Source organism: Acinetobacter sp. MF4640 (assembly GCF_002018895.1).
Classification (GTDB): Bacteria; Pseudomonadota; Gammaproteobacteria; order Pseudomonadales; family Moraxellaceae; genus Acinetobacter; species Acinetobacter johnsonii.
Map to the genome: position 1 here is coordinate 115343 of NZ_MVOM01000001.1, position 54448 is coordinate 169790.

The following is a 54448-nucleotide window of genomic DNA, read 5'->3' on the forward strand; positions in this document are numbered from 1 at the left end:
GTTTAATTGCTCGTGTTGGCGACCGTGTAGACGCGGGTGAACATATTGCCAATGTTGGTTGTACAGGTCGTTGTACTGGCCCACATTTACACTATGAAGTAGTTAAAGATGGTCAACGCAAAAACCCATCGACTTATCTAGCAATGTTGCCTTAAATCCGATTTGATCGATGATCCGAACTTACCGTTGGTCTGATGCTTGAAAAAGGAATACAGCTCTGACGAAATCTAAGTTAGCATCAAAAAGCAGCATTAAATGTATAAAAAACCGCCTAAATTGGCGGTTTTTTGTTATCTTGGGTAACGAATGGTCAATGACTATTTAGTTGCTAAATAGTATGGCTCAGCCATATTCAGCTGTAGCGATACTCTTATAGGACGAAAGTATGATACATATTAGCGTATAAGATTAGGATATCGAAATAGGTGAATTATGGCGTTTTATGGTGATACTGACGCGCAAGAAACGCAAGAATGGCAAGATGCGTTTGACTCCGTTTTACAACACATGGGGACTGAGCGTGCAGCTTTTCTACTAGAAAAACTGTATCAACAAGCAATCGCTAAACATGTCCCTATTCAGCGTTTAAACACGCCTTATTTAAATACAATTTCAGTGGCTGAAGAACCTGCAATGCCAGGCGATCAAGACATGGAGCGTCGTATCCGTGCGTTGATTCGTTGGAACGCCTTAGCGATGGTACTCCGTGCCAATAAAACGGGTGATGACTTAGGTGGTCACTTGGCAAGTTTTGCATCTTCAGCAACATTATATGATGTGGGTTTTAACCATTTCTTCCGCGCGAATAGTGATAGCTTTGGCGGTGACATGATCTATTATCAAGGTCACTGTGCGCCAGGAATCTATGCGCGTTCATTCCTTGAAGGTCGTTTGACTGAAGAGCATCTAAACAATTTCCGTCGCGAAGTGGACGGTGTTGGCTTACCTTCTTATCCGCATCCATACTTAATGCCTGATTATTGGCAGTTCCCAACGGTATCGATGGGTCTTGGCCCAATCATGTCGATTTACCAAGCACATATTCAAAAATATTTGATGAACCGTGGTTTGATTAAAGAAGAAAATCGCAAAGTTTGGGCATACCTTGGTGATGGTGAGATGGATGAGCCAGAAAGCACAGGTGCAATTTCACTTGCGGGTCGTGAAAAATTAGACAATCTCATTTGGGTTGTAAACTGTAACTTACAGCGTCTAGACGGTCCAGTACGTGGTAACGGTAAAATTATTCAAGAATTAGAATCTTTATTCCGTGGTGCGGGCTGGCGTGTCATTAAAGTGGTTTGGGGCCGTCATTGGGACCCACTACTGGCTAAAGACAGCACTGGTGCTTTAAAAGCGGTTATGGAAGAAACACTGGATGGCGAATACCAACGCTTACAAGTGAAGGGCGGTGCATATGCACGCGAAAAATTCTTTGGTAAATACCCAGAAGCGGCTGAGTTGATTAAAGATTTAAGCGATGAAGATATTGATAATCTAAATCGTGGTGGTCATGACCCGTATAAAGTTTTTGCAGCCTATGCAGAAGCATGTACAGCCAAAGGTCAACCAACTGTAATCTTAGCGAAAACTGTAAAAGGTTATGGTTTGTCTGATGAAATTGAAGCAGTAAACAAAACGCATCAAATCAAAAAGATGCAAATCGAATCTTTAAAATATGTGCGTGATCGCTTCAATTTGCCATTTAACGATGAGCAATTAGAAGAAGTGCCTTTCTATCGTCCAAGCGAAAACTCGCCTGAATTGAAATATATGAAGGCACGTCGTGAAGCACTAGGTGGTTATTTGCCTGCACGTCGCAAAGAAAGTGAACAGTTGGCTATTCCAGAACTTTCTGTCTTTGATGCAGTATTAAAAGGCTCACAAGGCAAAGAACAATCAACCACCATGGTGATGGTTCGTTTAATTGCTGCATTGTTAAAAGAAAAAGCAATTAAAGACCGTGTTGTGCCAATCGTTCCTGATGAAGCACGTACTTTCGGTCTAGAAGGTATGTTCCGTCAGTTAGGTATTTATGCAGCCAATGGTCAGCATTACACGCCTGAAGACCAAGAACAGTTGATGCATTACCGTGAAGCAAAAGATGGTCATATGCTTCAAGAAGGCATTAACGAAGCAGGTGCAATGAGCGCTTGGGCAGCATTGGCAACCAGTTATTCAACCAATAACTTACCCATGATTCCAATGTACATGTACTACTCTATGTTTGGTTTTCAGCGTATTGGCGACATTGCATGGGCTGCAGGTGATGCACAAGCACAAGGTTTCTTATTGGGTGCAACAGCAGGTCGTACCACGCTAAACGGTGAAGGTTTACAACACCAAGATGGTCACTCGCATATTTTAGCCAATACGATTCCGAACTGTGTGTCGTATGACCCATGTTTTGGTTATGAATTAGCAGTTATTGTGCATGATGGTTTACAGCGTATGTACGTGAACCAAGAGCGTATTTTCTATTACTTAACGGTAATGAACGAAAACTACGAGCATCCTGAAATGCCACAAGGTGCTGAAGAAGGCATTAAACGTGGTATGTACTTACTTCAAAAAGATGAAAAAGCCACTGTTCAGTTGATGGGTTCAGGTGTAATTCTGCGTGAAGTCATTAAAGCTGCTCAAATCTTACGTGATGAATACCAAATCCATTCAAATGTATTTAGCGTAACAAGTTTCAATGAACTTGCACGTGATGGTATGGCATGTGAAGAATATAACCGCTTGCATCCAATGAGCGAGAATGTGAAAGAAGCTTGGGTGACTGAGCAACTGCGCGGCACAGAAGGGATCGTAGTTTCTGCAACAGATCATATGCGTGCTTATAGCGAACAAATTCGTGCATATCTTCCAGACAACCGTCCATTCGTAGCATTGGGTACAGATGGTTATGGTCGTTCAGATTCACGCGCTAAATTACGTAGCTACTTTGGTGTAGATGCAGCGCACATTGTGGTTGCCACACTGAAGAAATTGGCTGATGAAGGTGAGGTGGATGCACGCTTAGTGAAAGATGCCATCTCTACATTTGAATTAGATACGGACCGTCCAGTAGCTTGGGCTCCTCAAGCAACGCCATCTGTACACGCTGTAGCTGACTACAAAGAGGAGAAATAAGTATGCAAATTACAACTCCTGATATTGGCGTAGATAAAGCCGTTGTTGCTGAAATTTTGATCAAAGTTGGCGATACCATTGCGGTTGATGACAGTGTTGTTCTATTAGAATCAGACAAAGCATCTGTTGAAGTGCCTAGCACTTCAGCAGGCGTTGTTAAAAGCATTTTAGTAAACTTAGGTGACTCTGTTGCTGAAGGTGCAGCGCTGATTGAGCTGGAAGCCGAGGGACAAACTGAAGCGCCAGCAGTACAAGCACAGGCTGACGTTGTACAAGCTGAAGAAAAGACTGCACCCGCTGCTGTTGCTGAAACGGTTGCACCCGCTGCCACTACAGCATCACAAGTGATTGATGTGCAAGTGCCAGATATTGGTGTGGAAAAAGCAACCGTTGGTGAAATTTTGGTGTCGGTTGGCGATCAAATTGACGTTGATCAAAGCATCCTTGTGGTTGAGTCAGACAAAGCGACTGTGGAAGTCCCGAGTACGATTTCAGGCACAGTGGAATCAATTAGCGTTCAAGTTGGTGACAGTGTTAAAGAAGGTGTGGTGATTCTGACTGTAAAAACAGCAGCTTCAGTTGCACCAGTGACTGCTGAGCCTACTCAAGTTGCAACACCTCAAGCCACCACTGAAGCTCAGCCTGCTGAAGCGGCGCCACAAGTTGCTGCTGCGCCTGTAGGTGCAGTTGAAATTGCAGTGCCTGACTTGGGTGTGGACAAAGCGGCTGTTGCTGAAATTTTGGTGTCAGTAGGTGATACGGTTGAAAAAGACCAAAGTATCATCGTGGTTGAATCAGACAAAGCAACGGTTGAAGTACCAAGTACAACAGCAGGTGTGATTAAAGCCATTCATGTTGCATTGGGACAAAATGTATCGGAAGGTGTGGCTTTGGTGACCATTGAAGGTGAATCTTCATCAGCACCCGCTGCTGCACCTGCGGCGGCTTCTGCTCCAGCGCCTAAAGCTGAAGTTAAAGCGCAGCCTGCGCCAGCAGCACAGTCAGTTGCGGCTCCTGTGTCAGAACAGGGTGCAGACAAGCTGACGAAAGCGCAGAATGACGCCAATGCGAAAGTCTATGCAGGCCCAGCTGTACGCAAGCTGGCGCGTGAATTAGGCGTCGTATTGTCTGAAGTAAGCGCATCTGGCCCGCATGCGCGTGTCATGAAGGAAGACCTGAAAGCATTTGTCAAAGCGCGTTTAACTGCGCCTCAGGCTGCTCCAGCCGCTCAGGCTGCTGCTCAAGTTTCTGGCTTGCCAAAGCTTCCGGATTTCACAGCGTTTGGTGGTGTAGAAGAGAAAGTGCTGACACGTCTGCAACAAGTCTCTATTCCGCAGTTGTCTTTAAACAACTATATTCCGCAAGTAACTCAGTTTGATTTGGCGGATATTACTGAGCTTGAAGCTTGGCGTAATGACCTTAAAGGTAACTTTAAGAAAGATGGTATTAGTTTGACCATTATGGCTTTCATTATTAAAGCTGTTGCGCATTTGCTGAAAGAAGAGCGTGATTTTGCCAGTCACTTGGCTGATGATGGCAAGTCTGTGCTCTTGCGGAACGAAATCCATATGGGCATTGCTGTAGCAACACCAGATGGTTTAACCGTTCCTGTACTCCGTAATCCAGACCAGAAATCGATTAAAGACATTGCGGTGGAGCTCGGTGTATTGGGTCAGAAAGCACGTGATAAGAAGCTTTCGCCGAAAGATCTACAAGGTGCAAACTTCACGATTTCAAGCTTAGGTGCAATTGGTGGTACGGCATTTACACCATTGGTGAACTGGCCACAAGTCGCGATTTTGGGGATTTCTCCAGCGACGATGCAACCAGTATGGAATGGTCAAGGTTTTGATCCGAAACTGATGTTACCGTTGTCACTGTCTTATGATCACCGTGTGATCAATGGGGCCGATGCTGCGCGCTTTACCAATAAGCTGACCAAGTTGCTGAAAGACATCCGTACTTTGCTGATCTGATGATCTGGTTTTTTGGCCTGTAGGTTTCTCTTCTCAAAAGAGAAAAATAGCGGCTGGAAGCACTGCAAAAATACTTCAATAAAGACTCTGCTTCGGCAGGGTCTTTTGTATTTAGAGATTGCCAAAAAACGTATTTTCGCCTAACATTGTGTTACTTCATTGGGGAGTAGCCGCTGTTCCTAAGAACAGGTGATGATCAACATATTTGCTCTAAAACGAGCATGGTCATCATAGCAAAGAACCAAATGAGCTTCTAAAGAGCTTTCTTTTGTTGGCAAGACCTTTGATTTACCACTCTGCAGATTTTTGGCTAGCAGGAGAGGTGAGTCATTGGTATTTGTTATGCTAGCCAGAGAAAGACATCATGTATGAATTCCTCCTCTCTACAGCCATCGTGGCTTTAGCTGAAATGGGCGATAAGACCCAACTGCTCGCATTGTTACTTGCTGCACGTTTCCGTAAACCCGTCCCAATTCTATTGGCTATTTTGCTGGCGACCATTATTAACCATGGCGTCTCTGCTGTTTTAGGCCAATGGATCACCACAGTTTTAAGTCCTGATGCGCTGATCTGGATTCTCTCGATTGGTTTCATTGCTATGGCAGGTTGGATGTTGATTCCTGATCAGTTGGATGATGAGTCAGGCAGTATTAAGAAATGGCAGAAACTAGGGGTATTTGGCGCAACATTTGTGCTGTTCTTCTTGGCCGAAATTGGTGATAAAACCCAAATTGCGACCGTGGCTTTAGCAGCACGTTTTGACAGTATATTTTGGGTGATGTTGGGTACGACTTTAGGGATGATGTTGGCCAATGCGCCAGCGGTCTTTATTGGTGATAAGTTGGCAACTAAGTTGCCAATTGCCTTAATTCATAAAATTGGTGCGGCCATTTTCTTGGTCATTGGTGTTGCGACACTTGTACAGCATTATTTCTTCTAATTTATCGTAAAAAACAGAAATCCTGACATAAAAAATCGGGATTTTTTATTTAAAAATTAGTTTCAATTTATTGATATATGAAATGATATTGGTCGCAAATGCATTGTAAGTTTGTGTAAATCCATATATGTTGTAGGTATTAAAAAGTCTTTTAAGAAAAACAGCATTTTAAGGGGATGGGCATGGCATTTGACCGCACAACGTCACAGGTTTTATATGATGATGGCACACATAAGTGTATTAGCTTTACCAGCTTGGTCAAAGGCGAGGGTGTACAGGCAAATCAGTTTTTAATTATTGACCATGAGCGTGCAGCAGTCTTAGATCCCGGTGGTGATTTAACTTATGTACCGTTGACCATGGAGTTGAATAAATATACCCGTTTGACCAATCTTGATTTTGTGATGGCCTCACACCAAGACCCTGACATTATTACCTCAATGCCGCGTTGGTTGGTCTATACCGAGGCAAAAGTGGTGGCTTCTAAACTGTGGGCACGTTTTTTACCGCATTTGAACTCTGCCTTTATGAGTGAGCGGATGAAAGGCAACTGGTTGGATCGTTTAGTGGAGCTGCCTGACCACGGTCAGGTGATTACGTTGGGGCAGTCTTCGATTATTGCTGTGCCTGCCCATTTTCTACATTCGGTAGGCAATTTTCAGTTTTATGACCCGATTGCCAAGATTCTATTTTCAGGCGATATGGGGGCATCGATGGTGGATGATGCCTCAAAACCTTTGGAAAACTTTGCTGCGCATATTCCTAAAATGAAAGGGTTTCATCAGCGCTATATGTGCAATAACAAAGTGATTCGTTTATGGGTCAATATGGTCCGCACCATGGATGTCGAAATGATTGTACCGCAGCATGGTACACCGTTTATTGGGCAAGAGCAGATTCATCAATTTTTAGACTGGATTGAGACTTTGGAGTGCGGTACAGACTTGATGGATGAGAGTGTTTTTACCTGTCCAACTTAAGTGACAAAATAGTCGTAAATTTTGCTTGTTTGGCAACCACAATTTTTTTAATATTTTCTTCCAAAAAAAGTTTTTGAAAATGAGAATATAAAGGATGTTGTCTCAAGTTCCAACGGAAGATGCCTGTTTAAGCTGCGGGGCATGTTGTGCCTTTTTTAGAGTCTCATTTTACTGGGCTGAAGGCATTTCAATGCCTGAACATTACACAGAGCCAGTGACGGCTGTGTATTCATGCATGGCTGGAACCAATCAAGCCAGCCCACGCTGTATTGCACTGCAAGGTACCATTGGTGAGCAGGTGAGTTGTGGGATGTATGAACAGCGTAGCTCTTCATGTAAAGAAGTTCAAATCGCTGATGATCAATGCAACAAAGCGCGACGTGCGCACAATATGATTCCATTTGTGCAATTGGAAGCGAGCATTGCCGTCAATGATGAAGGTTTTGATCAAGTGTGTTAATCGGTAAAAGCAGAGTCAAGGCTCTGCTTTTTTAGTTTTAGAAGGTAAATCAAATTCATCTTAAAACAAGAAATAAAAAATAAAGGTGAAAATGAAGGTGTCAAATAAAATATGGGTTTTATCACTTTATTTTCTAAGATAAAAAAATAAATTTTCAATTGAAATGAAATTTAAGTTCATATTTGTTTATAATAGCGCACGGAAATTACCAGTGAGACTGCCATGTTGACCATCGTTCAAGACGCGTTAACTTTTGATGATGTCCTATTACTCCCTGCCTATTCTACTGTTCTCCCAAAAGATGTCTCATTAAAGACACGATTCACGCGCGGCATTAATTTAAATATCCCCCTTGTTTCAGCAGCAATGGATACGGTGACTGAATCACGTATGGCGATTGCGATGGCGCAAAACGGTGGTATTGGTATTTTGCACAAGAACATGGATATTGCTGCACAAGCTGCAGAAGTCCGTCGTGTGAAAAAATTTGAAGCAGGAATGGTGAAAGATCCAATTACTGTGACACCTGAAACTACAGTGCGCGAATTGATCTCGATTACTCAAGCCAACAACATCAGCGGTGTGCCTGTTGTGAAAGATGGCAAAGTGGTCGGTATTGTCACAGGTCGCGATACACGCTTTGAAACGAACCTTGAGCAACCTGTAAGTAACATCATGACCGGTCAAGACCGCCTTGTGACTGTTCGTGAAGGTGAATCGAAAGAAAATATTCAAGCTTTACTGCAAAAGCACCGTATTGAAAAAGTTTTGGTCGTTGGAGAACACAACGAACTCAAAGGTTTAATTACAGTCACTGACTTCCGTAAAGCGGAAAGCTATCCAAGCAGCTGTAAAGATGACCTTGGTCGCTTACGCGTGGGTGCTGCAGTCGGTACAGGTGTAGAAACACCAAGCCGTGTAGAGGCTTTGGTTGAAGCGGGTGTAGATGCAATTGTCGTAGATACGGCGCATGGCCACTCTGCGGGTGTGATCGAGCGTGTACGTTGGGTGAAAGCGAATTACCCACAAGTTCAAGTGATTGGCGGTAACATTGCAACTGGTGATGCTGCATTGGCACTCCTTGATGCAGGTGCAGATGCGGTCAAAGTCGGTATCGGCCCAGGTTCAATTTGTACCACGCGTATTGTAGCGGGTATTGGCATGCCGCAGATTTCTGCGATTGATAGCGTTGCCAATGCATTGAAAGATCAAATTCCATTAATCGCAGATGGTGGTATTCGTTTCTCTGGGGATATGGCGAAAGCGATTGGCGCGGGTGCGAGTACGATTATGGTCGGTTCACTCCTTGCCGGGACTGAAGAAGCACCAGGTGAAGTGGAGTTCTTCCAAGGTCGTTACTATAAAGCGTATCGTGGTATGGGGTCATTGGGCGCGATGGCAGGCGCAACAGGTTCTGCGGATCGTTATTTCCAAGACTCTAAAGCAGGTGCTGAGAAACTTGTTCCTGAAGGGATCGAAGGTCGTGTGCCATACAAAGGGCCAATGGGTAACATCGTGCACCAAATGATGGGTGGTTTACGTTCTTCTATGGGCTATACGGGTTCATCTGTGATTGAAGATCTACGTCAAAATGCGAAGTTTGTGAAAATCACTTCGGCAGGTATGTCGGAGTCACATGTTCACGACGTGACGATTACCAAAGAAGCACCGAACTATCGCGTGGGCTAATTCAGCTATACCAATTGTTCAAAGTAAAAGCCGTCATTTTTATGACGGCTTTTTCGTTTTGGTGTAAAGTGGTGGCAGTAAAAAAGTGATGATTTAGATCACCATTAAGAAGTGAGTAAAATATGAGTTATTTTGGTACCGATGGTATTCGCGGTAAGTTTGGCGTCCTCCCTATTACCCCTGAATTTGCCCTTAAACTAGGCTTTGCCGCAGGGAAAGTTTTAAAACGCCACAGTAAAAAATCAAAACCATTGGTGGTACTTGGTAAAGACACACGTTTATCGGGTTATATTTTAGAGTCAGCATTACAAGCGGGTTTAAACGCAGCAGGGGTGTATGTACATTTACTAGGCCCATTGCCAACCCCAGCGATTGCACATTTGACCCGTGCTTTACACGCAAGTTTGGGCATTGTGATTTCAGCATCACATAATCCTTATTTTGATAATGGGATCAAGTTCTTTTCCAGTGAAGGCAAGAAACTACCAGATGCTATTCAAGAAGAAATTAACCAAGAATTAGAAAAAGACCTCATCATTGATGATATTGCCAACTTAGGTAAAAGTGTCCGTGTAAAAGATGCCAATGGTCGTTATATTGAGTTTTGTAAATCCACATTTCCCTATCATTATGACTTGAATGATTTAACGATTGTGGTGGATTGTGCCAATGGTGCTGCATATAACGTGGGTCCATCGGTCTTTCGTGAGCTCGGTGCCAAAGTCATTGCCATTCATAATGAGCCTAACGGTGTAAATATCAATGAACAATGTGGTTCGACCCATCCTGAGCATTTGCAGCAACTCGTAGTGAAACACAAAGCTGATTTGGGTATTGCCTTTGATGGGGATGCAGACCGCGTTATTTTGGTTGATAAAGATGGCAAGCTGATTGATGGCGACCATATTCTATATATCTTAGCAACACAGAGCGCTAAAAAGCCTGCTGGAATAGTGGGTACCTTGATGTCAAACATGGCTTTAGAGTTGGCATTGGATAAAGCGGGTGTAGCGTTATTACGGGCCAAAGTAGGTGATCGTTATGTCCTACAAGGCCTAGAAGAAAAAGGTTGGGTCATTGGCGGTGAGCCATCAGGGCATATCTTAACCTTGGACAAAAGTACCACGGGTGACGCCATTATTGCGGCCCTACAAGTCCTTACCGTGATGGTCGAGCAGAAGAAAGCGCTGCATGAATTGGTTGCTGACTTTAAGCTTCTACCGAATGTGTTGGTGAATGTACGTTTAGAGGCGATGTTTGACCCTTATACGGTGCCTACTTTGGTGGCTGAATTTGATAAAGCAGAGCAACAGCTCAAAGGTCGTGGTCGTTTGTTGATTCGTAAATCAGGCACTGAGCCTGTAATTCGTGTCATGGTGGAAGGGGATGATCTCGATGAAGTCAGCACTTTAGCGAATGCATTGGCTAATGCCGTACGTGCGAATGCAGCTTAATAAGGAGTGAAGAAATGAGTGATTTAATTAAAGATCTCAGCGAGCTTCGTTTAAGTTATCAAAAAGGCGAGCTGCGTGAAGATCGAGTAGAAACCAATCCACATACTCAGTTCTTGCTTTGGTTTAATCATGCCTTAGAAGCTCAGTTACACGAACCCTATGCCATGTCATTGGCGACAGCAACTGCGCAGGGTCGTCCACATGTGCGAACGGTATTGTTACGTGGTGCAACCGAAGCCGGGTATGATTTTTATACCAATTATGACAGCCAAAAAGGCAATGATCTGGCTGAAAACCCATATGCTGAGTTACTGTTCTATTGGCAAGAGCAGGAACGTCAGATTCGCATTGGTGGTAAAGTAGTCAAAATTTCTGAAGCTGAATCAACCGACTACTATCATAAGCGTCCACGAGATAGTCAAATTGCAGCACATATCAGTACACCACAAAGTGGTGTGATTGAAAGCCGTGAAGTCTTGCAACAACGTTTTGAGCAATTGCAAAGCCAAGTTGAAGGTAAATCAGAGCTGAATAAACCCCTCTTTTGGGGTGGCTACCGTATCGAGCCTGACTATTATGAGTTTTGGCAAGGGCGTCCGAACCGTTTACATGACCGTTTAAGTTATGAAAAACAGCAAGATGTTTGGATGCTGAAGCGTTTGATGCCATAAATGTCAGCCATTCAAATTAAGCAAAGACCCTTTATTACCTGTCCTGAATTATTTCAGGACATTCCTGCGTTTATTGCAGAAATTTTAGCCCGCCGTGGGGTGGCGTCAACGCAGGAGCTGGAGTTAAAGCTCAAGCATTTACTGGCCCCTAGTCTGAAAGGCTTAAATGAAGCGATTCAGTTGATGGATGCTGCGATTGATCAGCAACACAAAATCGTGATTGTGGGTGATTATGATGCAGATGGTGCAACCAGCACAGCTTTAATGATCTTGGCTTTGCGAGAAATGGGGGCGCAGGTAGAGTATCTGGTTCCAGACCGCTTTAAATATGGTTATGGCTTAACGCCTGCGATTGCGGATTTAGCATTTACCAGCTTTACACCTGATTTATTGATTACCGTTGATAATGGTATTTCCAGTCATGACGGCGTGAAACAAGCGCAAGATCATGGTATGCAGGTGATTATTACCGATCACCATTTGACCACCAAACCGACTCCCAGTGCCCAAGCGGTAGTGAATCCGAACCAGTTGGGGTGTGATTTTCCAAGTAAAGCCTTAGCTGGGGTCGGCGTGGCCTTTTATGTCTTGGCCAATTTATCAACCTATCGTAAAAAACTGAATAAGTCTTCGGCAGTCATGAGTCAGTATTTGGATTTGGTGGCCTTGGGGACTTATGCCGATGTTGCTAGTCTTGACTATAACAATCGTATCTTGGTTGATGTTGGCCTGAAGCGTATTCAACAACATTTATGTCGTCCGGGCATCAGCGCTCTACTGGAGATTGCAGGTCGAGAAGCTGCAAGTTTAAAAGCGCAAGATTTGGGGTTTGTACTGGGACCACGTATTAATGCGGCAGGTCGTATGGAAACCATGGATATCGGTATTGAATGTCTGTTGGCACAGGACTTTGCTTCCGCTTATCCATTGGCAGAACAACTGAATCAGTTGAATGTGGAGCGTCGTCAGGTTGAAGCGACGATGAAACAAGAGGCCTTAATAGCCTTGGATCAAATTCAACTGGACGATACGGTCTTACCTGCGGCTTTAATCATGTTCGAGCCGCATTGGCATCAAGGGGTGATTGGCATTGTTGCGGGGCGTTTAAAAGAACAGTTTCATCGTCCGAGTATTGTGTTTGCTGCAGATGAAGATGGGGTACATATCAAAGGTTCTGCCCGTTCGATTGAAGGAGTGCATATCCGCGATGCCATTGAGTGCGTTGCTGAGCAATATCCACATTTGGTCAGCCACTTTGGTGGGCATGCTGCGGCAGCGGGTTTAACCATTCAAAAAGTCTATTTTGAAGAGTTTAAGCAGGCCTTTGAAGTACTGATGGCAGCTCAGGATGAAGGTTTATTTACGGCGACTTTATGGACCGATGGTGAGTTAGCAGCAGAAAATATTCAGGTTGAAACGGTCGATCTTCTACAGCAGATTAGTCCATGGGGGCAAAAGTTTCCAGCACCTATTTTTGAAGGAAACTTTCAAATTTTAGATTTCCGCTGGTTGAAAGAAGTGCATTTAAAATTACGTATAGCTTTAGACAATGGACAGGTTGTAGATGCCATTGCTTTTAATGCTGCAGACAAATACCAGTTCAATGAGATGAACCATCAAATTCGTTTGGTCTATGAGCTGGATAAAAATGAATTTCGTGGCAATGTCAGCGTACAACTTCGCATTTTGCATTTAGAACAACATTAAAAAACCGCTCTATAGAGCGGTTTTTTTACTTTTAATGCAAGGGATTAGAAGCGGAATGTACCATTGATACCGAATGAATCGATTTCATCAACTGTTGTGTAATTTACACCAACTGCAATTGTTGGGGTAAAGAATTTTTGTGCACGAACGCCAAAAACAGTTTCAGAATCATCAGCAGTTGAGTCTGCAATAGAAACGCCTACACTTAAAGTTGGGTCGATATAAAGATCAGCACCTAAGCGATAAGTTGTTTCATCACCAAAATAAGATAAGCCTTCAAAGTTAGCAAAATGGTTGCCAATTTGAGTGACATATTTAGCACGTAAAGATACAGCAGTATCCTCACCTACGGTTACTTGATTTAGAAGATTTGTCATAAAGCCATAGTTTGCAACTTGAACAGGGTCTACGCTTTCATTTGCTGCACCAATAGCCAATAAAAGGCCATTGATTGGTAAGTAACCAACTTCAAGTGCATAACCAGTATTATCGTCGCCTGCAAAGTCAACCTGGTTAATAGTTCCACCCACATAGAATTGTGTATTTGGAATATAGAATTCTCCGCTCAGGCCAACGACATCAATATCTTCGTCGCCATCACCGCTAGCATTAGCATAACCTAAACCAATATTGCTAGCTTTACTTAGGAACGCTGCTTCAGCTAAAGGTGCATTTTTGACTTGAACACCATTTAAATAATATTTGCCATTAATGAAGAATGTATCTAAATCACCTTCTCCATCAAAATCAGTGTTTTCATAGCCCCCATTGATTTCAAATTGATACGCATGAGCAGTACTTAAACCAGCAAGAAGAGCAGTTGCAAGCGCGAGTTTTTTAAACATTATTGAGATTCCCTCTGTTGTAGAAATATGACTGTTTTGTTACAGTTGTTGCTGATTGTACGTAAAATACGCAGCACGTCAATGTACTATTTCTACCTAACTGCTTTATTTTAGGGTATAAAAAAGCACCCTTCCGAAGAAGGGTGCTATTTGAGTAAGGAATTAGACTTAAGCTTAGAAGCGATATTTCGCAGCGACACCAAAGCGGTTGTAGTCAGCATTACCAACTTCACCAAAGCCTACACGACCTTCCAAACTGACTTGTGGTGTAAAGAATTTACGTGCACTCACACCAAACTCATCATTATCGTTGATATCGTTGCTGTAATAATCGACACCAACACTTAGCGTTTTATCAATGAAGTAATCTGCAGCAAGATTGTATTCATCGAGATCACCAAAAGCAGCACCTGCTTCAAGGTTGATGTCTTTACCATTCGAAAGTGTAGTTACATATTTGGCACGTAAAGTCGGGTCTACACCATCATCACGGTCATTATCCCAACCTTTAAGACCTGCGGCAATTAACAAGCCTGGCGCTGGTAAATAACCCACTTCTGCACCATAGGTGGTTAAATCATTGTTTAGGTCATCATTATCTTTCAAGTCATGACCGCTCACATTACCACTTAAATAAAAGTCTGAGTTCGGTACAAAGTACTCTGCACCTACGCCATAAGTATGCGCTTCATTGTCGCCAACTTCGTCATATTGGTATTTTGCGTTAACGTTACTTGCACGGTCTAAGAATGCTGCTTCTGCAAGTGGCGCATTACGTGTTTGAACTGGGTTGAAATAGTATGTGCCATCTACGCCAAAAGAGCCGCTTGAACTACCGTTGTCTGGATCAATTAGGCCAGCTGAAGCACCCACTTCTGCTTGGTATGCATGTGCAGTACCTGTGATCGCTAGAGCGGAAAGTAATGCTGAAGCAATTGCTAATTTTTTCATGGTATGTACCCCTCGTAAGTGGAACTGTATTTCATTAATTTTTTGTTACAACTTCAGTCTAGGGCAAAAAAAAAAAGCGTCAACCAAAGGAAAGTTAATGCTCTGTATCTAAGGTTACATCGTGTAATTTCTAAAATTTAAATGATTGATAATAAATTATAAATTTATAATGTTTTGTTTTATTAAAATTGTGTAGATTCTGTGGATTTCATAATTTTTGACGATATTTTAACCAATTTTAACTCAAAATGTTTAGTCCGTTCGTCTGTTGAGAACACTTCTCAGGTGTGTGTTTTGTGGGATGGTTCGCATTTATATGCAGCTTGATTTTGGATCAAGTGAATACTTTTTTGGAGGCTAAACAGTTTTAATCTCTAGAAAGAAGGGTGTGTTTTTGTCGAATTTGAGATGAATAATCCCAGCCGTCGACTGTGATATAATCAGCGGCTATTTTTCGCTTTATATTGATTGAGAGTAATTCACGTGGAAATTAATCCGTATCTAAACCAATTAAAAGACTTAAACGACCGTGGTCTCACATTACGGGGGTATCTTTGACTACGATCTGAAAAAAGAGCGTTTAGAAGAAGTTCTCCGTGAATTAGAAGACCCAGCGATTTGGAATGATCAAAGCCGTGCACAAGCCATGGCCAAAGAAAAAGGCGAACTTGAAAACGTCTTAAATGTGTTAGATGGTTTGGCAACGCAGCTTGAAGATGCGCAAGCGATGCTTGATTTGGCAGTCGAAGCAGATGATGAAAGTCTGTTGGCTGATGTCCAAGCTGAATTGACTTCTGCAGAAGAAGAGTTAGCGAAGCTTGAATTCCGCCGTATGTTCAGTAACCCAATGGACCCAAATCCATGTTATGTGGAAATTCAAGCTGGTTCAGGTGGGACAGAAGCACAAGACTGGGCGTCAATGCTACTGCGTATGTATATGCGCTGGATTGAACGTCATGGTTTTAAGGCTGAATTGATGGAAGAATCAGACGGCGATGTGGCTGGGATTAAGTCAGCAACGATTCGTGTGGAAGGTGAGTATGCCTATGGCTGGTTGCGTACCGAATCGGGCGTGCATCGCTTAGTGCGTAAATCGCCATTTGACTCGGGTAACCGCCGTCATACCTCATTCTCTGCTGTGTTTGTCTCGCCAGAAGTCGATGACAACATTGAAATTGATATCAACCCATCTGACGTGCGTACCGATACTTACCGTGCTTCGGGTGCAGGTGGTCAGCACATTAACAAAACAGACTCTGCGGTACGTTTAACCCACGCGCCAACAGGGATTGTGGTGGCGTGTCAGAACCAACGTTCACAACATGCCAACCGTGACCATGCTTGGAAACAGTTACGTGCGAAGTTGTATGAATTGGAAATGAGCAAACGTAACGAAGCGGCTCAAGCACTTGAAGACTCGAAGTCGGATATTGGTTGGGGCAGTCAGATTCGTTCTTATGTGTTGGATGACTCGCGTATTAAAGACTTACGTACGGGTGTTGAAAACTCCAACACTGGTGCAGTACTAGATGGTGACCTTGATAAGTTTATTGAAGCAAGCTTAAAACAAGGTTTGTAATTTAAATGATGAATGAAAGCAAAGTGTTATCAATTATTTTACAATATATCTAAAAAAATCGATATTAAAATCGAAAAAATGCGATATATTAAGTAAAACAAGCTGACAACGCTTTGTTGCCCATTAAACGTGTCTTGAGTATGGATATAGATTTAATTTTTAAAGCCTTGGCTAATCCAACGCGTCGCCAAATTTTGGAATGGTTAAAAAAACCGGAACAATTTTTATCGAGTGACGAATGTGGTGACTTTAGACGCGGCGTATGTGCAGGTCATATCGAACGGTTGGGAAATGTATCGCAATCGACGATGTCGAACCATTTGTCCGTTTTACAGCAGGCCGGTTTAATTCAAGTGGAAAAATATGGACAATGGTCTTATTTTTCTCGCAATGAAGCGTTGATTCAGCAATTTATCGAACACCTACAACAACACCTTTAACAGGTGGGAGTAACGATGGCTGAATTAAATTCTCCTTTAACGCTCGGTGCGTTAGAGCTTAAAAACCGTGTCATCATGGCGCCGCTGACCCGTAACCGCGCAACTGCTGATCGCGTTCCAACCCCAATGATGGTTGATTACTATGCGCAACGTGCAAGTGCTGGCCTGATCATTTCTGAAGCTACAGTGATTTCTGAAGAAGCCAATGGCTATTTGAATACTCCAGGATTGTTTACCGATGCTCAGGTCGAAGGCTGGAAAAAGGTCACTCAAGCGGTTCATGAGAAGGGCGGTCTGATTATTGCCCAGCTTTGGCATGTTGGTCGTGTATCGCATCCGGATCTGTTAAATGGTGAAACACCAGTCTCTGCAAGTGCAGTACAACAGGCGGGTCATGTCAGCTTACTACGTCCAAAACGTCCTTATGTATTGCCACGTCCTTTGGAGGTTTCTGAAATTCACGCGATTACCGAGCAATATAAGCAAGCCGCGATTCGTGCTAAAGAAGCCGGTTTTGATGGTGTGGAATTACATGCTGCCAATGGTTATCTTATTGACCAGTTCTTGCAAAGCAAAACCAATCAGCGTAAAGATGAATACGGCGGTTCAGTGGAAAATCGTACACGGTTCCTGCTAGAAGCCACTGATGCACTGATTGAAGTATGGGGTGCAGATCGTGTAGGGGTGCATTTTGCGCCGCGTTGTGATGACCATGACATGGGCGATGATAATCCACGTGAAACATTTGGCTATGCCATGGAGCAGCTGGGCAAACGCAAGATTGCCTTCTTCTTTACCCGTGAATATCTGGCTGAAGACAGTATTTCTGAATATATGAAAGAGCGTTCTGGTGGAGTGCCTTATATTGCCAATATGCAACTGAGTCGTGAAGATGCGATTCAGCTGTTGGCATCAGGCAAGGCTGATGCGGTGTCTTTTGGTAAGGCGTATATTGCCAATCCAGACTTGTATGAGCGTTTACTGCAAGATGCACCACTGAATGAACTGAAACTGGAAAATATGATTGGAACGGATGTCGCGGCAGGCTATGTGGACTATCCGACTTTAGCTGAAATGGAAACTGCTGCGGTTTAAATTGCTTTTCCGTTCAATTCGCGACAAGATAACAGCGCAATTCATGGGATAATATGAGTTGCGCTGTTTTATTTTTGCATTGATTTTTGGAGCACGTATTTGGCTACTCCTTTTTGGTATAACGCAGCACTTGCGCTGATCAAACCGCTGTATAAGTCTAAAATAAAAAAACGTGCAGAGACTACAGAACAATTTCAACAAGAATGTCTCGAACGTTTCGGGCCATTTCAACCCGTTAAAAATCGCCAAGCGATTTGGTTCCATGTGGTGTCGGTGGGTGAAACCAATGCAGCGCAGCCTCTCATCGAGCATTATTTAAAAGCGGGTCATCCAGTCTTGGTGACCAATACCACTAAAACTGGGCAGGCGCGGGCCAAATCCCTATTTTTAAAAGCACCTTATTTAGACCTGTTCCAAGCGGTATATTTACCTGCAGATCAAAAGCCTTTAGTTCGTCAGTTTTTTGCATTGTATCAGCCCAAACTTTTGGCTTTGGTTGAAACAGAACTCTGGCCGAATTTAATTGCCCAAGCGGGGCAGAGTCAGGTGCCATGTATCTTGATTAATGCACGTCTTTCTGAAAAATCAGCCAAAGGCTATGCCAAAGTATCTAGCCTGACGCAGCCGATGTTACATGGGCTAGATCAGCTCTTGGCACAAGATCGGGCAACTGCAGAGCGCTTTATTCAGCTCGGTGCAGCGCCATCGCTAACACAGGTGGTGGGCAGTATTAAGTTTGATATTCATGCGCCAGAATCGGCTGTCAAACTGGCAGCTCAGCTCAAGCAAGAATGGTCACTGGCTGGGCGTAAGATCATCACTATTGCCAGTACCCATGCACCTGAAGAACAAAAATTGTTAAATGCACTTAAGCCATATTTGGATGCGCAGTCTGAACTGTTGTGTATTGTTGTGCCGCGTCATCCAGAACGTTTTGATGAGGTCTTTGCTGTTGCACAAAGTTTAAATTTAAACACCACTCGCAGAAGTACGGGACAAAGAATAGAGGCGGAAACCCAAGTCTATTTAGCTGATTCGATGGGGGAGATGTGGTTATGGTATGCCTTATCGAATGCTTGTTTTGTCGGGGGATCACTAAATGAACCGGGTGGCGGACATAATATTTTAGAGCCAATTGCGTTACATGTGCCGACGGTTTTGGGCAAAAACTATTTTAATTTTCAAACCATTGTCGATGAATTTGTACAGGCCGATGCAGTGAAAGTTGTTGAGGATGCTGAACAAGCTGCCGCGGTGTTGATGACACTGTTAGAGGATGCAGAGCAGGCCAATACACTGAATCAAGCGGCACAAAAGATTATGCAATTGAATACGGGCTCTTTGAAAAAGCATATTCAAGTGATTGATACTTATTTATAGACTATTCACAAAAAATAGGAACGGTGAGGTGGCAGGTATGCCACCGTTAGGCTGTGGTATAGGGATGTACTATCAGCCTAACAAAGAGTTTTGCCTACTTTTGCTCTTTCAAAAGTAGGGTCATGCCTACACAGGGGCTTTAAATTTATATTGTTATTTGTGACTATGAGTGATTAAGCTGCTGAATATCACGAGTTCGCACAGTTTAAAGTAGTTTTTTCAAATTATGAATATCGTTCTCTTAGACCCGCGCCAAACTGAATCTGAAGTCTGGTCCATTAGTGCCAAGCGTCAGCTTGAACATTTACATCGTCATTTAGAGCTTAAAGTCGGTGATACTTTAAGAGTAGGAATACAAAACGGGAAGCGTCATCTTACGCAAGTGGTTGAGGTTTCCGAAACAGCTGTACGCTTAAAACCCTTATATGAAGAACCTGTACCAGCCAAACTACCAGTCACTTTAATTGTCGCGATGCCACGCCCTAAAGTTCTGCGTCGTTTGATTATGGATGCGGTGACTTTAGGGGTTGAAAAAATCATTTTGCTGCACAGCTATCGGGTCGATAAAAGTTATTGGCAAACCCCGTTCTTACAACAGTTGGATCAGTATGTGACTTTGGGGCTAGAGCAGGCAGGCGATACGATTGCACCGAAAGTTGAAATTTATAAACGCTTTAAGCCTTTTGTTGAAGATCAATTGCCAAGCCTGATTTCAGCCGACTGTCCTGCCTATGTGGCACATCCCTATAGCGATGCCAAAATGCCTTTTGCGATTCAGCATCCCTGTACGGTTGTGATCGGGCCGGAAGGAGGATTTATCCCTTACGAAGTTGAATTACTTGTAAAAAACGGCTGCCAAGCGGTGAGCTTAGGCAACCGTATTATTCGGACTGAAACCGTGATCCCTTATGTTTTAGGGCGTTTATTTAGCGGTTGAAGTTTCTGTCGGGTAGCTGTCATTTTTTGCGACGCGAACTTCTTGGACTGGGTAAGGAATAGAAATTCCTTGCTCAGCAAAGGCTTGAACCACATATTCTTGTACTGAACTGATCGAGCCAGATACCGTAGTTTCTGTGGTGTTGACCCACCATTGAACTTTAAGATTTACTGAAAAATCTGCAAGTGCAGCGACGTTCACGCTAAAACCCGGTTGACTTAAAATGGTCGTATCTCGGTCTAAAATGCCTAAAATAATATCTTTGGCTTTTTTGATGTCATCTTCATAACCAATACCGACCAAGAATTCACAGCGACGACGTGGATAGGCGGTGTTAACGGTGACTGCACTGGTATACACAGTTGCATTTGGAATCACGATACGACGACCATCTGGCGCACGTAGGTAAGTGGCACGAATTTGAATATCTTCAACGTTACCTTCCATACCCGAGACAATGATGTCGTCGCCAATCTTAAACGGTTCACCCAGTAAAATCAGGATTCCTGAAAGTAGGTTTTGGAAGATGTCTTTAAATGCAAAACCAATCGCAACCGAGCCAATCCCCAAAGCACTCATCAGCTGACCAGGGGTGAAACCCGGAATCGCAATCACCATGGCAATCAGGAAGCCAATAAAGACGATGGCCGAACTGCCGACACGGTTCAGGACAAGGACAAGGTTTTGCTTGGTATAAGAACGATCAGACAGTGCTTTACGAACAAAAAGTTTAAACAGTTTGGAGAGAAAATAAAAAATGATGAAGGTAATCAGCGCAATACAAAAATAAGGCATACGCTCCCAAAAACTATCGACAAATTTGTCGATGGTGGAATAGGCATCATTATATTTTGCTGTATGTGCAATTACACTTTGCGTGGTTTTTGCTGTCGCGTCATGTAGCATCTCTGACGTACCTTGAGCAACCTCGCTCAAGGTATTGGTTTGTTCTGACACTGGTGCTCCAATCGCTGAGAATTTGGCATATTTTGCCTGAAAATTGTGTGTATTTAATAGAGAAAAGCGTATGAAATTATCGCATTCTGGGTGATTGATAGACGGATAAAAATCTATCTCTCTGTTTTTTTAATGCTTGAGTTTTGGAATGAAGGCGCTGAGTCATGCTCCTATGTATGAAATAGCGCAGCCTGAAGTGTAACAATATGCTTTAAAAAGCCTAACTGGAGCGACTTTACTGAGTTCAGCTTTGTTCATGTTACGGATTAAACACAGGATCTCATTGAAAGACCACTATAAAATGTGTTTTAAATTGTAGAAATAATATACGACCAAAGCCGTGTTGATCTGTTTAAAAAACAATCGTCATACTGTGGTTATGCAGTCCAATAATAAACCAATAACTGTGGCATGAACTCTCGCGATGAGAGTCAGAATATAAGGAAGTATGATATGAAAGAAGTCTATCCTGTACCTGCTGAATTTGAAAAAACTGCGCGCACCAATGAACAAGAATATTTTGAACGCTATCAAAAATCGATAGAACAACCTGACGAATATTGGGCTGAACAAGCGTTGAAACTCGATTGGATCAAGCCTTTTAGCCAAGTCAAAAACACCAGTTATGACAAAGATAATTTTAAAATTGAATGGTTTGCAGATGGTCAGTTAAACCTAAGTGCTAACTGCCTTGACCGACACTTAAAAGAGCATCCGTATAAACCCGCCATTATTTGGGAGGGTGACCATCCCTCACGCCATAAAATCATTTCCTTTGCTGAACTGTATGACGAAGTGTGTCGTTTTTCTAATGTCCTAAAAAAGCATGGTGTGGTGAAGGGTGATCGTGTGGTGCTGTATATGCCGATGATTTCAGAAGCGGCCATTTCGATGTTGGCCTGTGCCCGAATCGGTGCCGTGCATTGTGTGGTGTTTGGTGGTTTCTCGCCTGATTCATTGGCAAGCCGAATTGATGACAGTCAAGCTAAAATTGTGATTACCGCAGACTCTGGAATGCGCGGGGGTAAACCGATTCCGCTGAAAGAAAATGTAGACGCAGCATTGAATCTACCCGGGACAGACTCAGTACAAAACGTGATTGTGGTGCACCGGACAGGCAATCCAATCACGCTGAAAGAAGGGCGTGATTTGTGGTATCACATGGAAATCATGACCGTCAACGAGATTTGTCCACCTGAACCGATGAATGCTGAAGATCCCCTATTTATTTTATATACCTCAGGTTCAACCGGTAAGCCCAAAGGTGTGCTGCATACCACAGGGGGCTATTTAACTTATGTGAATAGTACCTTCCGTGAAGTGTTCGACTTAAAACAAGATGATGTGTTTTGGTGTACAGCCGATGTAGGTTGGATTACGGGACATTCTTATGTGCTGTATGGCCCCTTGTCGAATGGAACCACAACAGTGATGTTTGAGGGGATTCCACAGTATCCAAGTTGGGCACGTACAGGACATATTGTCGACAAACACAATGTGACGATTTTATACACGGCCCCGACAGCGATCCGCGCCATGATGCGTGAAGGGGATGCCTTTGTCCGTGAGAGTGACCGTAGCAGTTTGCGTTTAATTGGTTCCGTTGGAGAACCGATCAACCCTGAAGCATGGAATTGGTACTACACGGTAGTGGGAGAAAGCCGTTGCCCAGTGGTGGATACTTGGTGGCAAACCGAAACAGGCGGGATTTTAATTTCTCCACTTCCGGGTGCGACACCGCTTAAACCCGGGTCTGCAACGCGTCCTTTATTTGGAATTAAACCCGCTTTGGTCGATGCTGAAGGCAAAGAGTTAGAAGGAGAAGCTGAAGGCAATCTGGTGATTAAGGATTCATGGCCAGGACAAATGCGAACCATTTGGGGGGATCCTGAGCGGTTTATCGAAGCGTATTTTGCAACCTATCCGGGAACGTATTTCACGGGCGATGGTGCACGCCGTGATAAAGATGGTTACTACTGGATCACAGGTCGAGTCGATGATGTACTGAATGTGTCAGGGCACCGCTTAGGCACGGCCGAAGTGGAAAGTGCTTTGGTGGCACATGAGGCGGTTGCTGAGGCTGCCGTAGTAGGAATGCCACACGAGATCAAAGGGCAGGGAATTTGTTCCTTTGTCACTTTACAAGCGGGCACAGCGCAAACGGAAGAACTCCGTGCAGAGCTGATTCAGTGGGTAAGAAAGGTGTTGGGCCCTGTGGCGACACCAGATGCCTTACATTGGGCACCGTCTTTACCCAAAACACGTTCAGGCAAAATCATGCGCCGTATTTTAAGAAAAATTGCGGCGAACGAGTTAGATAGTTTGGGCGATACATCGACGCTGGCTGAACCGCAAGTGGTCGAAGTGTTGATTAAAGAAGTGTATCCAAACGGATAAAATCAACCTAAAAAAATACCGTCTTAAGCAGACGGTATTTTTATTTTGGTGTACCGATGGAATACGTCGGGTTGCTGTATACCAATTTGTAAGTGCGAGACGTTTAGAAATTAAATAGTTCTAACGCTGATGGATGCTTTCTAAGGTATCCACCATCGTCCGTGTCATCTGATCAATTTCATAATTGACCGCATCGCCGACTTGTACCGATGCCCACGTGGTTAGACGCAAGGTTTCAGGAATCAAATCAACTGAAATTTCATGGCTGTTACGATCAACACGGTTGACGGTGAGGCTACAACCATTCAGACCAATAAAACCTTTTAAGAAAAAGTATTTGATATTACCCTCGGGAATGTGGAGATCCACATGCAGAGTCTCGCCGTGACGGCTCAGCTGCTTTATCGTAGCCGTTCCTTCGATATGTCCATACAAGTTGTGTCCCCCATTTTCCATCCCGACTTTGGCTGAACGTTCGATATTCACCTCATCGCCTGTCTGTAAAGCCCCTAAAGTGGTCAGGCGTCGAGTCAAATCTGAGACATCAAAATGGACTTGACTGGTGGTCAGATCGATGTGCGTTGCAGTTAAGCAGGTGCCATTGATGGCTACACTTGCACCGATGAAGACATCGTGAAAAAAGTTGTGTGTATTTGAAACTACAAGGGTGCTAAAACCGTCGCCTTGACGGACATCTAGAATTTTCTCTAAGCCTTGTACAATACCTGTGTACATCAGAAGTCTTCCTAATTCGGGGGTTATGTTTAATGTAAATGATCTATCACTCGATGTGGCATTATTTTGAGTTGAGATGTGCTAAAGCTGTACCTTTGATTGGATTTCGACGCCAATAATAGGGTCGCAAAAATCGGAGCAACAGACGTAAGGGCGTCATCCATACGATTCGGGTATGGCGACGTTTATTCTCTAAAATACGTTGAGCCAAATAGCGACAGACCACTTCGGGAGGATCGATAATAAACAAAAAAAGCCGTTTCATTTTGTTCCAGTGCTGAATATTGCCATTTTGCCAAGAGGATACCAGTAGGTCGGTTGCCACCATTCCAGGGCTGAGTGTGCCGACTTGAATGTGGGTCTGTTTGGTTTCTTTAAACAGGGCTAGACTAAAGTAACCTACGGCACGTTTGGTGGTGGCATAGGCGGTCATGCCTGCACTCCATTCGCCTCGAGTACCCCAACCTTCCATATTGAAAATTTGACCATAGCCTTGTGCTAGCATGCCATTTAAGGCCACTTGTGAGCCGAACATACTGCCTAGAATATTGGTTTGAACTACAGTTTGTATGTCTGCTGCTGTGAGATCTTTAAAGTCTAGTGTCGCTGTACAACTGCCTGCATTATTAATCCAAATCTGAACAGCACCAAATTGTTGAATGGCTTCATCCCAAAGCGTTTGTACTTCATGGATTTGCGTGACATCACAAGTGACAGCATGAATCAGCGCAGCGGGAAAGCGATGCCGTAGCTGTTGCAGGGCGCTGTGCAAATCTGTGCTGTTTCGCCCAGAAATCACAACGGCTTGTTGCTGTTCCAAGAAGGCTTGAGCTAAACCCAAGCCGATACCTTTAGAACTGCCTGTAATGACAATGCAACCTGATTTTGAATTCATATGGATCCTTTACTTTGTGAACTAAAGGAAGTCGCTTTTTGACTGTGAAGCATACAATAACAAATGGATAGACTGATCATTGCAAGGTTCATAACCACAGGATTAAAAGCACGAATGAGACTGTCTGGTATTAGAAAAGCGACCAGTGCGAATAAAAACACTAAGCTAAAGATACTGAGGTAATGCAGATATTTACTGGAGCTAAATAGGAACGATAAAGCAAAAACACACTCAAGCACACCTGAGCCCTGACCTGCCAGTTGAGCCTGTACATAGGAAAGTCCAAAAGTTTGCCAAATGGCAATCTCATCGGGATTGATAAAGAGGATTTTAGGAATTAGACCTTGATAGCCCCATAAAAAGGCCAAAGAGAGATTAATGAATTTAGAGGGTTGGCTGTTGTTCATATCAAGTGGTTATTTTTTACTTTGTGCGGATTATACACCAATAAAAAAACCCTCAAGCCGAGCCTTGAGGGAAGAATAGAGTCACCTATGATTATTATTTTTTAGTTCGTGTCTGCTGCTTACCGAGCTAAGCAGATTTGGCAGTCTCAACGGATTGCTGCTGAGCTTCCAACTCACGAACCAATGGCAACACTTTGGCACCGAAGTATTCAACCTCTTCGATAAAATGTAAAAAACCTGAAAGGATTAAATCCACCCCAACAGCTTTTAATTCCACAATACGTTCGGCAATTTGGCGTGGTGTACCAATCAAATTGGTTTTAAAGCCATCATTGTATTGAACTAAATCTTCAAAGCTCGATTTGGCCCAGTTGCCTTCACCTTCAAGTGTTGCAGCACCCGCCTCACGGGTGGCATCGCCAAAGGCATGTACCGCTTGAATATTGGCTTTATCAATAATTTCTTGCAGAACCGTTTTCGCTTCTTCCTCGGTATCTCGGGCAATAATGAAAGCATTGACCCCAATTTTGACCTGATGGCCATTCTGTTGGGCTTTTGCACGAATATCATCAATCTGTTTTTTGAGCTCCTCAGGGGTGTTGCCATTGGTAAAATACCAGTCTGAAACCCGTGCAGCCATATCCCGTGCAGCGCGTGAACTGCCGCCTTGGAAAATTTCAATATGCGGCTTTTGCACAGGTTTGGGTGACAAGGTGTAGTCTTTGAACTGGTAGTATTTTCCATCAAAACTATAGTTGTCTTGGGTCCAAACACCTTTTAATGCACGAATAAACTCTTCCGAGCGAGCATAGCGTTGGTCATGTTCAGGCCATGTTTCACCAATGGCATCAAATTCGCCGCGAAACCAACCACTAACCACATTAATCGCAATACGCCCTTGGGTTAAGTGGTCGATGGTTGCAAGCTGTTTTGCGGCAAGCACGGGTTTCCACGGGCCAGGTAAAATAGCGGCAATGACTTTGAGTTTGCTGGTTTTGGCTAAGATACCGTGACTAAAGCTGACCGACTCATGTTGGTTTTCTGCGTTATAACCCGCAGTAAAACGAATCTGAGTTAGAGCATAGTCAAAGCCATTTTTTTCCGCAGCCTGCGCTAAACGGACGTTATAGTCATAACTCCAGTCTGTGCGCTGCTCAATATTACTCACCACTAAGCCACCGCTGACATTGGGAACCCAATAAGCAAACGTAATATTTTTATTCTGTTGTGACATGTGAAAACCCTCTCAATGCTTTTTGCGTTAAGCGACTTGTGGTTTGGCTTTTTTCTGATGCAAGCGAGACTCGGCTGCATCTAAATTTGGTACTGCGGCTGAAGGCAGTACATCGTCTTGTTCGATTTGTGTGTTGATACCCAAGTTTTGATTTGCAAGTTGGGTCTTTTCTTTCACTACTTCTGCACGCTGACCTTTGGCAGGTGCCCATTCTAGGATGGGTAAAGCACGAGCTACGGCAAGAGTAATGCGATCTCGTAATAATTCACTGTGGATGGTATACGCGGGTGTAAAGTCTTTGTCTGTGGCATAGACCCCAATGGGTAAAGTTTGCGCTTGGAAAAAACTAAATAACGGGCGAAGTTGATGCTCCAGTACGAGGGCATGACGTTCACTGCCACCTGAAGCTGCAAGCAGTACCGGTACATCGACCAGCGCCGTTTGCTCAACAAAGTCGAAAAAGTGTTTGAATAAACCAGTAAATGAAGCACGGTAAACTGGCGTTCCAACAATCAACGCATCGGCAGCTTCGACCGCTGCTAAGTCATCTTGCACACGTTGTGGCAGTTGGTTGCGGTAAATCGCGCCACCGAGTAAATGGCCAATTTCGCTGAATTTAATGAAATGTACATTGATTGGGGTTGCATCGCCCAGTTCATTTAATATTTCTTGTACTAGCGCCTCAGTTTTAGACGGGGTATTTAAACCGCCTGACACAGCGACAATATTGAGTGGTTTTTGCAGTAAAGTAGACATAAGGACAGCCCTAAAGTGTTTTATCTCGGAATGGGCTTATTTATCTAATATCTACATTTGGTCTGTAAAATAAAGAAATAGCGTTAGGTTATCTGATTTTAAGATATATCTGCTGAGCTTGAAAAAGGTTGCTAAAATTTTTATTAAGTGTTTGTATTTTTTATATATATTTAAAATAAATAACCTTTTTCGATGTACTGATAAATTTTATATCAAAATGTGATTAGTTATTTATATTTCAATATCGACTTGGAATTGAGGCTATTTTCCTGCCTAAAGCGTGATAAAGTGAAAAAAAGTTAGACTTTGCATATCCTTATCGGCACTTGTATGGTTAGAATAGTCAAGACTAGTGCACTCGAAATCTCTCGTTGCTTATGAATATATTAATCGTTGATGACCATCCGCTGTTTCGCCATGCGTTAATCCAAGCTGTTCGTTATAGCTTACCGCAAGCTCAAATTCATGAAACAGCCGCAGTAAACGAGTTTTATGAACGCCTTGAAAAAGGTCCTGAACCTGATTTGGTGCTATTGGACTTAAACTTACCAGGTGCTTCAGGTTTTTCTGCATTGGTACACGTTCGTGCCCAGTATCCATCATTACCGATTATTGTCGTTTCAGCGCATGAAGAGACGTCGATCATTCAGCGTTCAATTGCGCATGGTGCGATGGGGTATATTCCAAAGTCGGCACATCCAAGTCATATTGGCGAAGCAATTCGCGAAGTCTTAGATGGTGAAATTTGGTTGCCGCCAAATTTACCTGCTAACATGAACTTTGATCCACGTGCTGCCGATGAAACTGCACTGGCTGAGCGAATTCAATCCTTAACACCACAGCAGTTCCGTGTATTGATGATGGTGGCAGAAGGTTTGCTGAATAAGCAGATTGCTTATGAACTCGATGTTTCAGAAGCGACGATTAAAGCGCACGTGACTGCGATTTTCCGTAAGCTCGGGGTACAAAACCGAACTCAAGCGGTCCTCGCGATCAATCCTTTAAATATTGAAGAAAAACGCATGTAAGCTGATCTATTGAATTAAAAAAGCGCTGAATCATCAGCGCTTTTTTTGGTCTTAAGTTTAAGCCAAGCAGTTTTGTTTGCTGGTGACATCGGTACAAAATAAAGGATTCAGAGCACATTGCAAGTCATCAATTTGCTCTTCAGAGACATAGCCCTGTTGTTTCAAATAAGCGGCAACGCGGTCATCACGTAGACTTAAAAAGGCCGCATCATACACGCCAAGATCGACAAATAAAGCCGCCGTTTCTAAGCTATTGAAACGGTCTAAATAGATTTCGTTGTCATACATGAGGAAAATATGGTCTTGTGTCCCTTGGGCATCAATACTTAAACGATCCGCCAAGACTTGCGGTGGTGTTTTAATAAAGAGCAGATCCGACAATTGGTCAAACTGGGTGGTGTCGAGTTGATCCTGATCGGTTTTGACTTTACCGAGCCATGCTTTAAACACCAAAACTGCACCGCCGCGAAGGAGCATGCTCCAAATTTGATGGCGCACATCTTCACTGAGTCCGCTGGATTCGGCTTCCAATGCCAGCAAGAACGGGTCTTCTTGTTGCTGAAGTTTTTCAAATAGACCTAAACCTTGCGGTTGGTAAGCCGCGGGGCGAAACACATCAAATTCGAGTTGTTCAAACACTTGTAATGCGAGGGGAATAGCGGTGTGATACAGCGTATCTAAGGCCTGAACATGAGTCTCGTTGAGTTTACTTTGTTTAAAGAGTTCGACCCAGTCAATACTGGGTAAAAAGGCATTGGCACTATACTGACGCAAAAATTGTTGTGACTGATCTGAGCCATGTGGCATTGCTTTAGAAATGTTCATCATAAAACTCCAAGACAAGGATGATCAGTTTCTTCAGCGAAGGAAGGGGTATATAGGTAGAAAAACTGATCTTTTCTTAGTCCTAGTTATCTGCCAATCCCCTGCGGAGATGAATACGACTAAAGTCGTAGTTTGCGTTTTTATGTATATTTAGTTTAAATAAAACAAATACTTGAAAAATTGTAACTAAGTATACAAGTGTTCACTAATGTAACTGGTGTATTTTGCCATAGTAAAAATAGATGTGTAATTTTTAGTCAATATTGTTGGGCTTCAAAGGGCTGAAAATGAGCACTTTGGTCGAAACCTTTAAAACTTTAGTCAGTTTGCCGTATATACAGGGCCTAAAAAAGACAAAACCCAAGTCAGATGACTTGGGTTTTGTGAGCAAATGTAGTGAATTTATTCAGGATTTGAAATTTTTAAACCCGATAACCATGCTCGTAAAGAAGCAGGTTTTAATGGTTTTTTCAAAAGCACGATATTCATATCTTTGACCCGTTGTGGTAGTTCAGGATCTGAGTCTGCGGTGATCAAAGCGACGGGGACATTCTCTTGGCGATTGGCCAAAATAAAGTCCAAACCAATTTTGTCATGATTTAAGTGCTGATCGACCAACCAGACCTGAATGTTTTCTTGTTGAATCATCTCAAAAGCCTGTTCAGGTTCGGTCGCCTTAAACACTTGATAGCCCCATTTGGTCAGTAAAGTCGACATCCCTTCTAAAATGGTTTCGTCATTGTCTAAACACAAAATCTTATAGGCTTTGGTTTTGAGTGGTACCGCTTGTACAGGCGCTGCTACGACTTTGGGTGGGTCAATGATTGGTACTTCAATCATAAAGCATGACCCTTTGCCATACTCTGAATAGACATGCACTGGGTAGTCGAGCAGGCTGGTCATCCGCTGTACGATGGCCAAGCCCAAGCCAAGCCCTTGCTCACCCCATGGTGAGGTATGGCCACAGCGCTCAAACTCTTGGAATAGTTTAATCCGTTGTTCTTCTGCAATGCCGGGTCCTGTATCCCACACTCCAATTCGAATATGGCGTGGTTTATCCGTGGAGCGGAGTACACCCACCACCACTTTGCCTTTGGCGGTATAGCGTAGGGCATTACTGACAAAGTTCTGAATAATACGGCGAATCCATTGTGGGTCGGTATCTATCCAGAACTGAGCATCATGTACGCTAAAACGAATACCGCGCTGTGCGGCAATGGATTTAAACTGCAATTCAAGGTCGCTGAGTAAATCATGCAGCGGATAAGCCTGACGGTTGGGTTGAATGGTGCCACCTTCCAGACGGGCAATATCCAACAGGGCAGACAACATACTTTCAGCACCATGTAAGGCACGATCAAGCTGTTGTAGCGTTTTACGGTCTTCCTCACTTTGTACGCTTTGTTCTAAAGCCGTACTGAACAGACGCGCGGCATGCATCGGTTGCAATAAGTCATGACTGGCCGCGGCAATAAAGCGGCTTTTCGACATATTGGCTTTGTCGGCTTGTTCACGTGCCAGTTGTTGCTCAGATAATGCATCTGCTAACTGTTGAGTTCGGTCTTGGACACGCGCCTCCAGCATGGCTTCATTTTCACGGAAGGCGGTAATGTCGGCAAATGTGGTGACAAAGCCACCACCTTCAATTGGGTTACCACGCATTTGAATGACACGACCATCTTTACGAATCCGTTCAAACTCGTGTGCGCTACCGACTTGCATCCAGTGCATCCGTTTCCGCACATGTTCTTCAACCGAACCCGGGCCACACTCGCCGCGTTCTGCGTTATATCGAATCAAATCGGAAATTGGACAGCCGACATAGACAATGTCTTTCGGATAATCAAACAGTTTTAAATATTGGTTATTCCATGCCACCAAACACATATTTTCATCGACCACACTCACGCCTTGGGTCATGTGGTCAATCATGGTCATGATCAGGTTTTGATTAAAACGTTGCCACTGTGAGGCTTGGTCTAGAATATTTGCCACTTGACCTAGGGCGAGGCCATTGTTGACCATTGCGGTGGTGAGCAGGGTACGTGCCGATGCAGCACCAATAGTGCCTGCCAAATATTGTTCGGTAAAACGCCACCACATGCCGTTGGCATTGCTGTTTTCATTCAGCACTACATTGTTTTGGGCACAGAACTGTTGAAAAGCGCGCATAGTTGCGCCATCGCCAGTAATCCGTTTGGCTAAGGTGATTAAATCACCAACTTTTAAACGTGCAACATCGTGATGAATGTAGTTGATGTCTGTAGACGTGCTCTGTGTCGGCAGTGGCTTGGTTTCATAATAGAAAAAGCTTTCTGCTTGAATTTGTTCGGCCACGCTGGGACGGAAAATTCGGGAAATCCAAATGTATAAAATAATATTCAGACCGAGTGCCCATACCACCCCATGGGTAAGTGCGGCAAAGGATTCAAAACCGAGCAGAGCTTCAGGACGTAACCAGTTAATGCCCATTGGCCCGACATTAAGAAAGCTTTCGGTAAAATGTGAATATTCAGCAGGTAAACTGCGCAGTACAGTGGGTAACAGCAGGGTGTAGGCCCACATACCAAAACCCGCCAATAAACCTGCATAGACACCTTGTTTACTGCCGCCACGCCAGTACAGACCACCAATGAGGGCTGGTGAGAACTGAGCCACCGCACTAAAGGCCAACAAGCCAAAGACTGAGAGTTGGTCAATATCATTGAAAAAATGGAAGAACAAAAAACCCAGGAGCATTACGGCTAAAATACAGACCCGACGGGTAAATTTAAGCACCAAGGGTAAGCGCTTATCGTGGCGGGACAGTAAATTGGTACGCCATAAGGCAGGCATGATCAAGTCATTACTGAGCATGATCGACAGCGCCACTGAAGACACCAACAGCATACCCGTAGAGGCAGAGAAGCCGCCTAAAAAGGCCAATAGGGTTAACCAGTCTTGGCCATAACTTAGGGGTAAAGACAAAACTGCGACATCGGGGATCGCTAAGTAATCTGGCGTTGCATGCAGCGCCCAACTGGCAATGGGAATAATGGCAATGATGGTTAAAACTAAATAAACTGCGAACCAGCGACGTGCCCCGCGAATATGCTTTTCATCACGCAATTCGACCACAGCGACGTGGAACTGACGCGGTAAGCAAATGATCGCGAGTCCAGCCAACAAGGTTTGAACCCAAAATGTATCGGGTACACCAATGAGTTGTACTTGATGGAAAGTCTCTGCAACATCCTTAGAAATTTGATGAATGTTTTCAGGTGCAGCAAACACGAAAAAGAGCGCGACACACAGCAAAGCAAACAGTTTGACAAAAGACTCGAAGGCAACCGCCAACATCAGACCGCCATGTTGTTCTGTATTGGCAATCTGTCTAGTCCCGAAAATCATGGCTAAAATGGCCAAGATACCAGTGAGGAACAGTACACCGTTGGTAGTTGAGGCGATACTGCCTGCGGTGGGCTCTAAAATCACCGCAGCACTAAGTGCAATAGCGCGTAACTGCAGGGCTAAGTAAGGAATAATCGCAATAACGGCGAGGATGGTCACCATCGAGGCCAAAGGCCCACTTTTACCATAACGTGCAGCAACAAAATCGGCAATTGATGAAATAGCATGGTGCTGACGGACGCGGCCTAAACGACGCCAAATGTCATAGCCCAGTGCGACGAAGAGTAGTGGGCCAAGGTAGATCGGCAGAAAGATAATGCCTTCACGAACTGCTGCACCTGTTGCGCCATAAAAGGTCCAAGATGAACAGTAGACCCCTAAAGTTAAACTAAACAATAGCATGCGCCCACGCGTGCTCAAGCGGCTGGCGTGTTTCTCACCAAAAAAGGCGCAGATAAAGAGTAAGACGATATAGAGGGCCAATACCCCGATAATGAGCCAGCTGTTCATTTTACCTAAAGTTTTTCCTTCATCTTGGCCATCATAGCGCATCTCGGATAGCGGCTGCTGAGCTTGTTTAAAATTTACAGACCAAAGTCTAAATTACAACCAATACAGAAGCTTGCTACTTTAGCAAATGTAATAATTCGAATTAAAAAATTGTATCTACGGTTGGATACAAACAGGAGTATGGTTATGGATGAGAGACAAGTAGAACAGATTCTACAAAATCCCAAATTCAAGGAAATGGTTAGTCGTAAAAGTAAACTGAGCTGGACACTGACAACTATTATGTTGGTTGTATACGTTGGTTTCATGTTGTTGGTCGGCTACAACAAAGAATTTTTAATGACTTCAGTCAGTGGTGGGGTGACCACGATTGGCATGCCATTGGGTCTAAGCATTATTGTATTGTCTTTTGTTTTGTGTGGTGTTTATTCGTATATCTCGAATAACAAACTCGACGCATTAAATGAAGAAGCAATGCGTGAAGTTGAAGCCATTGCGCAAGAGAAAGGACAGCACTAATGAAATGGAATTCATTGAAAGCGCTTACAGTCGCTGCTACAGCACTGTTGGCTTCGAGCCTAGCACTTGCAGGCCCAGATTTGGGTGAGGCTCAACAGCAAGCGACAAACTGGCATGCCATTATCATGTTCGGTATCTTTGTCGGATTTACTTTGCTCATCACCAAATGGGCAGCAAAACAAACCACCAACACTGCTGACTTCTACACAGCGGGTGGCGGGATCTCAGGTTTCCAAAATGGTTTAGCGATTGCGGGTGACTATATGTCCGCAGCGTCATTCTTGGGTATCTCTGCAATGGTTTTCAGTTCAGGCTTCGACGGCTTGCTGTATTCATTGGGTTTCATGGTCGGTTGGCCAATCGTATTGTTCTTGGTGGCTGAACGTCTACGTAACTTAGGTAAGTTCAACTTATCTGACGTGGTGTCATTCCGCTTAGCGGAAAAACCAGTGCGTACGCTTGCAGCAGTGAGTTCATTGGTTGTCGTTGCATTCTATCTGATCGCTCAGATGGTGGGTGCAGGTCAGTTGATCAAACTGTTATTTGGTTTGAACTACAACATTGCTGTAGTGATTGTCGGCCTTTTGATGATGGCTTACGTGATCTTCGGTGGGATGTTGGCAACGACTTGGGTACAGATTATTAAAGCTGTAATGCTTTTGTCTGGCGCGACATTCATGGCTTTCATGGTGATGAAAGGCGTAGGCTTCAGCTTCTCTGAAATGTTCACGCAGTCAATTCAAGTTTTCTCTAAAGTACATGACATTTCTCTAGCAGAAGCGGGCAATATCATGGGCCCAGGTAAACTTGCAGCGAACCCAATTGATGCCATTTCTTTAGGTTTGGCTTTAATGTTCGGCACAGCGGGTTTACCACACATCTTAATGCGTTTCTTTACGGTTAAAGATGCTAAAGAAGCACGTAAATCAGTGGTTGTTGCAACGGGTTTCATTGGTTACTTCTACCTTCTAACCTTCATCATTGGTTTTGGTGCGATCCTTTATGTATCGAATAATCCACAGTTCCTTGATGTCGCGAAAATGGCAGTAACTGGCAAGCTAGAGCTTGTTGGTGGTAACAACATGGCGGCGGTTCACTTGTCTGATGCATTGGGCGGTGACTTGTTCATGGGCTTCATTTCAGCAGTGGCGTTCGCAACGATTCTTGCTGTTGTTGCAGGTCTGACCTTGTCAGGTGCTTCAGCAATCTCGCATGACTTGTACGCAAACGTATTCAAGAAAGGTCAAACGACTCCTGAATCTGAACTTCGTATGTCTAAAATCGCGACTTTAGGTCTTGCTATTTTTGCGATGATTTTAGGGATTCTGTTCGAGAAACAAAACGTTGCCTTCATGGTCGGTTTAGCATTCTCTGTAGCAGCATGTGCGAACTTCCCAGTGCTTGTACTGTCAATGTTCTGGAAAGGTTTAACCACACGTGGTGCGGTGATTGGAGGTGTGATTGGTCTAGTGACTGCAGTAACACTAATTATCTTATCTAAAGCCGTTTGGGTCGATACATTGGGCATTTCTGAAACGCCAGTGAACCCATTCAATGGTCCAGCAATCTTTGCAATGCCATTGGCGTTCTTCTGCTGCTGGTTGTTCTCTGTGACTGATAACTCAGCACGTGCACAAGCAGAACGTAAAGCATTTGATGCGCAGTATGTACGTTCACAAACGGGTATTGGTATCTCAGGTGCTTCAGATCACTAATCTGAACCTGAAATAAAAAAAGCCCCTTCATCGGGGCTTTTTTTATGGTGTTGATTCTCTTAACTGTGTTGGCTTTGAATGCTGAAAGACCTAGATCGTGACATTCAGTATTCAAGCAGTACTCAAATTGTTGGACAAAATGAATCGACTGACACGAATAAAAAGCATCGGTTTCAGTGGACATTCATGCTAAGTTAAAAAAGCGAGAACAAGAACCAATCAAACTTGGCTTTAAAAATAACAGGCTGCATATGCAAGTATTTGTCGAATTTTGGAAAGGCTTCCGTCTACTGCCTTCAGCATGGTTACTGCTGTTGCAATTTATTATGCTGATTTTGGCACTGTTGAGCGGCCATAGCTTGTCCTTACGTGTATTGGTTTGGGGCTTAGGTGTTTTGGTCCTGTTACTCATTGCCAAGGTCATTCGTCAGACCCCCGTGTTCACCATTCTCGGCTTGAGTTTTGTTGGTGGGGCATTGTTCTTTTCCTTACTGATTTTACTGGGTGCGCGAGATCCGATGCTGTTGGTGATTAGCCATGCCTTTGAGGCGATGGCCTATTTTATTGCGGCCTATGGTTTGCTGCGCTATATGTTCGCAGACCGTTATTTGACCAAAGATGAGCTATTTGCTGCAGGGGCAGTGTTTACCCTTATTGCATGGGGTTTTGCCTTTTTATATAGCATTTGCCAGATTTTAGAACCCAATAGCTTTTTAAATCCCAATGTGGCGGGTGCACAGTCATGGCTCGATTTATTATTTTTAAGCTTTAGTTTGCAGTCGGCGACAGGTTTGTCCGATTTAATGCCACTGACACCGCTGGCCCGTATGATTGCAATGTTGCAGATGTTTTGTGGGGTGATGTATTTGGCTTTAGTCGTCTCACGCTTGATTGCCTTGCAGTATATTCAGCACCGACCCAATGATCATAAAGAAAATTAAACTGTTACAGGATTCGCACTGCCTTATTTTTAAACATAAATTATGATGGAACAGAATCGTTAAATTTTAAGCTATTCATTCTTCACTCTTTATTAGACTCGTCTAATTAACCATTTTGGTTATATCTTTGTACTAAAAATAATTTTCTGGGGGAATTATGCCTTCCATAAAGCCATCGCTGTTTGCAAACATCAAACGGAATGTATTTCTCAGCACTGTCGTGATTCTGGTGCTTTTTCTGGCCTTGATTCTTTTTGACCCAAGTGGTTTTGAGGCTTTAACCAAACATTTAAATCAATGGATTATTGATTCATTTAGCTGGTTTTATGTTTTATCTGTCGCGTTATTTCTGATCTTGCTGATCTTTATTGCGCTCTCTGATATGGGGAAAATCAAACTCGGTCCTGATCATAGTCTGCCTGAATATAGCAGTAGCTCTTGGTTCGCCATGCTGTTTACCGCAGGGATGGGGATTGGTTTGATGTTCTTCGGTGTCGCTGAACCAGTGATGCATTATGTCAACCCGCCCACGGGCGATGGGCAAACCGTAGATGCCGCACAACAAGCAATGCGGATCACCTTTTTCCACTGGGGATTACATGCATGGGCCATTTATGCGCTTGTGGGATTGTCACTGGCCTATTTCTCTTTCCGACATAATTTGCCTTTAAAAGTTCGCTCTGCTTTATATCCTTTGGTGGGCAAAAAAATCTATGGTGCAACGGGAGATGCGGTTGATACCTTTGCAACCTTAGGCACCATTTTCGGGGTTGCTACCACACTTGGTTTTGGGGTGACCCAAATTAATTCGGGACTGAATTATCTTTTTGGCATTCAGCAAAGTATTGGCATTCAGGTCGGGCTAATCATTTTTGTCACTTTTTTAGCTTCGCTCTCAGTCGGTTTTGGTTTGGACAAAGGCATTAAACGGCTGTCTGAATTGAACTTGGTGCTGGCAGTGGTTTTACTGTTATTTGTGTTTTTTGCCAGTTCTTCCATTTATATCTTACAAACCAGCATTCAAAACGCAGGGCAATATGTATCTAATCTGTTCACGATGACCTTCAACTTATATGCCTACCAACCCAATGGTTGGATTGGTGGTTGGACCATTATGTATTGGGCTTGGTGGATTTCGTGGTCGCCTTTTGTTGGAATGTTTATTGCCCGAGTGTCTAAAGGTCGAACCATTCGCGAGTTCATTGTCGGGGTGTTGTTCATTCCTACAGGTTTTACCCTGATTTGGATGGGCTTCATGGGGAATGCAGCGCTGTTCAGTATTATTCAAGATGGGCACACTTCGTTAATCTCAGCGGTACAACAAGATTCATCCGTCGCACTATTTGAATTTTTGACCCATTTACCTTTCTCTCAAATATCAAGCCTGATTGCGACCGTTCTGGTGGTGCTATTCTTTGTGACTTCTGCCGACTCAGGCTCATTGGTGATTGATTACTTAACCGCAGAAACAGAAAATTCACCTTTATGGCAACGGCTATTTTGGACCATTCTGATTGCGTTACTGTCGATTATCTTACTGATGGCAGGCGGACTTTCGGCCTTACAATCGGCCACCATTATGAGTGCCTTACCCTTTACTTTGATTATGTTGCTGGTCTGTTGGGGCTTACTGAAAGCACTGCGTTTGGATGTCACCAAAATGCGTGCACTACAAGATGCACGAATCACGCCACGTGCGATTCAAAATCCACGCAGTTGGCAACAGCGTCTAGGTCTGATTATGCATTATCCACATACCCAGTCTGAGGTCGAAGAATTTATTGGTCAGCAAGTACAACATGCATTTTCAGCGGTACAAAAGGAATTTCAGCGCCGTCAGCTAGACGTGACCATTCAACCGATTGAGCATGGCTTGCAGTTACGCGTGGATCACCATAATGAAATTAATTTTATCTATCAGGTGGTTTCCCGTGAAACCCAGCCACCCAGTTTTATGGCAGATCGACTCGAAGAACAGCAGTTTTATCAAGCTGAAGTTTTCTTAAGAGAAGGTGGGCAGAATTATGATGTGATGGATTGGACTTTAGATGATCTCTTGCAAGATATTATTGACCAATATGAGCGTCATTTACATTTCTTAAATTTAGTCAGAGCCACAAACTAAAAAAAGGACGCTTAAAGCGTCCTTTTTTCTATTCAGTTTCTAAATTGAATTAGAAGCGGAATTTAGCATTTACGCCAACAGTTTGTGTATCGAGATTCTCAGTATTGTCTTTAGCGTTAGCATTTACATAGCTTGCGCCTACAGCAACTGCTGGAGTGATGAAGTAGTTAACGTTTGCACCCCAAGCTGAATCTGGAGTACCAGCAAAGCTTGATTCAACATAAGAAGCACCAACACTTAACGCAGGAGTTAAGTAAAGGTCAGTTTTAAGTTGGTAAGCGGTGTCTTCACCGTAAACAAGACCAGCTTCTAAGCCGAGCGCCATGTTTGTACCGTCGATGTTACCTACGTATTTAGTACGTGCAGTAACCGCGTCTTGATCTTCACCGATCGTAGCAGCTTCACCAACAGCTTTAACAACACCATTGCCCATTACGTTGAACGCATCAAGAGCAAATTGGTCAGCAACGCTAGTATAACCTACAGCAACCAAGAAGTTCGGAGCAGCTAAAGCACCCACTTCAAGTGCATAACGGTCACCATTGTCATCAGGCGTTTCGCTGTTTTTACCATCCAAATGTGTGTGGCTATAAGACGCACTTGCATATGCTGGAACGAATTTAGTAGGAATATACGCTTCTGCTTTAGCGCCGTAGTTGTGTGCGATGAAATCAGTACCGTCAGTGCCTAATTCAGCATAGTTATATGCCAAAGAAACATTTGAAGCTTGGTTTAAAAAAGCAGCTTCAGCTAAAGGACCTTTAGATGAATCAACATCTTTAAAGTAGAAAGTACCTTGTAAACCGCCAGTAAAATCTTTGTCATTTGCATCAGATGCATCGATGTATTCAGATTGACCCTGTACTTCGAATTGGTATGCTTGAGCACCGGTCATGGCTAATAATAAAGCAGTGGCTAAACCGAGTTTTTTCATGATATTTACCAGATTGTTAACATTGGATTAAACTAATGCTATTCTATTGTAACAATTTATTAAGTCAATGAGCTCTAATGGTATTATATTATTGAGTAATTACTCTAGTTGTGTTAGAGGTTAAAAAGTGCTCAATTGAGTGTATCCATGTCAACCAAAAAAAACTTACTGCAGAACAATAGGGTATACCTATTTAGAAAACAGAGAATGCAGGAAAATGAATTGTACTGAACTTGATTTTTAATTGATAAATTAGATTGAATATATAAATATAAACGGTAAAAAAGTTAAATAAGGCACCTCAAATATAGGCGTTTTTGTGTCCTAAATCTAAAAAACGCCTAAAATTAGCACAAAAAGCTCGTTTTTTGCTTGCATAATGTACATATCCTCTGAGTATTTGTGATAATTTTCACGCTAATTATAGCGTTGTGTTAATCCATAATGCTTTAGTTGGCTTTACAAGTGAACGGATTTATTTCATAATGATTTTAGCGAATCATTTAACAATATTGTTGTTTTCTGAGAAGCTAATTCTCCTCAAACAGTTTTTGTTTATCTGCCCAACTTTCCCCAAGGTTGGGCTTTTTTTTATTTAAATTTTCGAGATCTTATTTTTTCTAATAAAAATCTATTGGAATTTAATGCACAATAATGGTGTGAATTTAAGGCTATATTTTTCATTAAAAACTTTTATTTGAGCAAAAAAAAACCAACTTCTAAAAGAGGTTGGATTTTTCCGCCAAAATTTGTGGGAAAATTAGAATATTTGCTGAGGATATACTCTAATTTGCCCCAATAATGTGCATTATGCACCTAAATGTTGCATGTGTAAATATAGGCACTTTAAAAAATGGGAATTAAAAATATTGAATGAAATTCACACTAAACATGAATATTATTAAGGATGGATTTACTCAGCTTTCATAGGTGAGTGAAAGTTTAGCTGTGATCATTTGGGGATGATGAAATCTTAAAACGATGCAAAACAAAGAATTAATCACTTAAATACACGATATACTGTTCGTATAATAAACAGTTAATTTAGTTTTCTTTTATTTGGGAATGGGGGCGTGGTTGAAGTATGCGAGAAATACGCTCTGAGTATTTGAGTCAAAAGCTGTATATTGCAATGAGCATTATTATTTTGTCATTGTGCAGCTTATCCATTCCGTTGATAGTTAAAAGTTATCGTGATTACAACAAAACCAACCAAGCTTTAACTGAAATACAAGCCTTACAGGCTGTTGCAGACTTGGCCAATAAGATTTCACGAGAGCGTGCGCCAGCCAACAAACTCATGTCGAGTAATCAACAAGACTTTGCCAAACACGTGCTTGAGTTAAAACTATATCGGCTCACGGTGGATGAGCAGATGCAAAAGACCTTAGAGGTTTTAAAGCATTCGAACCTCCCAAATTTAGACTTAAGTTTATTTGACCGTTTAGATGAAGCTTTAACGCAAGGCAGACAGCAGGTAGATGCTTATGCAGCTCTACCACGTGAGCAACGTAATGCCGAGACCATGGATCAAGCCATCCTAAAAATGTTCAATGCTTGGGATCGTAGTCATGATGTTTTAAAAGACGTAATCGCTGTATCTGAAGGCAAAGACACCGCTGTTTCAAACTTCTATGTCCAAATTTTATTATTAGCGGACTTACGCGATCAGGCTGGTCGTGCTGCATCCAATGTGATGGCGCATGTAGCTTTTAAACAACCGATTCCTGAAACCAATTTAGCGCGTTCTTTACAGACTCGGAAGCAAGTGATGTATTTGTGGGAACTCATTGATACCTTACAGCCCGAGCGTGATAAAACCGAAGAATTTAAAGTGCTGCATCAAGCGGTTTATAACGAGTTTTTAGCCAAAGGGCTATTGATTGTTGAACGCTTGATGAATGAAAGTATTTACCATCGACCGTACTATTTAACTGGGACACAGTTAACTGAAGCAATCGTTGATAAATTTTCGACCGTGGTGGAGTTGCAAAATTATTTACTCAAATATAGCGTTGAAAAAGCCATCATTGAAAAGCATAAAGCACAAAATATTTTGCTCACAACGGTGGGTATTTCACTCATTTCAATTTTTGCGGCACTGTTTACCATGATTTATGCGCGTAAGAGAGTGTTTAGTCCACTCATTCAAGCGCGTGAAATTTTGTTTGATTTATCCCATTCCAGTATTCGCCCCAACCCGATGGATACCAAAGATCAACCAGCCAATATGTATTCTTTATTTACAGCAATTCAGCAGTTAAAACAGACGCTTCAGCAGCGAGATGCGTTGGAGTTTCGACTCAAGAATATTGCGCATTTGGATTCATTAACCGGGGTTGCAAACCGTTATGCGTTGAATGAATACATTAAACTTTTGGAAAATCAGCCGACTCAGTTTTCGGAGACTTGTTTAATGGTGATCGACATTGATCATTTTAAACAGGTCAACGATGTATATGGACATCTGATGGGGGATCAGGTGATTCAGTTTGTGGCTGAAAAATTAAAAGAAAATATTCGGACATCTGACTTGTTGGTACGTTACGGTGGTGACGAATTTATTGTGCTGATTGAAAATGTTGGAATGGAGCGCGCTTTAAAAATTGCGGAAAAGATTCGTTCTGAGATTTATGAAGCGAAGTCGGTTGATAGCATACGTTGCCCTGATTTGAAAGTCAGTATTAGTATTGGGGTGGCAATTGGTGCGACCAGTTGGATGGCACTGTTAGAAAAAGCCGATCGTGCTTTGTTTCAAGCCAAAGAGCAGGGGAAAAATAAGGTTGTGGCTTATTCAGTCGATGAAGTGAATGAGTCATATTATATTTAAAAGAACTAGATCAAAATAAATAAGTAAATTAAATAACAGTACAAAAGAATAAATGAGGGGAAAATGGGAACAGGCTGTATTTTTTGTCAGATGACACGAAATGAAATATCTTGCCATATTATTGATAGTAATAATGACTACATGGCATTTTTAACAATTTTTCCGAATACGTTAGGTGCAGCTGTTGTAATCCCTAAAAAGCATTATTCAAGTTATGCTTTTGATTTGGATGATGATGTTTTAACTGGTTTGATGTTATATACCAAGAAAGTTGCGAAAAAGTTAGATGGCTTTTTTGAAGATGTTGGGCGCACAGCAATGGTATTTGAAGGTTTTGGTGTAGATCATGTTCACGCTAAGTTATTTCCAATGCATGGTACTAAGCAAGTGCATGAAAACTGGCAAGCTGTGAACTCGAATGTCGATAAGTATTTTGACCAATACGAAGGTTATATTTCTTCACATGATTTTCAGCGAGCAGATGATAGAGAGTTGGCTTTGCTTGCTGAGCAGATTCGAGCTTTTGAATAATAAGTTGAACGATTGGTATTAATGACTATCGTTTTAGAGCATCTTCCTACTGGATTGCTGGCGTAATTGCTATTGTGTAGCGTTATCTCATTTTTACTGGGTAAAAGTGACAAAACCCATTTGTTTGACTATGCTCAGTCCCTTGAGCATAGTCAAACAGGCGACATTCATGTCGCCTGTCGTGTGATTGGATTTCAGATAAATTCAATCATTAGTGAATAGCTTTGTGTAGGCTTTGATACAAGTTCTTTCTAGCCTCTAGAATTTTAGTTCTATATTCGGCTGTTTTCTGTATATCTACCGAGCCATTTTTAAACAAAGTATAGGAATTGAATTTTCCTAAAAGTTCTCCATAAAATCTTAATTTTTCTTGTTGTTCTGTGTATCCGTGGAGTAATAAAAGACCTTCATTCTTGCTTAAAAGATCGAAGTCATTGAAAAGTGATGTTCTTAAAGGATCAAGTCGTTCTAATATTTTAGTTTGATTTATTGGTGATTTCTTTGCTTCGAACTCAAAGATACTCCATATCTTTAATATTAAATGATTAATTTCTTCAACATCTTTAGAAATATTGGTTAGTAGATTTCGGTTGTATAAAAGATTTTCTTTGGTAACAGAAGCTGAGATGCTCGCTTTTTGATTAAAATACGCTATTACACCTGTGACCAGTGCTCCTAAGCCAATTTTAATGGATGTATCTAATATTTCTAATAAAGTCATAAATGTTAAAATTATGAATAAATCATAGTTTTAGCATAATTATTTTATGAATCAAATTCTTCTTCAACCTCCTTTGAAAAAGGAGGTTGAATTATAAAATCACTTCAACATTGGCTTTAAAAACTTCGCAGTATGTGAAACTTTATTTTTCGCCACTACCTCGGGCGTTCCTTCCGCGATAATCATCCCACCACCTGCACCACCTTCAGGGCCTAAATCAATTACCCAGTCAGCAGTTTTGATCACATCCAAATTATGCTCAATCACCACAATAGTATTGCCCTTATTACGAAGCTCATGGAGGATATCTAACAGTTTAGCAATGTCATGGAAATGTAGACCTGTAGTGGGTTCATCCAAGATATACAACGTTTTACCCGTATCACGTTTTGCCAATTCACGTGCTAATTTCACACGTTGCGCTTCACCACCTGACAGTGTCGTTGCAGACTGACCTAAACGAATATAGCCTAAACCGACTTGATTTAACGTTTCCAAACGACGGTGAATCACAGGAATCGCATCAAAGAAATGCATGGCATCTTCAACCGTCATATTCAGTACATCGGAAATATTCTTCCCTTTATACCCAACTTCTAAAGTTTCACGGTTATAGCGTTCACCATGACAGTTATCACACGGCACATACATATCAGGTAAAAAGTGCATAGCCACTTTGATCATGCCGTCACCTTCACAGGCTTCACAACGACCACCTTTCACGTTAAACGAGAAACGTCCCGCAGCATAACCACGTGCTTTGGCTTCAGGCGTTTGCGCAAACAATTCACGAATTGGGGTAAACAAACCCGTATACGTTGCAGGGTTAGAGCGAGGTGTACGACCAATCGGGCTTTGGTCAATATCAACCACTTTATCAAGGAATTGCAGACCATCAATTGAATCAAATTTTTCAGCCGTTAAAGTGGTTGCACCATTAAGCTGTGTCGCTGCTAAAGGCAATAAAGTACGGTTAATCAGCGTTGATTTACCTGAACCAGATACACCAGTCACACAGGTCATCACACCCAAAGGAATGGTTAAATCCACATTTTGTAGGTTATGACCCGCAGCACCCATTAATTTAATTTGCTCTTCAGGCTTTGGCGGTTCAGTACGCTTTTTCGGTACTTCAATTTTCAGTTTGCCTGATAAATATTGACCTGTAAGTGATTCACTATTCGCAAGGATTTCATCATAAGTCCCTTCAGCAATCACATAACCACCATGAATACCAGCACCAGGGCCAATATCGATAATATGATCTGCTGCACGAATCGCATCTTCATCATGCTCAACGACTAAAACGGTATTCCCCAAATCACGTAAGCGGACTAAGGTTTCTAATAGGCGATCATTATCACGTTGATGTAGACCAATCGATGGTTCATCGAGGACATACATCACACCCATCAAACCTGCGCCGATTTGCGAAGCCAAACGAATACGTTGCGCTTCACCACCAGACAATGTTTCTGCTGAACGAGAAAGGCTTAAATAATTCAGACCCACTGAAACTAAGAAATGTAAACGCTCACGGATTTCTTTAAAAATCTTATCGGCAATTTCGCCTTTTGCACCATCAAGATTTAAATCTTGATAATAACTTTCCGCATCACCAATCGACATTTTAGTAATTTGGGCAATGGTTTTGTCTTTAACCCGAACATGGCGTGAAATTTCATTCAGACGTGATCCACCGCAGGCATCACATGCAGCATTAGATAAATACTGTGCCAAATCATCACGTACATAATTTGATTCTGTTTCACGATAGCGACGTTCTAAATGTGGCAAAATCCCTTCAAAAGGTTGCACACGATTATGCTTACGACCACGTTCATCGATATAACTTAAATCAACTTTTTCCTTGCCAGTACCGTATAAAAATTTCTTTTTGGTATCCGCATCCAATTCATTCCAAGGCGTATCCAAAGAAAAGCCAAAATGCGCTGCGACTTTTTCAATCATGCTGTAGTAGTACGGACGTTGACGATCCCAACCACGAATCGCGCCTTGGCTAATCGACACATCAGGACTTGGAATGAGTTTTTCGGCACTAAAATGGCTACGTGTACCTAAACCATCACAGGTTGGGCAGGCACCAAAGGGATTGTTAAATGAAAATAAACGCGGCTCAAGTTCCGCAACAGCACGGTCACATTCAGGACATGAATGTTTAGCCGAAAAAACCCGATCAGGATGTTCACCGTTCATCCAAGACAAAACAGCAATATCACCACCTAAGCGCAGTGCCGTTTCAAAAGATTCTGCAATGCGGTTGCCGAGGTCATCACGGACTTTAAAACGATCCACCACCACTTCAATGGTGTGTTTTTTCTTTTTATCGAGTTCTGGAATTGGGTCGAGATCAACAATCTCACCATCGACGCGCGCCCGTACAAAACCTTGACTTTGTAGCTGTTCAAACAGGTTGGAATATTCGCCTTTACGCTCACGCACCACAGGTGCAAGCAGCATCAGCGCTGTTCCTTCATCCAGTCCTTTTACGGCATCGACCATTTCCGATACGGTCTGTGCCACCATCGGCAAATCATGCTCTGGGCAAAATGGTGTGCCGACACGTGCGTAGAGTAGACGTAAATAGTCATAAATTTCGGTAATGGTACCCACCGTAGAACGTGGGTTATGGCTGGTTGACTTCTGTTCAATCGCAATGGCAGGGCTTAAACCTTCAATTGAGTCAACTTCAGGTTTTTCCATTTGTGACAAGAACTGGCGCGCATAGGCCGAGAGCGATTCGACATAACGACGCTGGCCTTCGGCGTACAGCGTATCAAATGCAAGCGATGACTTACCTGAACCAGAAAGTCCCGTGATCACCACGAATTTATCGCGGGGAATATCAAGGTTCACATTTTTTAAGTTATGGGTACGTGCGCCTCGAATACGGATATGACTTTGGCTCATAAAACTATCTCGAAATTGTGCAGATGAAGGAGGTATATGATAACGACTTATGCTTTATTCAAGTGTTAAACATGATTTTATAGCGACAAATCATGTCGGCCAAAAGAAAAGTGATGCTGCTAGACTGTAGCTAGATTTCAGTGTTGAAACAAGTCTCAACGTATCGACATTGGCTGCGACTGAAAACTGGAAGGTATTTATAAGTTGCGTAAATAAAGAGATGATCACCCATTCGGCGTAGCGTAAAAGTTGAATCATGGCTGTGCTATTTTTGGTTTGCCGTACGCCTTCAGGGATAGAGTGTTGTTGTGGTTGCAGCATTTAGCATGCTAGCGCATAAGGACGTTCAAAGATTGAATCGACCGTCTCAAAAGCAAAGGGACGGATAATGTCATGATGGAGACGGGCATAGAAATTGACTTCATGCTCAAGAGTTTGTAAGAAGGCGTCGTAGTCATCTTCAAAGTCTGGCAGGTCGAGTAAGTCTTGTTCTCGACTTAAAACGCAATGATATTTTTTAATAAAAGCCAACATCAATTTTTGAATATGTGGATTGGTATAGTAAATGAGATAGGTCGCGGCAGAACCGCAGTGTAAACAGCCTTTTTCAAGGTATATTTCTTCGTTATTTAGCCAGCAACATTGTACGGTAAAAAATGCACGAATGGCTTCAGTACCAAGAGTATCCGGATGCATGAGAACGGCCCTCGAAAGTTAATTATGCAAATGATAATTATTATTATTATTATTATTATTACTAGAGTTTAGTTTTAAATGCTTAAAATAGCAATCGCGCCTTCTGAAAAAATACGATATTCGGTCAATAAAAAGCCCTGAAGGTTTCAGGGCTTTTTGGATCATTTTCGCTTTTAAGCGTGGTCTAAACCGAGCCATTGCTGCTGTTTATAAGCGCTGTCCCAGAACAACCATTCCAGTTCAGCCCCTTTACGGTAGGCTTTATGCATTTTCTCAATAGTGTCTGCATCGCAACGCGCAGCCACTTTATCGATGGTTGCAATTACATTACGTACTGCTTGGTTGAATTCTTCACCTGCGTAAGTATCAATCCACGCTTGGTACGGGTTGTTGGCGATAGAGTTACCCACAATGTCTTTACCGACTTCAGCATAAATCCAAAAACAAGGTAAGAGCGCTGCTAACACCACAGGGTAGCTTTCAGACCATGCTGTTGCCGTTAGAAATGAAGTGTAATGGTGACATGCCAAAGTCAGAGGTGTTTCTTCAAACTGTTGTTTTGAAATATCAAAATTTTTCATAAAGCCATCATGCAAACTGCGTTCCACCACAATCGCTTCTTTGGCTCCTTGGCTAAACTGGATAATGTCATCGGCCTCATATGCTTTGGCACCACACACCGCTAAAGCACGACCATAAGCCACCAAGTAGTGCGCATCTTGAATCACATAATGACAAAATGCTTCTTTATTAAGTGTGCCTGAAGCCAATTCTTGGTTAAAAGGTAAAGCCAGTGTTTTTTGATATAAGTCGACATTACGTTGCCAAACGTCTTGAGAAAAAGCCATGATTAGATCCTGAGGGAAGCCAAAATATGGGCAAGACTATAACAACAGTTTGCGCGGAACAACAATCCATCTCCGTACATCGGTGAGATAAGTAAAAATTAACGAAGATGTTTTGGTTTCAGACTTAAAAAGCGTCATAATTGCGGCCATAAAACTCAACCTGTTTTTTTAAGTTTTCGTTCATCTCCAAATTTTTTATAGGTCGATCTGTCATGATGAAACATTTTGGTTTCTCTATCATTTTTACGATCGTGTGTCTTGCGTTATCTGCGTACTGGGGTTTTACCCATGGACCAGAAGCGGGCTTAAAGACCATGTTTACTGCTTTGACCATCACTGCAATTTTAGCGGTGATGGAGGTCTCGTTATCTTTTGATAATGCCGTTGTCAATGCATCTGTGTTACGAGGTTGGGATCATTTTTGGAAAATGTTATTCCTTACCGTGGGTATTTTAGTCGCTGTATTTGGTATGCGTTTAATCTTCCCTGTCGCAATTGTGGCGGTAACTGCAGATATGGGCTTCGTTGAAGTTGTTCAATTGGCTTTAAATGATCCAAAAACCTACTCACAACGTCTGATGGATCACCACCCTGAAATAGCTGCATTTGGTGGCGCGTTCTTATTGTTAGTGTTTCTTAACTTCTTTTTGGATGAAGGTAAAGATACGCACTGGTTCCGTTGGTTGGAGCGCCGTTTGGCGAACTTGGCTAATGTTCCTGCAATGTCAGTCTTCCTTGCACTGATTGCACTTTTGGTGATGGCGGCTAATGTCGATGAAGCTAAACGTCTCGTGGTGACCATGGCGGGAATCTGGGGCATCGTGGTTTACATTGGCGTACAAGTCTTGAGTCATTTGTTGGGTGGTGAACCTGAAGTTGATGAAGACGGCAATGCAGTTACACATGATGCCAATGGCGCAACCACGGGTGTGGTCAAAGCAGGTATTGGTGGTTTCTTATACCTAGAAGTACTTGATGCATCGTTCAGTTTTGATGGCGTAATTGGCGCGTTTGCCATTACTTCCGATGTCGTGATTATTATGTTGGGTCTCGCGATTGGTGCGATTTTCGTGCGTTCGATGACGATTTACTTGGTAGAAAAAGGGACTTTGGATGCCTATGTCTTCCTTGAGCATGGTGCACACTACGCAATTGGTGCTTTAGCATTCATTATGCTGGCAAGTGGCACAGGTCTACATGTACCAGAAGTTGTCACGGGTTTAATTGGTGTGGCCTTTATTGTTTGGGCTGTTATTGCTTCTATTCAATACAAAAAACATCAAGCCGCTTAAAGCAGATTGCTTTAAACCGTGGAAAAGCGCAGCTCAGGCTGCGCTTTTTGTTTTTCAGATCAGGAAGGCTTTTATTAAACATAAAATTCATGCCGCTAGTCGGATTGAATAGCCTATAATCTTGATCCAAGATTAATTCAATACAGTCTGTCCTCGTTTATGATGAATGCTTTAGAACGTCGTTCAACTTTTGCCTTAAGCAGTATTTTTGCCTTACGCATGTTGGGTTTGTTCATGATCATCCCTGTATTTTCTGTGGCAGGGCAGACCTATGAATATGCAACGCCTGCGTTGCTCGGTTTGGCTGTGGGGATTTATGGCTTAACACAGGCCATTTTACAGATTCCTTTCAGCTTGATTGCCGACCGTTATAGCCGTAAGCCTTTGGTGGTTTTTGGGCTACTTCTATTTGCTTTAGGTGGTGCAATTGCCGCGATGTCCGACACCATTTATGGGGTGATTATTGGCCGTGCCATTGCAGGTGGGGGGGCAGTGTCTGCAGTGGTGATGGCACTACTGGCGGATGTGACCCGTGAAGAAAATCGTATGAAAGCCATGGCAACCATGGGCATGAGTATCGGAGTTTCTTTTGCTGTGGCTTTTAGTTTGGGGCCGTGGCTTACCGGTTTAGTGGGGATTTCAGGATTATTCTGGGTAACGACCATCATGGGTTTGGCGGCCATTTCGATGCTGTTTTTGGTGCCAAAAGTCACCCGCCATCATCGTAATTATCAGCAAGGTTATTTGGCTCAGCTCAAACAAGTCTTAAAAATGGGTGATCTGAACCGTCTGCATGTGTCGGTGTTTAGCTTACATTTATTGCTGACAGCAATGTTTATTTATGTTCCATCACAGCTTATCGATTTTGCAAAAATTCCACTAAATTCACATGGCTGGGTATATTTACCGTTGTTGGTGATTAGCCTGTTTTTTGCCTTTCCAAGTATTGTGTTGGCTGAAAAATATCGCAAGATGCGAGGCATCTTTTTAACGGCTATTGGCGGCATTATTTTAGGTTTAGGCATCCTAATTTTTGGCTTTGAGTCGAAGTATATTTTGCTGACAGGTTTGGGCTTATTCTTTATTGCTTTTAACGTCATGGAAGCGTTGCTGCCGTCATGGTTATCGAAAGCTGCGCCAATTCAGTCTAAAGCCACCGCGATGGGCGTAAATGCCAGCAGCCAGTTTTTAGGCGCATTCTTTGGTGGTGTCACAGGCGGTCAGTTGCTGCTGTTAAACAATACTGCCTTGGGTTGGAGCATCCTGACTGGACTGGCGATTGTTTGGTTATTGATTAGTTTTGGCTTGGCGCAACCGCGTTATTTGTCTTCGATGGTGTTGCGTTTACCTGAACATAAACAAACGGACGAATGGACTTCACAGCTTTTAGCGATTCGTGGTATTGAAGAGGTCGTGGTGATGTCTGATCAGCAAGTAGCGTATGTAAAAGTCGATAAGCAGCAAATAGATGATGCTACGCGACAAGATTTAACGCAGTTGTTGGGGAAAGAGGTAGCCATTTAAGCATAACTCTTATAAAGTAAATAATAGAAATAGATAGGAAGTAAACATCAGATGCGCGGTGTAAATAAAGTTATTTTAGTGGGCACATTAGGCCGAGATCCAGAGACGAAAACTTTTCCAAACGGTGGTTCGTTGACCCAGTTTTCAATTGCAACGAGCGACTCTTGGACAGATAAAAGCACCGGTGAGCGTAAAGAGCAAACCGAATGGCACCGTATTGTGTTACACAACCGCCTAGGTGAAATTGCGCAACAATACCTACGTAAAGGTTCGAAAGTTTATATTGAAGGGTCACTGCGTACCCGTCAGTGGACAGATCAAAATGGTCAAGAACGCTACACCACAGAAATTCGTGGTGAGCAAATGCAGATGCTCGACAACAACCGTCAGCAAGGTGAGCAAATGCAAGGCGGAAATGATGGTTATGCACAACCACGTTTCAACAATAACCAAGGTGGTGGTTATAACAATAACAACAACCAAGGTGGTTATGGCGGCAATCCTGCAGCGGGTAATAGCAACAATCAACAAAGTGGTTATGCGAACAATAACCCAAGCGGTTTTGCACCAAAGGCGGCTCCTCAGTCAGCGCCTGCGGCAGCACCAGCAGATATGGATGATGATCTTCCGTTCTAACTTGTGCAGTTAGTAAATGTTGTATGAAGTAAAAAAAGGATTTGATTTATATCAAGTTCTTTTTTTATGGCTAGGCAAATTTGGTATTTAAAAAAGAGCTTTATAGAATAAAAATGTTCAGCTAATACGAGTGACATAGCATACTTTTCCTCTCTATAAAAAAGGGACCTCTGATGAGATCCCTTTTTAAAAAGACGAAATGCTAATAAATCATGATAAAGATTGCTGAGGATGAACCATATTTTTGATCGATAGCACATCAGCCAAAATTTGATCAGACAATAGGTTTTCAGCTTTAATTAAAGCCAATACACTTTGACCAGTTTCATTCGCTTGTTTTGCAATACGAGTCGTTGTTTCATAGCCCAAATATGGGTTGAGTGCAGTAATAATGCCAATTGAATTATCTACATTTGCCTGACAGTGTTCAGCATTGGCACGGATGTTTTCAATACATTTGTATTGGAACATTTGCATAGCTTTACCTAACAAATCGATCGATTCGAACAGTTTAAAAGCAATTAACGGCTCCATCGCATTGAGCTGTAACTGACCTGCTTCGGCCGCCAAAGTAATGGCTAAATCATTGGCAATCACTTGAAAACACACTAAGTTCATGGCTTCTGGGATAACAGGATTCACTTTGCCTGGCATAATTGAACTGCCTGGTTGGCGCGGTTCTAAATGGATTTCATTCAGACCAGTACGAGGGCCACTAGAAAGCAAACGCAGGTCATTGGCAATTTTTGAGAGTTTAGTCGCGGTACGTTTTAAGAAGCTCGATAATAAAACGAAATCACCCATATCTGAGGTTGCTTCGATTAAATCAGGTGAACTACTGATCTGCTTTTGCGTAATTTCAGACAATGCTGCGATGGCATATTCACGATACTTAACTTCGGTATTGATCCCTGTTCCAATTGCTGTTCCGCCCAAATTTACAACACTTAGAGCAGACGGCATGATGTCATTGAGCTTGTTTAAATCATTTTGTAAGGTATTTGCAAATGCGCCAAATTCTTGACCCAAGGTCATTGGAACAGCATCTTGCAATTGGGTACGACCCATTTTTAAGATATGCGAAAACTCATCTGACTTGTTCTTAAAACTTTGAATTAAATTTTGAAACGGGCTGTTCAATTGCTCTATTGCAAAAATTAAACCCACTTTAATTGCCGTTGGATAGACATCATTGGTTGATTGAGACATATTAATATCATTATTTGGATGTAAATATTGATATTCGCCTTTTAAATGATCTAAATGTTCTAATCCAATATTAGCCAGTACTTCATTGATATTCATATTGGTGGATGTTCCCGCACCACCTTGAATCATATCAATTGGAAATTGGTCATGATACTTATAATTAATAACTTGTTCACATGCATATTGAATGGCATTGTATTTATTTTCTTCAAGTTTATTGAGTTTAAAATTGGCTTCTGCGCATGCAGCTTTAACCATTGCAAGGGCATTAATAAAAACAGGGAATTGATTGAGTTTATTTGGACTTAAATTAAAGTTCTCTAAAGCTCTTAAAGTTTGTACGCCATAATAGCAATGAGCAGGAATTTCTTTATGTCCTAATAAATCCTTTTCAACGCGTGTGTTAATCTTAATGTTCATTTAAATAGACTCTAATCTCGAATAAATTGATATTAATGTGCGCACGGTTTTTTTTCTAATGTAAAAATATATTACTACATGCATTTTTTGCATAATAGATTATAATTGATCAAAGGATGAGTGAAGAATGAGTTATGACTTTAGAAATTCGATGGATTGAAGATTTACTTGCGTTAGAGCAAGAAAAATCGATATCTCAAGCAGCAGCTCTACGACATGTCACACAGTCTGCCTTTACGCGTAGAATTCAAAATATTGAAAACTCACTTGGTTTCCAAATTTTGAAAAGATATAGTAAAAATATTGATTTCACAGAAGCAGGCCAAGTTTTACTGGCTTCGGCAAAAAACATACAAAATCAACTCACTACAACAATAAAGTATTTAGAAAAGAATGTGAAACATGATGAGTTAACCGTCAAGTTTGCAGTGTCACACTCGCTCATTACCCAGTTTTTCCCCCGCTTTATTCATGAGTTAGTGATGGATATGACGGACTTAAAATTGGAAATTATTGCCTCAAATTTCAAACAGGGGATGCGCTTATTAAAAGATGGCTCGTGTGATTTTTTAATCAGTTATTGTGATCAAAAAACATTAGAACAATTCGATCGTTCTTTGTTCGAATTTTATAAAATTGTTGAAATGGAAATCCTCCCTGTGACAGCCTTAGATCATGACGGGACTGCCAAATATTCACTCGATCAGTCTTTTCCTTTGTTGTCTTATAGTAAACAAGCATATTTAAGAAACTGTGTGGATGAAGCGATTGAAAATAAGTTGGATTATAGAACTTTATATGAGACGGATAATGCAGGTGATTTAAAAGAGCTGGTGTTGCAAGGTTTAGGTGTGGCATGGCTGCCGAAATTATTGGTTGAAAGAGAGATTCAAGAAAATAAATTAAAAGTACTGGACGGTAAGCAGTACTATTTATTCCAAGATGTCTATCTGGTTAAGCGTGAAATGTCATTTTCAAATCGAATTGATTATATTTGGAATATTTTAATTCAGAAAAATAAATAATTGGATTTTATGGATTATTTTATTTAATCATTGTGAGATATATTTTAATAATAGATCTCCTGCGAAAGTCATTATTGCAAGTTTATCCGGTTTACGAGTGCAGCAATTAAGTTAATGCGTAAGCCGAATCTTTTCCGTCTATTTCGATAGCGTTCACTTAATATTCTAAATGTTTTCA

Annotated in this window: 44 protein-coding genes, 1 pseudogene and 1 riboswitch (1 of these 46 only partly in view); of the genes and pseudogenes, 27 read left to right on the plus strand and 18 right to left on the minus strand. The window is 42.4% G+C overall.

Features of this window, described 5'->3' with window-relative positions:
- From MF4640_RS00550 to recJ, 10 genes are all read left to right on the plus strand, one after another.
- Window positions 1-155: the end of a M23 family metallopeptidase gene (locus MF4640_RS00550; protein WP_078388316.1), read on the plus strand. 529 nt of this gene lie to the left of the window's left edge; 155 of the gene's 684 nt are visible here — the last part of the coding sequence; the start codon falls outside the window, past its left edge; the stop codon is at window positions 153-155.
- Window positions 156-432: 277 nt separating this feature from the next.
- Complete coding sequence (gene aceE / locus MF4640_RS00555) at window positions 433-3135, plus strand: pyruvate dehydrogenase (acetyl-transferring), homodimeric type (RefSeq protein ID WP_058951535.1); 2703 nt, start codon at window positions 433-435, stop codon at window positions 3133-3135.
- Between the two features lie 2 nt (window positions 3136-3137).
- Window positions 3138-5111: a 2-oxo acid dehydrogenase subunit E2 gene (locus MF4640_RS00560; RefSeq protein ID WP_078388317.1), complete on the plus strand. Its 1974-nt coding sequence runs from the start codon at window positions 3138-3140 to the stop codon at window positions 5109-5111.
- Between the two features lie 149 nt (window positions 5112-5260).
- A riboswitch (yybP-ykoY riboswitch) is annotated at window positions 5261-5399 on the plus strand.
- A 76-nt stretch (window positions 5400-5475) separates the two neighbouring features.
- The gene (locus MF4640_RS00565) at window positions 5476-6051 is read left to right on the plus strand and encodes a TMEM165/GDT1 family protein (protein WP_078388318.1); all 576 of its coding nucleotides are present in this window, start codon (window positions 5476-5478) and stop codon (window positions 6049-6051) included.
- Window positions 6052-6233: 182 nt separating this feature from the next.
- Window positions 6234-7031, plus strand: a complete 798-nt coding sequence (locus MF4640_RS00570) for an MBL fold metallo-hydrolase (RefSeq protein ID WP_004691719.1) — start codon at window positions 6234-6236, stop codon at window positions 7029-7031.
- 94 nt (window positions 7032-7125) lie between these two features.
- Window positions 7126-7491 (plus strand): YkgJ family cysteine cluster protein, encoded by a 366-nt coding sequence (locus tag MF4640_RS00575; RefSeq protein ID WP_078388319.1) that lies wholly within the window; start codon window positions 7126-7128, stop codon window positions 7489-7491.
- A 222-nt stretch (window positions 7492-7713) separates the two neighbouring features.
- Entirely contained in the window at window positions 7714-9180 is a 1467-nt protein-coding gene (guaB, locus tag MF4640_RS00580) for an IMP dehydrogenase (protein WP_004691717.1), read from the plus strand.
- 122 nt (window positions 9181-9302) lie between these two features.
- A complete protein-coding gene (glmM, locus tag MF4640_RS00585; RefSeq protein WP_078388320.1) occupies window positions 9303-10634 on the plus strand; it encodes a phosphoglucosamine mutase in 1332 nt (443 codons plus the stop codon).
- Between the two features lie 14 nt (window positions 10635-10648).
- Complete coding sequence (gene pdxH / locus MF4640_RS00590; RefSeq protein ID WP_078388321.1) at window positions 10649-11305, plus strand: pyridoxamine 5'-phosphate oxidase; 657 nt, start codon at window positions 10649-10651, stop codon at window positions 11303-11305.
- A complete protein-coding gene (gene recJ, locus MF4640_RS00595) occupies window positions 11306-13012 on the plus strand; it encodes a single-stranded-DNA-specific exonuclease RecJ (RefSeq protein WP_078388322.1) in 1707 nt (568 codons plus the stop codon). It abuts the gene before it with no gap.
- Between the two features lie 44 nt (window positions 13013-13056).
- Here the strand turns inward: recJ and MF4640_RS00600 are convergent, their stop codons facing one another.
- Window positions 13057-13857, minus strand: a complete 801-nt coding sequence (locus MF4640_RS00600) for a putative porin (RefSeq protein WP_078388323.1) — start codon at window positions 13855-13857, stop codon at window positions 13057-13059.
- Between the two features lie 174 nt (window positions 13858-14031).
- Entirely contained in the window at window positions 14032-14808 is a 777-nt protein-coding gene (locus MF4640_RS00605; protein WP_078388324.1) for a putative porin, read from the minus strand.
- A 483-nt stretch (window positions 14809-15291) separates the two neighbouring features.
- Here MF4640_RS00605 and prfB point away from each other — a divergent pair.
- The 5 genes from prfB to MF4640_RS00630 all read left to right on the plus strand — a co-directional run bounded on the left by prfB (window position 15292) and on the right by MF4640_RS00630 (window position 20239).
- A protein-coding gene (gene prfB, locus MF4640_RS00610; RefSeq protein ID WP_100222790.1) for a peptide chain release factor 2 occupies window positions 15292-16387 on the plus strand; the annotation gives its coding sequence in 2 pieces (ribosomal slippage) (window positions 15292-15363 and window positions 15365-16387; 1095 coding nt in all).
- 140 nt (window positions 16388-16527) lie between these two features.
- Window positions 16528-16827 carry an ArsR/SmtB family transcription factor gene (locus MF4640_RS00615; RefSeq protein ID WP_004978252.1) on the plus strand — a complete coding sequence of 100 codons (300 nt, stop codon included), beginning with the start codon at window positions 16528-16530 and terminating at the stop codon, window positions 16825-16827.
- A 15-nt stretch (window positions 16828-16842) separates the two neighbouring features.
- Window positions 16843-17922 (plus strand): alkene reductase, encoded by a 1080-nt coding sequence (locus MF4640_RS00620; RefSeq protein WP_078388325.1) that lies wholly within the window; start codon window positions 16843-16845, stop codon window positions 17920-17922.
- A 99-nt stretch (window positions 17923-18021) separates the two neighbouring features.
- Window positions 18022-19302 carry a 3-deoxy-D-manno-octulosonic acid transferase gene (locus tag MF4640_RS00625; RefSeq protein ID WP_078388326.1) on the plus strand — a complete coding sequence of 427 codons (1281 nt, stop codon included), beginning with the start codon at window positions 18022-18024 and terminating at the stop codon, window positions 19300-19302.
- Between the two features lie 226 nt (window positions 19303-19528).
- Window positions 19529-20239, plus strand: coding sequence for a 16S rRNA (uracil(1498)-N(3))-methyltransferase (locus MF4640_RS00630; protein ID WP_078388327.1), 711 nt, complete (start codon window positions 19529-19531; stop codon window positions 20237-20239).
- Here MF4640_RS00630 and MF4640_RS00635 read toward each other — a convergent pair.
- Window positions 20225-21196, minus strand: coding sequence for a mechanosensitive ion channel family protein (locus MF4640_RS00635; protein ID WP_078388328.1), 972 nt, complete (start codon window positions 21194-21196; stop codon window positions 20225-20227). The two genes, MF4640_RS00630 and MF4640_RS00635, sit on opposite strands and share 15 nt — an antisense overlap.
- A 453-nt stretch (window positions 21197-21649) precedes the next feature.
- Here MF4640_RS00635 and acs point away from each other — a divergent pair, with 453 nt between their 5' ends.
- Window positions 21650-23593, plus strand: coding sequence for an acetate--CoA ligase (gene acs, locus MF4640_RS00640; protein ID WP_078388329.1), 1944 nt, complete (start codon window positions 21650-21652; stop codon window positions 23591-23593).
- A gap of 120 nt (window positions 23594-23713) precedes the next feature.
- On the opposite strand, the gene MF4640_RS00645 is transcribed toward acs, so the two are convergent.
- From MF4640_RS00645 to msuE, 5 genes are all read right to left on the minus strand, one after another.
- Window positions 23714-24328 (minus strand): riboflavin synthase subunit alpha, encoded by a 615-nt coding sequence (locus tag MF4640_RS00645; protein WP_078388330.1) that lies wholly within the window; start codon window positions 24326-24328, stop codon window positions 23714-23716.
- Window positions 24329-24389: 61 nt separating this feature from the next.
- The gene (locus tag MF4640_RS00650; RefSeq protein WP_058870488.1) at window positions 24390-25223 is read right to left on the minus strand and encodes an SDR family NAD(P)-dependent oxidoreductase; all 834 of its coding nucleotides are present in this window, start codon (window positions 25221-25223) and stop codon (window positions 24390-24392) included.
- On the minus strand, window positions 25220-25630 hold the full coding sequence (locus MF4640_RS00655; protein WP_078388331.1) for a DoxX-like family protein: 411 nt from the start codon (window positions 25628-25630) through the stop codon (window positions 25220-25222). The genes MF4640_RS00650 and MF4640_RS00655 overlap by 4 nt, the downstream gene beginning before the upstream one ends.
- 127 nt (window positions 25631-25757) lie before the next feature.
- The gene (gene sfnG, locus MF4640_RS00660; protein ID WP_078388332.1) at window positions 25758-26864 is read right to left on the minus strand and encodes a dimethylsulfone monooxygenase SfnG; all 1107 of its coding nucleotides are present in this window, start codon (window positions 26862-26864) and stop codon (window positions 25758-25760) included.
- A gap of 27 nt (window positions 26865-26891) precedes the next feature.
- Entirely contained in the window at window positions 26892-27620 is a 729-nt protein-coding gene (gene msuE / locus MF4640_RS00665; protein WP_004691693.1) for an FMN reductase, read from the minus strand.
- Between the two features lie 377 nt (window positions 27621-27997).
- Between msuE and MF4640_RS00670 the strand changes: the two genes are divergently transcribed.
- The gene (locus tag MF4640_RS00670) at window positions 27998-28648 is read left to right on the plus strand and encodes a response regulator (protein ID WP_078388333.1); all 651 of its coding nucleotides are present in this window, start codon (window positions 27998-28000) and stop codon (window positions 28646-28648) included.
- A gap of 57 nt (window positions 28649-28705) precedes the next feature.
- Here the strand turns inward: MF4640_RS00670 and MF4640_RS00675 are convergent, their stop codons facing one another.
- Both MF4640_RS00675 and MF4640_RS00680 read right to left on the minus strand, forming a co-directional pair.
- Window positions 28706-29473 carry a hypothetical protein gene (locus MF4640_RS00675; protein WP_078388334.1) on the minus strand — a complete coding sequence of 256 codons (768 nt, stop codon included), beginning with the start codon at window positions 29471-29473 and terminating at the stop codon, window positions 28706-28708.
- Between the two features lie 402 nt (window positions 29474-29875).
- Window positions 29876-33373, minus strand: a complete 3498-nt coding sequence (locus MF4640_RS00680) for a PAS domain-containing hybrid sensor histidine kinase/response regulator (protein ID WP_078388344.1) — start codon at window positions 33371-33373, stop codon at window positions 29876-29878.
- A gap of 186 nt (window positions 33374-33559) precedes the next feature.
- On the opposite strand from MF4640_RS00680, the gene MF4640_RS00685 reads away from it, so the two are divergent.
- The 4 genes from MF4640_RS00685 to MF4640_RS00700 all read left to right on the plus strand — a co-directional run bounded on the left by MF4640_RS00685 (window position 33560) and on the right by MF4640_RS00700 (window position 38673).
- Window positions 33560-33892 (plus strand): DUF485 domain-containing protein, encoded by a 333-nt coding sequence (locus MF4640_RS00685; RefSeq protein ID WP_004691685.1) that lies wholly within the window; start codon window positions 33560-33562, stop codon window positions 33890-33892.
- On the plus strand, window positions 33892-35607 hold the full coding sequence (locus MF4640_RS00690) for a cation acetate symporter (RefSeq protein WP_062032020.1): 1716 nt from the start codon (window positions 33892-33894) through the stop codon (window positions 35605-35607). Before MF4640_RS00685 ends, MF4640_RS00690 begins: the two co-directional genes overlap by 1 nt.
- A gap of 251 nt (window positions 35608-35858) precedes the next feature.
- On the plus strand, window positions 35859-36548 hold the full coding sequence (locus tag MF4640_RS00695; RefSeq protein WP_004691682.1) for an ion channel: 690 nt from the start codon (window positions 35859-35861) through the stop codon (window positions 36546-36548).
- Between the two features lie 157 nt (window positions 36549-36705).
- Complete coding sequence (locus MF4640_RS00700; protein WP_078388335.1) at window positions 36706-38673, plus strand: BCCT family transporter; 1968 nt, start codon at window positions 36706-36708, stop codon at window positions 38671-38673.
- Between the two features lie 49 nt (window positions 38674-38722).
- Here the strand turns inward: MF4640_RS00700 and omp33-36 are convergent, their stop codons facing one another.
- Window positions 38723-39607, minus strand: a complete 885-nt coding sequence (omp33-36, locus tag MF4640_RS00705; protein WP_058870480.1) for a porin Omp33-36 — start codon at window positions 39605-39607, stop codon at window positions 38723-38725.
- 1084 nt (window positions 39608-40691) lie between these two features.
- On the opposite strand from omp33-36, the gene MF4640_RS00710 reads away from it, so the two are divergent.
- The gene (locus MF4640_RS00710) at window positions 40692-42437 is read left to right on the plus strand and encodes a GGDEF domain-containing protein (RefSeq protein ID WP_078388336.1); all 1746 of its coding nucleotides are present in this window, start codon (window positions 40692-40694) and stop codon (window positions 42435-42437) included.
- Window positions 42438-42500: 63 nt separating this feature from the next.
- Entirely contained in the window at window positions 42501-42968 is a 468-nt protein-coding gene (locus MF4640_RS00715; protein ID WP_078388337.1) for an HIT family protein, read from the plus strand.
- Between the two features lie 211 nt (window positions 42969-43179).
- On the opposite strand, the gene MF4640_RS00720 is transcribed toward MF4640_RS00715, so the two are convergent.
- The 5 genes from MF4640_RS00720 to tenA all read right to left on the minus strand — a co-directional run bounded on the left by MF4640_RS00720 (window position 43180) and on the right by tenA (window position 48164).
- Entirely contained in the window at window positions 43180-43689 is a 510-nt protein-coding gene (locus MF4640_RS00720; protein WP_078388338.1) for a hypothetical protein, read from the minus strand.
- A 99-nt stretch (window positions 43690-43788) separates the two neighbouring features.
- Window positions 43789-46620: an excinuclease ABC subunit UvrA gene (uvrA, locus tag MF4640_RS00725; protein WP_078388339.1), complete on the minus strand. Its 2832-nt coding sequence runs from the start codon at window positions 46618-46620 to the stop codon at window positions 43789-43791.
- 90 nt (window positions 46621-46710) lie between these two features.
- On the minus strand, window positions 46711-46941 hold the full coding sequence (locus MF4640_RS00730) for a hypothetical protein (RefSeq protein WP_227518610.1): 231 nt from the start codon (window positions 46939-46941) through the stop codon (window positions 46711-46713).
- Window positions 46942-47316: a hypothetical protein gene (locus tag MF4640_RS00735; protein ID WP_058870673.1), complete on the minus strand. Its 375-nt coding sequence runs from the start codon at window positions 47314-47316 to the stop codon at window positions 46942-46944. It lies immediately after the preceding gene.
- Window positions 47317-47489: 173 nt separating this feature from the next.
- The gene (gene tenA, locus MF4640_RS00740) at window positions 47490-48164 is read right to left on the minus strand and encodes a thiaminase II (protein WP_004691671.1); all 675 of its coding nucleotides are present in this window, start codon (window positions 48162-48164) and stop codon (window positions 47490-47492) included.
- 212 nt (window positions 48165-48376) lie between these two features.
- On the opposite strand from tenA, the gene MF4640_RS00745 reads away from it, so the two are divergent.
- The 3 genes from MF4640_RS00745 to ssb all read left to right on the plus strand — a co-directional run bounded on the left by MF4640_RS00745 (window position 48377) and on the right by ssb (window position 51616).
- Window positions 48377-49456, plus strand: coding sequence for a DUF475 domain-containing protein (locus tag MF4640_RS00745; protein ID WP_058952492.1), 1080 nt, complete (start codon window positions 48377-48379; stop codon window positions 49454-49456).
- Between the two features lie 159 nt (window positions 49457-49615).
- Entirely contained in the window at window positions 49616-50980 is a 1365-nt protein-coding gene (locus MF4640_RS00750) for an MFS transporter (RefSeq protein WP_004978200.1), read from the plus strand.
- Between the two features lie 51 nt (window positions 50981-51031).
- Window positions 51032-51616: a single-stranded DNA-binding protein gene (gene ssb / locus MF4640_RS00755; RefSeq protein ID WP_004691666.1), complete on the plus strand. Its 585-nt coding sequence runs from the start codon at window positions 51032-51034 to the stop codon at window positions 51614-51616.
- Between the two features lie 210 nt (window positions 51617-51826).
- Here ssb and MF4640_RS00760 read toward each other — a convergent pair whose 3' ends face one another.
- Window positions 51827-53245 carry an aspartate ammonia-lyase gene (locus tag MF4640_RS00760; protein WP_004978193.1) on the minus strand — a complete coding sequence of 473 codons (1419 nt, stop codon included), beginning with the start codon at window positions 53243-53245 and terminating at the stop codon, window positions 51827-51829.
- A gap of 134 nt (window positions 53246-53379) precedes the next feature.
- Between MF4640_RS00760 and MF4640_RS00765 the strand changes: the two genes are divergently transcribed.
- Window positions 53380-54270: a LysR substrate-binding domain-containing protein gene (locus tag MF4640_RS00765; RefSeq protein WP_078388340.1), complete on the plus strand. Its 891-nt coding sequence runs from the start codon at window positions 53380-53382 to the stop codon at window positions 54268-54270.
- 71 nt (window positions 54271-54341) lie between these two features.
- On the opposite strand, the pseudogene MF4640_RS18915 reads toward MF4640_RS00765, so the two are convergent.
- Window positions 54342-54448 (minus strand): annotated as a pseudogene (locus MF4640_RS18915) (IS5/IS1182 family transposase); the annotation flags it as partial.

Excerpts from the sequence above, each read along its gene's own strand:
- aceE (WP_058951535.1), top strand. The coding sequence starts at position 433 with ATGGCGTTTTATGGTGATACTGACGCGCAAGAAACGCAAGAATGGCAA.
- MF4640_RS00560 (WP_078388317.1), top strand. The coding sequence starts at position 3,138 with ATGCAAATTACAACTCCTGATATTGGCGTAGATAAAGCCGTTGTTGCT.
- MF4640_RS00565 (WP_078388318.1), top strand. The coding sequence starts at position 5,476 with ATGTATGAATTCCTCCTCTCTACAGCCATCGTGGCTTTAGCTGAAATG.
- MF4640_RS00570 (WP_004691719.1), top strand. The coding sequence starts at position 6,234 with ATGGCATTTGACCGCACAACGTCACAGGTTTTATATGATGATGGCACA.
- MF4640_RS00575 (WP_078388319.1), top strand. The coding sequence starts at position 7,126 with ATGTTGTCTCAAGTTCCAACGGAAGATGCCTGTTTAAGCTGCGGGGCA.
- guaB (WP_004691717.1), top strand. The coding sequence starts at position 7,714 with ATGTTGACCATCGTTCAAGACGCGTTAACTTTTGATGATGTCCTATTA.
- glmM (WP_078388320.1), top strand. The coding sequence starts at position 9,303 with ATGAGTTATTTTGGTACCGATGGTATTCGCGGTAAGTTTGGCGTCCTC.
- pdxH (WP_078388321.1), top strand. The coding sequence starts at position 10,649 with ATGAGTGATTTAATTAAAGATCTCAGCGAGCTTCGTTTAAGTTATCAA.
- recJ (WP_078388322.1), top strand. The coding sequence starts at position 11,306 with ATGTCAGCCATTCAAATTAAGCAAAGACCCTTTATTACCTGTCCTGAA.
- MF4640_RS00600 (WP_078388323.1), bottom strand. The coding sequence starts at position 13,857 with ATGTTTAAAAAACTCGCGCTTGCAACTGCTCTTCTTGCTGGTTTAAGT.
- MF4640_RS00605 (WP_078388324.1), bottom strand. The coding sequence starts at position 14,808 with ATGAAAAAATTAGCAATTGCTTCAGCATTACTTTCCGCTCTAGCGATC.
- MF4640_RS00615 (WP_004978252.1), top strand. The coding sequence starts at position 16,528 with ATGGATATAGATTTAATTTTTAAAGCCTTGGCTAATCCAACGCGTCGC.
- MF4640_RS00620 (WP_078388325.1), top strand. The coding sequence starts at position 16,843 with ATGGCTGAATTAAATTCTCCTTTAACGCTCGGTGCGTTAGAGCTTAAA.
- MF4640_RS00630 (WP_078388327.1), top strand. The coding sequence starts at position 19,529 with ATGAATATCGTTCTCTTAGACCCGCGCCAAACTGAATCTGAAGTCTGG.
- acs (WP_078388329.1), top strand. The coding sequence starts at position 21,650 with ATGAAAGAAGTCTATCCTGTACCTGCTGAATTTGAAAAAACTGCGCGC.
- MF4640_RS00645 (WP_078388330.1), bottom strand. The coding sequence starts at position 24,328 with ATGTACACAGGTATTGTACAAGGCTTAGAGAAAATTCTAGATGTCCGT.
- MF4640_RS00650 (WP_058870488.1), bottom strand. The coding sequence starts at position 25,223 with ATGAATTCAAAATCAGGTTGCATTGTCATTACAGGCAGTTCTAAAGGT.
- MF4640_RS00655 (WP_078388331.1), bottom strand. The coding sequence starts at position 25,630 with ATGAACAACAGCCAACCCTCTAAATTCATTAATCTCTCTTTGGCCTTT.
- sfnG (WP_078388332.1), bottom strand. The coding sequence starts at position 26,864 with ATGTCACAACAGAATAAAAATATTACGTTTGCTTATTGGGTTCCCAAT.
- msuE (WP_004691693.1), bottom strand. The coding sequence starts at position 27,620 with ATGTCTACTTTACTGCAAAAACCACTCAATATTGTCGCTGTGTCAGGC.
- MF4640_RS00670 (WP_078388333.1), top strand. The coding sequence starts at position 27,998 with ATGAATATATTAATCGTTGATGACCATCCGCTGTTTCGCCATGCGTTA.
- MF4640_RS00675 (WP_078388334.1), bottom strand. The coding sequence starts at position 29,473 with ATGAACATTTCTAAAGCAATGCCACATGGCTCAGATCAGTCACAACAA.
- MF4640_RS00680 (WP_078388344.1), bottom strand. The coding sequence starts at position 33,373 with ATGAACAGCTGGCTCATTATCGGGGTATTGGCCCTCTATATCGTCTTA.
- MF4640_RS00685 (WP_004691685.1), top strand. The coding sequence starts at position 33,560 with ATGGATGAGAGACAAGTAGAACAGATTCTACAAAATCCCAAATTCAAG.
- MF4640_RS00690 (WP_062032020.1), top strand. The coding sequence starts at position 33,892 with ATGAAATGGAATTCATTGAAAGCGCTTACAGTCGCTGCTACAGCACTG.
- MF4640_RS00695 (WP_004691682.1), top strand. The coding sequence starts at position 35,859 with ATGCAAGTATTTGTCGAATTTTGGAAAGGCTTCCGTCTACTGCCTTCA.
- MF4640_RS00700 (WP_078388335.1), top strand. The coding sequence starts at position 36,706 with ATGCCTTCCATAAAGCCATCGCTGTTTGCAAACATCAAACGGAATGTA.
- omp33-36 (WP_058870480.1), bottom strand. The coding sequence starts at position 39,607 with ATGAAAAAACTCGGTTTAGCCACTGCTTTATTATTAGCCATGACCGGT.
- MF4640_RS00710 (WP_078388336.1), top strand. The coding sequence starts at position 40,692 with ATGCGAGAAATACGCTCTGAGTATTTGAGTCAAAAGCTGTATATTGCA.
- MF4640_RS00715 (WP_078388337.1), top strand. The coding sequence starts at position 42,501 with ATGGGAACAGGCTGTATTTTTTGTCAGATGACACGAAATGAAATATCT.
- MF4640_RS00720 (WP_078388338.1), bottom strand. The coding sequence starts at position 43,689 with ATGACTTTATTAGAAATATTAGATACATCCATTAAAATTGGCTTAGGA.
- uvrA (WP_078388339.1), bottom strand. The coding sequence starts at position 46,620 with ATGAGCCAAAGTCATATCCGTATTCGAGGCGCACGTACCCATAACTTA.
- MF4640_RS00730 (WP_227518610.1), bottom strand. The coding sequence starts at position 46,941 with ATGCTGCAACCACAACAACACTCTATCCCTGAAGGCGTACGGCAAACC.
- MF4640_RS00735 (WP_058870673.1), bottom strand. The coding sequence starts at position 47,316 with ATGCATCCGGATACTCTTGGTACTGAAGCCATTCGTGCATTTTTTACC.
- tenA (WP_004691671.1), bottom strand. The coding sequence starts at position 48,164 with ATGGCTTTTTCTCAAGACGTTTGGCAACGTAATGTCGACTTATATCAA.
- MF4640_RS00745 (WP_058952492.1), top strand. The coding sequence starts at position 48,377 with ATGATGAAACATTTTGGTTTCTCTATCATTTTTACGATCGTGTGTCTT.
- MF4640_RS00750 (WP_004978200.1), top strand. The coding sequence starts at position 49,616 with ATGATGAATGCTTTAGAACGTCGTTCAACTTTTGCCTTAAGCAGTATT.
- ssb (WP_004691666.1), top strand. The coding sequence starts at position 51,032 with ATGCGCGGTGTAAATAAAGTTATTTTAGTGGGCACATTAGGCCGAGAT.
- MF4640_RS00760 (WP_004978193.1), bottom strand. The coding sequence starts at position 53,245 with ATGAACATTAAGATTAACACACGCGTTGAAAAGGATTTATTAGGACAT.
- MF4640_RS00765 (WP_078388340.1), top strand. The coding sequence starts at position 53,380 with ATGACTTTAGAAATTCGATGGATTGAAGATTTACTTGCGTTAGAGCAA.